54 protein-coding genes, 1 tRNA gene and 1 riboswitch (1 of these 56 running past the window's edge) are annotated in these 56534 nt (G+C 56.8%); of the genes, 24 read left to right on the top strand and 31 right to left on the bottom strand.

Going from position 1 to position 56534, the window contains the following annotated elements; all coding sequences use genetic code 11:
* Positions 1-1722, top strand: the 3' portion of a protein-coding gene (locus ACR0KL_RS18480; RefSeq protein ID WP_170679633.1) for a glycosyltransferase family 2 protein. 519 nt of this gene lie to the left of the window's left edge; the window shows 1722 of its 2241 coding nt (coding positions 520-2241); its start codon lies off the left edge, out of view; it ends in the stop codon at positions 1720-1722.
* Positions 1723-1725: 3 nt separating this feature from the next.
* Here the strand turns inward: ACR0KL_RS18480 and ACR0KL_RS18475 are convergent, their stop codons facing one another.
* Positions 1726-2694 (bottom strand): glycosyltransferase family 2 protein, encoded by a 969-nt coding sequence (locus ACR0KL_RS18475; RefSeq protein ID WP_170679631.1) that lies wholly within the window; start codon positions 2692-2694, stop codon positions 1726-1728.
* Positions 2695-2887: 193 nt separating this feature from the next.
* Between ACR0KL_RS18475 and ACR0KL_RS18470 the strand changes: the two genes are divergently transcribed.
* Positions 2888-5098, top strand: a complete 2211-nt coding sequence (locus ACR0KL_RS18470; RefSeq protein ID WP_480777367.1) for a glycosyltransferase family 32 protein — start codon at positions 2888-2890, stop codon at positions 5096-5098.
* A 9-nt stretch (positions 5099-5107) separates the two neighbouring features.
* Here the strand turns inward: ACR0KL_RS18470 and dxs are convergent, their stop codons facing one another.
* From dxs to ACR0KL_RS18440, 6 genes are all read right to left on the bottom strand, one after another.
* A complete protein-coding gene (gene dxs, locus ACR0KL_RS18465; RefSeq protein ID WP_480777366.1) occupies positions 5108-7036 on the bottom strand; it encodes a 1-deoxy-D-xylulose-5-phosphate synthase in 1929 nt (642 codons plus the stop codon).
* A 16-nt stretch (positions 7037-7052) separates the two neighbouring features.
* Positions 7053-7919, bottom strand: a complete 867-nt coding sequence (locus ACR0KL_RS18460; protein ID WP_170679625.1) for a polyprenyl synthetase family protein — start codon at positions 7917-7919, stop codon at positions 7053-7055.
* On the bottom strand, positions 7920-8162 hold the full coding sequence (locus tag ACR0KL_RS18455) for an exodeoxyribonuclease VII small subunit (RefSeq protein WP_120634800.1): 243 nt from the start codon (positions 8160-8162) through the stop codon (positions 7920-7922).
* The gene (locus tag ACR0KL_RS18450; protein ID WP_170679623.1) at positions 8159-9085 is read right to left on the bottom strand and encodes a histone deacetylase family protein; all 927 of its coding nucleotides are present in this window, start codon (positions 9083-9085) and stop codon (positions 8159-8161) included. The genes ACR0KL_RS18455 and ACR0KL_RS18450 overlap by 4 nt, the downstream gene beginning before the upstream one ends.
* Before the next feature lie 69 nt (positions 9086-9154).
* Positions 9155-9856, bottom strand: a complete 702-nt coding sequence (locus tag ACR0KL_RS18445) for a response regulator (RefSeq protein WP_170379735.1) — start codon at positions 9854-9856, stop codon at positions 9155-9157.
* The gene (locus tag ACR0KL_RS18440) at positions 9853-10365 is read right to left on the bottom strand and encodes a MarR family transcriptional regulator (protein WP_170459388.1); all 513 of its coding nucleotides are present in this window, start codon (positions 10363-10365) and stop codon (positions 9853-9855) included. The genes ACR0KL_RS18445 and ACR0KL_RS18440 overlap by 4 nt, the downstream gene beginning before the upstream one ends.
* Before the next feature lie 159 nt (positions 10366-10524).
* Here ACR0KL_RS18440 and ACR0KL_RS18435 point away from each other — a divergent pair, with 159 nt between their 5' ends.
* The 4 genes from ACR0KL_RS18435 (at position 10525) to ACR0KL_RS18420 (ending at position 13370) form a co-directional block, all read left to right on the top strand.
* Complete coding sequence (locus ACR0KL_RS18435; RefSeq protein ID WP_170679620.1) at positions 10525-11391, top strand: branched-chain amino acid aminotransferase; 867 nt, start codon at positions 10525-10527, stop codon at positions 11389-11391.
* 111 nt (positions 11392-11502) lie between these two features.
* Positions 11503-12453 carry an AraC family transcriptional regulator gene (locus tag ACR0KL_RS18430; RefSeq protein WP_170494359.1) on the top strand — a complete coding sequence of 317 codons (951 nt, stop codon included), beginning with the start codon at positions 11503-11505 and terminating at the stop codon, positions 12451-12453.
* Between the two features lie 111 nt (positions 12454-12564).
* On the top strand, positions 12565-12930 hold the full coding sequence (locus tag ACR0KL_RS18425) for an SPW repeat domain-containing protein (RefSeq protein WP_170459394.1): 366 nt from the start codon (positions 12565-12567) through the stop codon (positions 12928-12930).
* A gap of 251 nt (positions 12931-13181) precedes the next feature.
* On the top strand, positions 13182-13370 hold the full coding sequence (locus ACR0KL_RS18420; protein WP_170555244.1) for a hypothetical protein: 189 nt from the start codon (positions 13182-13184) through the stop codon (positions 13368-13370).
* On the opposite strand, the gene cobO is transcribed toward ACR0KL_RS18420, so the two are convergent.
* The 5 genes from cobO to ACR0KL_RS18395 all read right to left on the bottom strand — a co-directional run bounded on the left by cobO (position 13364) and on the right by ACR0KL_RS18395 (position 17335).
* The gene (gene cobO, locus ACR0KL_RS18415) at positions 13364-13963 is read right to left on the bottom strand and encodes a cob(I)yrinic acid a,c-diamide adenosyltransferase (protein ID WP_480777365.1); all 600 of its coding nucleotides are present in this window, start codon (positions 13961-13963) and stop codon (positions 13364-13366) included. The genes ACR0KL_RS18420 and cobO overlap by 7 nt on opposite strands.
* Before the next feature lie 56 nt (positions 13964-14019).
* Positions 14020-14955 (bottom strand): DMT family transporter, encoded by a 936-nt coding sequence (locus tag ACR0KL_RS18410; RefSeq protein ID WP_480777364.1) that lies wholly within the window; start codon positions 14953-14955, stop codon positions 14020-14022.
* Positions 14956-15009: 54 nt separating this feature from the next.
* Positions 15010-15672 (bottom strand): HD domain-containing protein, encoded by a 663-nt coding sequence (locus ACR0KL_RS18405; protein WP_480777363.1) that lies wholly within the window; start codon positions 15670-15672, stop codon positions 15010-15012.
* On the bottom strand, positions 15656-16756 hold the full coding sequence (gene aroC, locus ACR0KL_RS18400; RefSeq protein WP_170679610.1) for a chorismate synthase: 1101 nt from the start codon (positions 16754-16756) through the stop codon (positions 15656-15658). Before aroC ends, ACR0KL_RS18405 begins: the two co-directional genes overlap by 17 nt.
* A 141-nt stretch (positions 16757-16897) precedes the next feature.
* Positions 16898-17335 carry a 6,7-dimethyl-8-ribityllumazine synthase gene (locus tag ACR0KL_RS18395; protein ID WP_170679608.1) on the bottom strand — a complete coding sequence of 146 codons (438 nt, stop codon included), beginning with the start codon at positions 17333-17335 and terminating at the stop codon, positions 16898-16900.
* A gap of 75 nt (positions 17336-17410) precedes the next feature.
* A riboswitch (FMN riboswitch) is annotated at positions 17411-17565 on the bottom strand.
* 54 nt (positions 17566-17619) lie between these two features.
* On the opposite strand from ACR0KL_RS18395, the gene ACR0KL_RS18390 reads away from it, so the two are divergent.
* Both ACR0KL_RS18390 and ACR0KL_RS18385 read left to right on the top strand, forming a co-directional pair.
* Positions 17620-18249 carry an FMN-binding negative transcriptional regulator gene (locus ACR0KL_RS18390; RefSeq protein WP_170679606.1) on the top strand — a complete coding sequence of 210 codons (630 nt, stop codon included), beginning with the start codon at positions 17620-17622 and terminating at the stop codon, positions 18247-18249.
* A gap of 56 nt (positions 18250-18305) precedes the next feature.
* The gene (locus ACR0KL_RS18385) at positions 18306-18914 is read left to right on the top strand and encodes a glutathione S-transferase (RefSeq protein WP_170679605.1); all 609 of its coding nucleotides are present in this window, start codon (positions 18306-18308) and stop codon (positions 18912-18914) included.
* 3 nt (positions 18915-18917) lie between these two features.
* On the opposite strand, the gene ACR0KL_RS18380 is transcribed toward ACR0KL_RS18385, so the two are convergent.
* Positions 18918-19361: a cytochrome c family protein gene (locus ACR0KL_RS18380; protein WP_170679603.1), complete on the bottom strand. Its 444-nt coding sequence runs from the start codon at positions 19359-19361 to the stop codon at positions 18918-18920.
* Positions 19362-19822: 461 nt separating this feature from the next.
* On the opposite strand from ACR0KL_RS18380, the gene petA reads away from it, so the two are divergent.
* Genes petA through ACR0KL_RS18365 form a run of 3 tightly spaced genes read left to right on the top strand, consistent with a single transcriptional unit; the run spans position 19823 to position 22559 of the window.
* Positions 19823-20407 (top strand): ubiquinol-cytochrome c reductase iron-sulfur subunit, encoded by a 585-nt coding sequence (gene petA / locus ACR0KL_RS18375; RefSeq protein WP_170379708.1) that lies wholly within the window; start codon positions 19823-19825, stop codon positions 20405-20407.
* Positions 20408-20421: 14 nt separating this feature from the next.
* Positions 20422-21753, top strand: coding sequence for a cytochrome b (gene petB / locus ACR0KL_RS18370; protein WP_170379706.1), 1332 nt, complete (start codon positions 20422-20424; stop codon positions 21751-21753).
* A gap of 17 nt (positions 21754-21770) precedes the next feature.
* Positions 21771-22559: a cytochrome c1 gene (locus ACR0KL_RS18365; protein WP_170644066.1), complete on the top strand. Its 789-nt coding sequence runs from the start codon at positions 21771-21773 to the stop codon at positions 22557-22559.
* A 140-nt stretch (positions 22560-22699) separates the two neighbouring features.
* On the opposite strand, the gene mtaB is transcribed toward ACR0KL_RS18365, so the two are convergent.
* Both mtaB and dapF read right to left on the bottom strand, forming a co-directional pair.
* A complete protein-coding gene (gene mtaB, locus ACR0KL_RS18360) occupies positions 22700-23956 on the bottom strand; it encodes a tRNA (N(6)-L-threonylcarbamoyladenosine(37)-C(2))-methylthiotransferase MtaB (RefSeq protein WP_170679601.1) in 1257 nt (418 codons plus the stop codon).
* Entirely contained in the window at positions 23953-24795 is an 843-nt protein-coding gene (gene dapF, locus ACR0KL_RS18355; protein WP_170679599.1) for a diaminopimelate epimerase, read from the bottom strand. The genes mtaB and dapF overlap by 4 nt, the downstream gene beginning before the upstream one ends.
* A 212-nt stretch (positions 24796-25007) precedes the next feature.
* Here dapF and ACR0KL_RS18350 point away from each other — a divergent pair.
* From ACR0KL_RS18350 to ACR0KL_RS18340, 3 genes are all read left to right on the top strand, one after another.
* Positions 25008-25083 (top strand) — tRNA-Lys (locus ACR0KL_RS18350).
* A 395-nt stretch (positions 25084-25478) separates the two neighbouring features.
* Positions 25479-25997 carry a hypothetical protein gene (locus ACR0KL_RS18345; protein ID WP_480554895.1) on the top strand — a complete coding sequence of 173 codons (519 nt, stop codon included), beginning with the start codon at positions 25479-25481 and terminating at the stop codon, positions 25995-25997.
* On the top strand, positions 25972-27825 hold the full coding sequence (locus tag ACR0KL_RS18340; protein WP_480777362.1) for a 7-cyano-7-deazaguanine synthase: 1854 nt from the start codon (positions 25972-25974) through the stop codon (positions 27823-27825). Before ACR0KL_RS18345 ends, ACR0KL_RS18340 begins: the two co-directional genes overlap by 26 nt.
* On the opposite strand, the gene ACR0KL_RS18335 is transcribed toward ACR0KL_RS18340, so the two are convergent.
* From ACR0KL_RS18335 to ACR0KL_RS18325, 3 genes are all read right to left on the bottom strand, one after another.
* Entirely contained in the window at positions 27826-28887 is a 1062-nt protein-coding gene (locus tag ACR0KL_RS18335; protein WP_170678406.1) for a site-specific integrase, read from the bottom strand.
* Complete coding sequence (locus ACR0KL_RS18330; RefSeq protein WP_170678404.1) at positions 28865-29371, bottom strand: helix-turn-helix domain-containing protein; 507 nt, start codon at positions 29369-29371, stop codon at positions 28865-28867. The genes ACR0KL_RS18335 and ACR0KL_RS18330 overlap by 23 nt, the downstream gene beginning before the upstream one ends.
* Positions 29372-29949: 578 nt before the next feature.
* Positions 29950-30480, bottom strand: coding sequence for a cupin domain-containing protein (locus tag ACR0KL_RS18325; RefSeq protein WP_480686731.1), 531 nt, complete (start codon positions 30478-30480; stop codon positions 29950-29952).
* A 72-nt stretch (positions 30481-30552) separates the two neighbouring features.
* On the opposite strand from ACR0KL_RS18325, the gene ACR0KL_RS18320 reads away from it, so the two are divergent.
* Positions 30553-31092, top strand: a complete 540-nt coding sequence (locus ACR0KL_RS18320; RefSeq protein ID WP_170747308.1) for a helix-turn-helix domain-containing protein — start codon at positions 30553-30555, stop codon at positions 31090-31092.
* A gap of 279 nt (positions 31093-31371) precedes the next feature.
* Here ACR0KL_RS18320 and ACR0KL_RS18315 read toward each other — a convergent pair whose 3' ends face one another.
* Genes ACR0KL_RS18315 through ACR0KL_RS18300 form a run of 4 tightly spaced genes read right to left on the bottom strand, consistent with a single transcriptional unit; the run spans position 31372 to position 35453 of the window.
* Positions 31372-32283: a glycosyltransferase family 4 protein gene (locus ACR0KL_RS18315; RefSeq protein ID WP_170678398.1), complete on the bottom strand. Its 912-nt coding sequence runs from the start codon at positions 32281-32283 to the stop codon at positions 31372-31374.
* Positions 32284-32296: 13 nt separating this feature from the next.
* The gene (locus tag ACR0KL_RS18310; RefSeq protein ID WP_480777361.1) at positions 32297-33283 is read right to left on the bottom strand and encodes a glycosyltransferase family 2 protein; all 987 of its coding nucleotides are present in this window, start codon (positions 33281-33283) and stop codon (positions 32297-32299) included.
* A 20-nt stretch (positions 33284-33303) separates the two neighbouring features.
* On the bottom strand, positions 33304-34218 hold the full coding sequence (locus ACR0KL_RS18305) for a glycosyltransferase family 2 protein (RefSeq protein ID WP_480777360.1): 915 nt from the start codon (positions 34216-34218) through the stop codon (positions 33304-33306).
* Entirely contained in the window at positions 34215-35453 is a 1239-nt protein-coding gene (locus tag ACR0KL_RS18300; protein WP_480777359.1) for an oligosaccharide flippase family protein, read from the bottom strand. Before ACR0KL_RS18300 ends, ACR0KL_RS18305 begins: the two co-directional genes overlap by 4 nt.
* A 195-nt stretch (positions 35454-35648) precedes the next feature.
* On the opposite strand from ACR0KL_RS18300, the gene ACR0KL_RS18295 reads away from it, so the two are divergent.
* Positions 35649-36878, top strand: coding sequence for a polysaccharide biosynthesis/export family protein (locus ACR0KL_RS18295; protein WP_480777358.1), 1230 nt, complete (start codon positions 35649-35651; stop codon positions 36876-36878).
* Between the two features lies 1 nt (position 36879).
* On the opposite strand, the gene ACR0KL_RS18290 is transcribed toward ACR0KL_RS18295, so the two are convergent.
* From ACR0KL_RS18290 to ACR0KL_RS18275, 4 genes are all read right to left on the bottom strand, one after another.
* Positions 36880-39417, bottom strand: a complete 2538-nt coding sequence (locus tag ACR0KL_RS18290) for an ATP-binding protein (protein ID WP_170678390.1) — start codon at positions 39415-39417, stop codon at positions 36880-36882.
* 45 nt (positions 39418-39462) lie between these two features.
* The gene (locus ACR0KL_RS18285) at positions 39463-39969 is read right to left on the bottom strand and encodes a molybdopterin-dependent oxidoreductase (protein ID WP_170678388.1); all 507 of its coding nucleotides are present in this window, start codon (positions 39967-39969) and stop codon (positions 39463-39465) included.
* Between the two features lie 101 nt (positions 39970-40070).
* Complete coding sequence (locus tag ACR0KL_RS18280) at positions 40071-40952, bottom strand: UTP--glucose-1-phosphate uridylyltransferase (protein WP_170678386.1); 882 nt, start codon at positions 40950-40952, stop codon at positions 40071-40073.
* A 20-nt stretch (positions 40953-40972) separates the two neighbouring features.
* Complete coding sequence (locus tag ACR0KL_RS18275) at positions 40973-42346, bottom strand: WecB/TagA/CpsF family glycosyltransferase (protein ID WP_480777357.1); 1374 nt, start codon at positions 42344-42346, stop codon at positions 40973-40975.
* A gap of 252 nt (positions 42347-42598) precedes the next feature.
* On the opposite strand from ACR0KL_RS18275, the gene ACR0KL_RS18270 reads away from it, so the two are divergent.
* From ACR0KL_RS18270 to ACR0KL_RS18260, 3 genes are all read left to right on the top strand, one after another.
* Positions 42599-43213, top strand: a complete 615-nt coding sequence (locus tag ACR0KL_RS18270) for a response regulator transcription factor (protein WP_170678384.1) — start codon at positions 42599-42601, stop codon at positions 43211-43213.
* A 267-nt stretch (positions 43214-43480) separates the two neighbouring features.
* On the top strand, positions 43481-44809 hold the full coding sequence (locus tag ACR0KL_RS18265; protein ID WP_480554886.1) for a GumC domain-containing protein: 1329 nt from the start codon (positions 43481-43483) through the stop codon (positions 44807-44809).
* Positions 44809-46083: an O-antigen ligase domain-containing protein gene (locus ACR0KL_RS18260; protein WP_480777356.1), complete on the top strand. Its 1275-nt coding sequence runs from the start codon at positions 44809-44811 to the stop codon at positions 46081-46083. Before ACR0KL_RS18265 ends, ACR0KL_RS18260 begins: the two co-directional genes overlap by 1 nt.
* 477 nt (positions 46084-46560) lie before the next feature.
* Here the strand turns inward: ACR0KL_RS18260 and ACR0KL_RS18255 are convergent, their stop codons facing one another.
* From ACR0KL_RS18255 to ACR0KL_RS18240, 4 genes are all read right to left on the bottom strand, one after another.
* Positions 46561-47451, bottom strand: a complete 891-nt coding sequence (locus ACR0KL_RS18255) for a DUF2950 family protein (protein ID WP_170678377.1) — start codon at positions 47449-47451, stop codon at positions 46561-46563.
* Between the two features lies 1 nt (position 47452).
* Positions 47453-48754, bottom strand: coding sequence for a DUF3300 domain-containing protein (locus ACR0KL_RS18250; protein WP_170678375.1), 1302 nt, complete (start codon positions 48752-48754; stop codon positions 47453-47455).
* Positions 48755-48957: 203 nt separating this feature from the next.
* The gene (locus ACR0KL_RS18245) at positions 48958-49590 is read right to left on the bottom strand and encodes a tyrosine-type recombinase/integrase (RefSeq protein WP_170678361.1); all 633 of its coding nucleotides are present in this window, start codon (positions 49588-49590) and stop codon (positions 48958-48960) included.
* A gap of 104 nt (positions 49591-49694) precedes the next feature.
* Positions 49695-50858: a site-specific integrase gene (locus ACR0KL_RS18240; RefSeq protein WP_170678358.1), complete on the bottom strand. Its 1164-nt coding sequence runs from the start codon at positions 50856-50858 to the stop codon at positions 49695-49697.
* Between the two features lie 825 nt (positions 50859-51683).
* Here ACR0KL_RS18240 and ACR0KL_RS18235 point away from each other — a divergent pair.
* From ACR0KL_RS18235 to ACR0KL_RS18215, 5 genes are all read left to right on the top strand, one after another.
* On the top strand, positions 51684-51926 hold the full coding sequence (locus ACR0KL_RS18235) for a glycine zipper 2TM domain-containing protein (protein ID WP_170555277.1): 243 nt from the start codon (positions 51684-51686) through the stop codon (positions 51924-51926).
* 269 nt (positions 51927-52195) lie between these two features.
* Positions 52196-52873 carry a hypothetical protein gene (locus tag ACR0KL_RS18230; RefSeq protein WP_480724509.1) on the top strand — a complete coding sequence of 226 codons (678 nt, stop codon included), beginning with the start codon at positions 52196-52198 and terminating at the stop codon, positions 52871-52873.
* Positions 52874-53400: 527 nt separating this feature from the next.
* A complete protein-coding gene (locus ACR0KL_RS18225) occupies positions 53401-53580 on the top strand; it encodes a hypothetical protein (RefSeq protein WP_170555283.1) in 180 nt (59 codons plus the stop codon).
* A gap of 184 nt (positions 53581-53764) precedes the next feature.
* Positions 53765-54130, top strand: a complete 366-nt coding sequence (locus tag ACR0KL_RS18220) for a thermonuclease family protein (protein ID WP_480777355.1) — start codon at positions 53765-53767, stop codon at positions 54128-54130.
* A gap of 271 nt (positions 54131-54401) precedes the next feature.
* Positions 54402-55172: a hypothetical protein gene (locus ACR0KL_RS18215; protein ID WP_480777354.1), complete on the top strand. Its 771-nt coding sequence runs from the start codon at positions 54402-54404 to the stop codon at positions 55170-55172.
* A 186-nt stretch (positions 55173-55358) separates the two neighbouring features.
* Here the strand turns inward: ACR0KL_RS18215 and ACR0KL_RS18210 are convergent, their stop codons facing one another.
* Entirely contained in the window at positions 55359-56198 is an 840-nt protein-coding gene (locus ACR0KL_RS18210; protein WP_480777353.1) for a hypothetical protein, read from the bottom strand.
* Between the last annotated feature and the right edge of the window lie 336 nt (positions 56199-56534).

The raw sequence follows: 56534 nt of genomic DNA, 5'->3' as shown, positions 1-56534 counted from the left end.
CTGCCACCCGAGGCGCACCCCTATTGCGTTAGCGAGTCGCCGGGCAAGGACCGGATGAAGGTCCCGCCCCCCAGCCCATGGGACAGCCCGCTTGGAGCGTTTTCGGTCTATGAAATCATGCGCACACGGTTTCTGGCGCAGGCGCGCGCCGTGGCAAATATCGACGTGCATGACCTTATGGTCGAAACAGATACATCCGTCTTCGACGCAGCCGTTGCATCCGAGGGCGGGCTGATCGCGCTGTTCGGACGGCATTGCTATCCGTGGCGCGTGCGTGTGGGCCAAAAGGCGCATTTCGGCGATCATATCTGTGTGCAGTTTGATGCGACGGGCGGTCGGCAGCGCTGGTGCATCGCGCCGGCCAAATCCGCCCCAGATGCGGTCTGGCGGCTGGTCCGGGTCGGAAATGCGCGCCCGGATTCGACCCGAACTATGGGGTTCTACCGTCACATGTTGTTGCGGCACCCGACACGTTCGATCTCGAAAATCGTGCCCAAGACCTCTCTGATCGAGCATGAGCCGCTGTTGCAATTGTCCGCCACGACCTGGGGGCACAAGCCAGTGCGGATGCCCGAGTTGGAGGTCACTTCACAGCAAACAGGGCGCGGGCGGTGTGCCATCGTGACCACGATGAAGAACGAAGGCCCATTCATTCTGGAATGGCTCGCCTATCATCGGGCCATCGGGTTCGATGACTTCCTGATCTACACCAATGACTGCACCGACGGCACCGATACGATGCTGGAGATGCTGCAAAGCAAAGGCCTGGTTCAACACCGAGACAACCCGTTCCGTCAGATGGACATGCGCCCGCAGCACGCGGCCCTGCATTCCGCGGATGATGAGCAGATCGTCAAAGACGCGACGTGGGTCGCCTGCATTGATGTGGACGAATACGTGAACATCAAATGCGGCGACGGCACTCTGGACGCGCTGTTTGCCGCTGTGCCTGACGCCAACATGATCGCGATGACTTGGCGGCTGTTCGGCAATGGCGATCTGCATGGGTTCGAGGACCGGCCCATCATCGAACAGTTCCAGCGCTGCGCCCCTGAATATGCCCGCAAACCGCATCAGGCCTGGGGGTTCAAGACGCTGTTCCGCAATATCGGCCTGTTCCGAAAGCTGGGGGTGCATCGCCCCAAGGGCCTCAATCCGCAATTGTGGGAGGAGATCAACTGGGTCAACGGGTCCGGCGCGCCGATGCCACGTTCGATGTTTCGCAATGGCTGGCGGTCCACGATCAACACCTATGGCTATGATCTGGTGCAGTTGAACCACTACGCCGTCCGCTCTGCCGAGAGCTTTTTGGTCAAGCGCGACCGGGGCCGGGTGAACCATGTTGAGCGGGATCAGGGCCTCGCCTACTGGTTCCGCATGAACAACAACTACGCCGAGGATCATTCCATAGCGCGCATGGTGCCAGCGATGCGGGCCGAGTTGGACCGCCTGCTCAGCGATCCCGAGATCGCCGCCGCACATGCCCATTCGGTAGATCGCCACCGCGCCAAGATCGCGGAGCTGAAGGCCACGCCGAACTACGCCGCGTTCTACGCCGAACTGACCGGCGCGCGCCTTGAAAAGCTTGCGCGTCTGCACCGGCATTTCGGGGCGAATGTGTTCCTCAAAGGTCCTTCATCCATTCCGGATGACGTGCTGGAACGTGACCCCGACAAGGATTGGTTCTTTACCGTCGATCATGACGGGGAAACCCAGCATTAGAGCCTAAAGCGCGGCTTTAAGTCCGTTGACCAGCTCATCCATTTCCGGATCCAGCTTCATTGAGGCTGCCTTGCGCCGGTGCCATTCCACCGCCCTCGCATGCAGATCGCCCAAAACCGGGTCCGATTTCAGTTCCTCCGCCAGCTTGTTGCTTTGGGGGGCGTAGCGCTCGATCGAGGTGTCTTTTTCGTCGTTGAGGTTGAACCTGTCCCAGTATTCCATACCCAGCACGTGGTGGCTGTGGTTCGCCCGCCCGCGCGCGCGTTTGATCAGAAAACTCTCCATCGAACGCAACGCGTAGTGGTTGACCTGTGCGTGGGTAAACAAAGGCGGGTTCTCGGTGCGGGCGCCATCAACGACGTAGTCCGCGCCGCCTGGCAGAACACGCTTCGTGTCCGAGATATGCTCATCCAGCGACACCGGAGCATGCAGGCCCATCCGCTTGAATTTATGCTGGTTGGTGTAAATGGATTTGACGAATTTGCCGGTATTGGGCCGCTCCTTCGCGTCCCATTCAAACTCACCCATGGTGAATTGCTGGGTAACGGGCGCATCGTCGAACCGTTCGATGTGGTCTGGGCCGAAGACCCGCCAAGGCACAGAGATCACATCCGCATCCGCACCGGATCCTTCGACCAGCGCACGGGCCGAGCCATCGCCCATATGGATATTCAGGTACTCATCTACATCGCAGACAAAGACCCATTTGGCGTCCATCACGATGTCGTAGCGGCGCGAGGCCTGCCGCAGGGCCGAACGGTGAATCCCGCCGCCGCGAATGATTGTGTTGTGCTGTGTGACCAGCCCCATCTCTTGCAGGCGCAGAAGGATTTCGACGGTGGGATCAGTGCAGTCATTTGTGCAGACCAGAATATGGTCAAAGCCCAGCGTTTTGTAATGCGCCACCCAATCAATGATGTAGGGGCCTTCGTTTTTCATCGTGGAGACGACTGTATAAGTCTCGTTGCTCATGACTGTCTGCTCGCTTGCCTGCCGTGGCGCCTGGGTCTTGTCTATGCGGCGCGAAGCGGGGTGCAGCAAGGTCACGCCTGGCCAACTATTCGCGCCTGCTGCGTAATCTGGCGGTACCCAAGCGCGGCGCAAGACCTTAGGATCAAGAAAACGACGCGTGTGCCAAAATACACGCAGGCACAAGGATACGCGGATGGCACGCACGCGCGAGGTTGGCACGTTATGGATCGGTGGCCCGCTCAGTTGGCTTGAACAGCTGTGCCTGAAATCCTTTGTGGACAAGGGGCAGAAGATCACCCTGTTTTCCTACGAGGATATCCCCAACGTCCCTGATGGTGTGATCCGCCGCGACGGGCGCGAGATCATAGATACCGACGATTTCATCAAATACGAACAGAAGAACTCATTCGCGCTGTTCGCCGATTGGTTCCGGCTGCACATGATCCAGAAATGCCCCGGCATGATCTGGATCGACACGGATGTCTTTTGCCACCGCCCCATGACCTATGACTGCGACTATGTCTTTGGGTATGAGCTGCCGGACTCGCCTCGGATCAACAACGCGGTGCTGGGGATGCCTTCGGACAGTGAGCTGCTGCGCCAGATGCTGGACTTCACCGAGGATCGCTATTCAATCGCGCCGTTCCTGCCGAAGGCGAAACAGCGCGCCATGCAGCAGGCGGCGGAAAGCGGCAACCCGGTTCACATTTCGCAACAGCCATGGGGTGTCTGGGGGCCGATGATGGTAACCCATTTTGTTCACGCGTTGGGTTTGGAGCACCACGCCCTGCCGGTCAGCGCCTTCTACCCGGTCACCTTCCCCGAGCGCTACAAGTTCATGCGTCGTGTGGCGTTGGCCAAGCAGCTGATTACCGAAGACACCACGGCACTTCATCTGTGGGCTTCGAACAAGCGCCAGTTGGGCAATCATCACAACGGCCTGCCGCCTAAGGGCACCTACCTCGCCAAACTTGTGGCCGAGACGGGCATCAACCCCGTCCTCTCGCCGATCAAAGGGCGAGGGCATACGGTGTTTGACGGCGCGCTGATTGATGAGGTCGACCTGACCGAGGTCCGCTCGGTCGCGGATCTGACCGGCAAGGCGCGCAGCTTTGTTCTGGCGCTGCATCACAAGTTCGATTGCGACGTCAAGCTGGTCGACGTCAACCGTCGCGGCAAGTTCAAATCCGAAGAGGAGCCGTGGATCGCCGACTATGTCGCCTTTCTGACCGATCATGAGGTTGACCGGGACCGGATCGAAATCATCACCTCCCAGGACCGGCTCAAACCGGTGGATGTGCTGTGCAATCTCCAAGGGTTCGGCGATCACTATAGGGTGCCGTTCCTTGAGAAATTCCTGACCCGGATGCTGCATTCCGACACGCGGCTGTTCATGGATATCCGCAAAGGTTCGGGCGCGTTTCCCTTCCTCAAGGCCTTCGGGACCAATGAAAAGATCGCCACGCATGAGGTTGATGGACACGAGGTCACCCGCGTGAAGGTTCTGCCAAAACCGCCAGAACCCACCGATGCGGAAAGCAGCTGGGCGCGGATCGCTACGGATCTTGCAGGCAAGGACGGCTGGTATCGACCCGGTGAGAGCGGACACTCGCTGCTTTATTTGCCACGGTCCAAGGACACTCTGGTCGTGACCTTCGACAATCTGGACGTGGCGATGAACAACCGTAAGGACCGTCGCCCTTGGGGATACTCCTTCATCAAAGAGCAGAACTGGTCGATGCTGTCGGCCATCGCGGGCGGCTGGACTTGGTATCGCGAACCGTGGGTCTATGACCAATTCGATAACCTGAAGCAAAGCGGTTTCTTCCAGCAGTTTCAGCGTGTTGTCTTTTATGGGGCCTCGATGGGTGGCTATGCGGCCTGTGCCTTTTCCCCTGCAGCACCGGGCTGCGACGTGGTTGCGATCTCACCGCAAAGCACGGTCGACAAGTCCGTTGTCCCGTGGGAGACGCGCTATAAAACCGTGTGGGATCGGGACTTTACCGGCCCCTATGGCGATGCCGCGCAGGTCAGTCAGGCGGCGCGGCGGGTGTCGATCCTTTATGACCCCTATGAGCCGCTGGATGCCGGTCACGCGGCGCGGTTCACGAACACCAACGTTTCTCATCTGCGCGCGCCGCTACTGGGGCATCGGTTGGGGTCCTCTCTGCTGCAGATGGGTATCCTGCACCCGATCATTCTGGGGGCGTTGAACGGAACCCTGACCGAGGCTGAGTTCTACACCCTTCTGCGCGCCCGAAGACAATTCCCGCGCTACCAGCGAGAGCTGTTCAATCGCGCTGTCAAGAAAGGGCACAAGGACCTCGCCCGCCGCCTTGGGGTGCATATCCTGAAACAAAACCCCAACCGGGCCGTGCGGCTGGGGTTGAAAGAACTGGGTTAAACGCGGCGATCAGGCGCGTTTTTCGCCGATGGTCGCAATGCCAAGAATATCCAGAACCTTGGCTTCGATCTGTTCGGCGTTCATGCCCGCCACCGCATACATGTCCGCCGGGTTGGCCTGATCAATGAAGATGTCGGGCAAGACCATCGAGCGGTATTTGAACCCGCGATCAAACACGCCTTCGTCGGCCAAGAGCTGCGCGACGTGACTGCCGAACCCGCCCACTGCGCCTTCTTCGATGGTGATCATCGCCTCGTGGTTTTCGATCAGATCGAGGATCAGATCACGGTCCAGCGGCTTGGCAAAGCGCGCGTCCGCTATTGTCGGGGTGATGCCGCGTGCCGACAAGGCCTCAGCTGCTTTCTGTACCTCGGCCAGACGGGTGCCGAAGGACAACAAAGCCACGCGCGCGCCTTTCTGAATCAACCGGCCTTTGCCGATTTCAAGAACCTCGCCCCGTTCGGGCAGGTCAACGCCAACGCCTTCGCCCCGGGGATAGCGGAACGCAATCGGGCCGTCATCATGGGCTGCGGCGGTGGCCACCATATGCATCAGCTCGGCCTCATCTGCGGCGGCCATGACGACCATGCCGGGCAGATTGGCCAAATAGGCAATGTCGAACGACCCGGCATGGGTGGCCCCATCCGCGCCAACAAGGCCGGCACGGTCGATGGCAAAGCGCACCGGCAGGCGCTGGATCGCCACGTCATGCACAACCTGATCATAGCCGCGCTGCAAAAAGGTCGAATACATCGCGCAGAAGGGCTTCATCCCCCCTGCCGCCAGCGCCGCCGAGAAGGTCACACCATGCTGCTCCGCAATCGCCACGTCAAAACAGCGCGAGGGGTAGCGTTCTGCAAACAGGTTCAGCCCGGTGCCATCGGGCATGGCGGCAGTGACGGCGACAATCTTGTCATCCCGCGCGGCTTCTTCCACCAGCGTTTTGCCAAAGACCGACGTATATGACGGCGCGTTTGAGGGCGCTTTCTTCTGCTCACCCGTGACCACATCGAACTTGGCGGTCGCGTGGCCCTTGTCGCGGGCCTGCTCAGCCGGGGCGTAGCCTTTGCCTTTTTTGGTCAGCACATGAATCAGGATCGGCCCCGTCGCCCGTGCCTTGACGGTGCGCAGAACCGGCAGCAACTGGTCCATGTCATGACCGTCAATCGGGCCGAGGTAAGAGAACCCGAGCTCTTCGAACAAGGTCCCGCCAACAGCCATCCCTTTGAGCATCTCTTTCGCGCGTTTGGCTCCTTCGCGGAAGGGCTCGGGCAGCAGAGAGACCGCGCCTTTGGCGGCGGCTTTCAGCTCGTGAAACGGTTCCTCGGCGTAGATGCGCGACAGGTAGGTCGACAGAGCGCCCACAGGTGGCGCGATGCTCATCTCATTGTCGTTCAGGATCACGATCAGGCGCTTTCGCAGGTGTCCTGCGTTGTTCATCGCCTCAAACGCCATGCCAGCGGACATCGAGCCATCGCCGATCACCGCAATCGCATCGCCCAGCCCTTCGGGGGTTACTCCGCCCAGATCGCGTGCGACGGCAAAGCCCAACGCGGCACTGATCGAGGTGCTGGAATGCGCCGCACCAAACGGGTCATAGGGGCTTTCGCTGCGTTTGGTGAAGCCGCTGAGGCCATCCTTCATGCGCAAGGTGCGGATACGGTCGCGGCGTTCGGTCAGGATCTTGTGGGGATAGCACTGATGCCCCACATCCCAGATGATCTTGTCTCGCGGTGTGTCGAAGACCGCATGCAGCGCCGTGGTCAGCTCAACCACACCAAGGCCTGCACCCAGATGCCCGCCGGTGACCGACACGGCCGAGATCGTCTCGGCCCGCAATTCCTGCGCCACCTGATGCAATTGCGCGTCCGAGAACTGCTTCAGATCCGCAGGGCGGTTCACAAGGTCCAGCAGTGGCGTATTCGGACGGTCAGACATTTGGCGCGTTCCTGGCTTAGCTGTCCCGGGCAATAACGAAGCGAGCAGCGTCCTTCAAGGTTTCAGCCTTGGCCCCGTACCCATCCAGCGCGGCGCAGGCTTCGCCCACCAGCTCTGCTGCACGGGCCTTGGCTGCATCCATTCCCAGAAGCGAAACAAAGGTTGCCTTGCCCGCATCTGCATCTTTTTGCAGCCGTTTTCCGGCCTTTTCGGCATCGCCCTCGATATCCAAGATGTCATCGGCGATTTGAAAAGCAAGCCCAAGGGCTTGGGCATATTGGCGCAACGGGGTCGGATTAGCCTGCGCCAACCGAGCGCCCGCACAGGCGGACCATTCGATCAACGCCCCCGTCTTGCCTGCTTGCAGCCGCGTGATGTCGTCCAGCGACAGAGGGGCAGAGGCCGTTTCAGCCGCAATATCCAGTGCCTGACCCAGAATCATGCCCTGCGCCCCACTTGCCTTGGCCAGAGTCATCGCCAGTTCGGCGCGAATCTCGGGCTTGCCGACGTCAGCCCGCGTGCAAAGCTCAAAGGCCAGGGTCTGCAAGGCATCCCCGGCCAGAACAGCAGTGCCTTCGTCCCACTTCACGTGAACCGTCGGGCGCCCGCGCCGCAGGTCATCGTCATCCATACAGGGCAGGTCATCATGGACGAGGGAATAAGCGTGCAACGCCTCAATCGCGGTCGCGGGCCAGATCGCCTGCGTGGCACTAACGCCATGCAAGCGCGCGCTTTCCAGAACCAGAAACCCCCGCAGACGCTTTCCGCCTTCGGTGGCGTAGGCCATGGCCCGCGTCACATCAAGATCGTCAAGTTCCCCCAGAACCAGATCAAAATGGCTCTGAACCCGCGCCGCATCCTGCGCCAGCCTGTCGCGAAACATTTACTGACCTTCGACTGGAGTCGTCCCGGTTGGCTGCCCGTTGGCGTCCAGCGTAATCGCGGCGACTTTTTCCTCAGCGCGCTTTAACTCATCTTCGCAGCGCTTTTTCAAAGCCGCGCCGCGTTCATAGAGCGCAATCGACTGATCCAGCGCCACGTCACCGCGTTCCAATTGGCCGACTACGGCCTCAAGCTCTTTCATCGCCTGTTCAAACGTCATCTGCTCAACGGGGGTATCGGTCATCGTGCTGCCTTCATCAGTTCTTCCACATGGGCGCGTGTCGCCTCGGCCAATGCGTTCAGATCATACCCGCCTTCGAGAGTCGAGACGATACGGCCCTCACAAACCTCGTCGGCGATCTTGCACAGCTCAGACGTGATCCAGGCGAAGTCGCCCGTGGACCAGTTGAGATTGGCCAGTGGATCGTCCTGATGGGCATCAAACCCGGCCGAGATAATGATCAGTTCGGGCTTGAAGGCTCTCAGGCGCGGGAAGGCCTGCGACTCATAGGCTGCGCGCATCTCAGCCCCACCGCTTGCAGGTGGCAGGGGTATGTTCAGAACCGTGTCGTAAGCCCCGGTTTCATCGGGTCGACCGGAGCCTGGCCATAAGGGCATCTGCTGGCTGGTGATCACAAGCGCGCGTTTCTCGTCCCATAACAGGTCTTGCGTGCCATTGCCGTGGTGTACATCGAAATCCACCACCGCAACACGGGCCAGCCCGTGATGATCCAGCGCATGTTTCGCACCCAAAGCTGCATTGCCGAACAGGCAAAATCCCATCGCCTTGTCGGTTTCTGCGTGATGACCCGGCGGGCGAATGGCGCAGAATGCGTTCGGGACTTCGCCGGACAGCACCAGATCCACCGCCCGAACAACGGCCCCAGCGCCCCGATACGCGGCATCGACCGAGCCTGGAGACATAAACGTATCGCCATCAATCTGCGCAAACCCTTCGGCAGGCCGCGTGGCCCGAATATCGCGGATATAGTCCTCAGGGTGAACCCGCAGCAAATCGTCATCCGCCACCATCGGAGCGGTCCTGCAGTCCAGGTCCAATGCCTCCAGCGCATGTAGTATATGCTCTAGCCGCGCCACCCGCTCAGGATGGCCATCGGGGGTGACATGGCCCAGACAATCTGCATGGGTCAACAAGGCCGTCTTCATCGGGATCCCCTCTTCATCTGGCTAAAAATATCCTCGCCGAAGGCACAAAATTGCCGCGCAGCGGCCCGGTCAATCCGGTGCCAACATATACCCTGCTCCGCGCACGGTTTGCAGGTATCGTGGCTGCTTGGGGTCCTGTTCGATCTTGCGGCGCAACCGCGTGATCTGCACGTCGACGGCCCGCTCCTGCGCCTGCCCCTTGTCGCGTCCCAGATCCTCAACCAGTTTTGCCCGGCTGATCGGCTCCCCCGGTTTGGCCGAGAAGATCTTCATCAACTGGCTTTCGGTTGCGGTCAGACGCACCGGGTCCTCCCCCTGCCACATCTCACCACGCTCGATATCATAGCGGATCGGGCCAAGGGTCAGGATTTTCGCTGCCGCATCCTGAGCAGGAGCTTCGGGCATCCGCCGCAGAATGGCGTTGATGCGAAGCAACAGCTCTTTCGGCTCAAACGGTTTGGCCAGATAGTCATCGGCCCCGGCCTCAAGCCCAGCGATCCGATGCTCGGTCTCGCCGCGCGCCGTCAGGAGAAGGATCGGAGTGCTGTGGGTCTCGCGCAGCGCTTTGGTCAGGCTCACGCCATCCTCGCCGGGCATCATCACATCCAGAACGATCATGTCGAAGTCCAGCCCGGACAGTACACGCCGCGCATGCGCCGCGTCCCGCGCCGCGGTCACCAGAAACCCGTTCCGCATCAGAAACTTCTTCAGCAGGTCGCGAATGCGTTCGTCATCATCGACGATCAGCAGGTGGGCATCCATATCGCTCATGAGGTCGTATCCCGCAACTTCTTGTAAGCATGACGCATATCAGCATCCATCATTGCTTCAAGTACTTTGCGAAAACCAGCCACGGCCTCGGGCCCCGCATCCTTGTAAGCGGCCCGCATCCGCGCGCGCTGGGCGTCTGACAATGTCGCCTCAAGCGCGCGGCCTTTTTCCGTCAGAAACAGATGCCGCTCGCGCTTGTCGACGGTCCCAACCCGGCTTTCGACCATGCCGTCCTCGATCAGGGTCCGCAGCACCCGGTTCAGGGATTGTTTCGTCACACCCAGAATGGCCAGCAGGTTGTTGACCGTCGTGCCGGGGGCGCGGTTGATGAAGTGGATCGCCCGGTGATGCGCCCGCCCATAAGACATGTCCGACAGGATTCGATCCGGATCTGCCGTGAACCCCCGATAAGCAAAAAACATCGCCTCAATCCCCTGCCGCAACTGCTCATCAGTCAGGAATAACAGGCTTTCACCCCCATAAATCGGGGCGGGGCGGATTTCGGACATATCATGCCTCATGCGTTACTCGATCTGCAGTTTAAGTCAGCCTTATTGACATTCCAAGGGCAGACAGGTATCGAATCGCAGTTTTTGCGCAAGATTGTGTCCGCTCCGGCCCTAACTAGCGCAACATTCGCAAATTCAACCCGGTTCAGGAGGTTTCGCATGGCGGGGTATGATGATCGTGATGGTACCATCTGGTTGGATGGCAAGCTGGTCCCATGGCGCGAGGCAAATGTCCACATCCTGACACATGCGATGCACTATGCCTCGTCCGTGTTCGAAGGCGAGCGCGCGTACAACGGCAAGATCTTCAAAAGCCGGGAACATTCCGAACGTCTGATCGCCTCGGCCGAGGCACTGGACATGCCGATGCCCTACGATGTGGATCAGATCGAGGCCGCCAAGGAAGAGGCCCTGAAAGCCAGCGGCCTGAAGGACGCCTATGTCCGCGCGCTGGTCTGGCGTGGTTCGGGCGAGGATATGGGCGTGGCATCGGCCAAGAACCCCGTGCGGATGGCTGTCGCCGTCTGGCCGTGGGGGGCCTACTACGGCGACGCCAAGATGCAAGGTGCCAAGCTGGACATCGCCGAATGGAAACGCCCCAGCCCTGAGACAATTCCGGTTCACGCCAAGGCGGCGGGCCTCTACATGATCTGCACCATCTCCAAGCACAAGGCCGAGGCTAAGGGCTGCTCGGATGCGCTGTTCATGGATTGGCGCGGCTATGTGGCCGAGGCCACCGGGGCCAACGTCTTCTTCGTCAAGGATGGTGAGGTCCACACTCCGCTGGCGGATTGCTTCCTGAACGGTATCACCCGTCAGACCGTCATCCAGATGCTGAAAGACAAGGGCATCACAGTGCATGAACGCCGCATCAAGCCCGAGGAAATGGCTGATTTCGAACAATGCTGGCTGACCGGAACGGCGGCCGAGGTTACTCCGGTCGGGCAGATTGGCGACTACACCTTTGAAGTGGGCGACCTGACCCGCGAAATCGCAGAAGACTACGAGAAACTCGTCCGCTCCTGATAAGAACTGAAACCCCTGCTTCGGCGGGGGTTTTTGTTGCAGATCGTGCAGAGTGTCTTGCAGATCGTTCAACAGCATGGACCTTGACGTGCTGCGCTGTATCTTTGTCCTATGTTGGACCTACTCAGCGATATCCTCACCCGCCTATCCCTGCGCGGCACGTTCTATTTCCGAACCTCCTTCACCCCGCCTTTCGGGATTCAAGTGCCCGGCTTTGAAAACGTGGCCCGGTTTCATTTCGTCCAGCGCGGAGAGCTAAAGGTCCACATCCCGGCAACTGGCGAGACCGTGCGTCTGAAACAGGGTGACCTGATCGTAATCCCGCATGGCGCGCAACATGCGCTGTTGTGCAACGAGGTCAGGCCGTTTGACGCTCTGCCGTTAGAGCAAGTCCTCGACATCGCGGGCTATACCGGTGACGGCGTTCTAGTCTATGGCGGCGGGGACGAAGAACGCGATACCCAACTGATCTGCGGACATTTTTCGTTCACAGGACCGGCTGGCCGGAATGGCACTGGTCATATGCTGATCGACCGGCTGCCGCCCTACATACTGATCCAGAACTATGGAGAAGAGGCGGGATCGTGGATCGAGGCCACCCTGCGCATGATCGGCTCAGAAGTGTCCGGCGCGCGGATTGGCGGCGACCTGATTGCCCTGAAACTGTCCGAAGTGCTGTTTGCGCAGGCGATCCGGGCCTATTTGGAACATCAAAGCCCCGACGATGACGCCCTGGCCGGATTTGCAGACCCGCGGATCTCGCGCGCTTTGACCGCGTTCCACCAAGCCCCCGCGCAAGAGTGGAGCGTGGCCAGCCTTGCCAATGAGGCCGCGATGTCGCGCACGGCCTTCGCTCAGCTCTTTGCCGAGAAGATGGGAACCACCCCGATGCAATATCTGACGGACTGGAGGATGCAGATCGCCTGCCACGGTCTGACCGAGGGGCGTTGGAACGTGGCCGACGCCGCAGCCGAGGCCGGATATGCGTCTGAGGCGGCGTTTTCGCGGGTGTTCAAGAAACAGGTCGGAGTGTCCCCCGCCGCTTATCGCGAGATGCACTGATCCACCGACACTTCTGAACGATCTGCAATGTTTTGCAAACGATCTGGGCTGCTGCGTTCCCAATGCAGGTCCTATTCTTGATCTGTCTCTGATTGAGGAAAGGAAATCCAGATGTCCCTCCGTTTTGTCACCCGCAATATTCACGCTTATCTCGACTATCCCGTTGCCATTGCGCTGATGGTGCTGCCCTTTGTTCTGGGGCTGGGCCAATCCAACCCGCTGGCGCTTTGGCTGTCCGTTGTTACCGGTGTTGCCGCTTTCGTCCTGACGGTACTCACCGACCATCACCTGGGGATTTGGCGGGTGTTGCCTTACAAGCTGCATCTGGCCGTGGATCTGGCCGTTGGCGTGACCTTCCTGTTGGCCCCCAGCTTGCTCGGCTTTTCGGGAATCGACGCGCTGTTCTACTGGCTGAACGGGGCCGCTGTAGTCGCTGTGATCTCGCTCAGCGCGCCGGAACAGACCGCAGCGGCCTGAATCCTGTCTATCCCTCACTGCTCAAAGCCGCGCCATTTTGCGCGGCTTTTCCCTTTTTAGGGTCTGTTTTACCGGGCAAAGCAGGCTCGCTATCTTGCCCAGTCGTTTTCCCTTGCAAAAACCGACAAAAACAGTCAGAAAAAATCAACGCCAGATGAACCGATCAAGCACATGGTTCCGGGGCGGTCTGTGGGCTCAGCAAGTTCAGTCGTGATGGCCTGCCACCGTTCCGGGAACGACCGAGGGCACCGATGCGTACCAGATTTGAAGAGCTGCTATCCGACCCGTGTTGCGCGTCCTGCGATTGCGACGCGCTGGCCTCGGATGTCGAGGCATATCTGGATCGCAAAACCTGCGACGCAGAAAAATGTCGAGAGCTGAGTCAACAGCCCTCGGACGACGTTGTCAGAGAAACACCCAAAAGGGCGCGCGATCAGTAGTCCACGCCGCGCTGGGCTTTGATCCCGGCTTGGAACGGGTGCTTTTCTTCGGTCATCTCAGTGACCAGATCGGCATAGTCCCGCAGTTCTTGCGGGGCATCACGGCCGGTCAGGAATGCGCTGGTCTTGTCGGAACGGCCATTCAGCCCCTCAATCACACGCTCAACTGACAGGTATTCGTAGCGCAGCGCGATGTTGATCTCATCCAGTACGACCAGATCGTAGTCCCCGCTGGCCATCAGGACGCAGGCCTTGTCGAACGCGGCGGTTGCGGCGGCGATGTCGCGGTCTCGATCCTGAGTGTCCCAGGTGAAGCCTTCGCCCATCGTGTGCCACGTCACCAGATCGCGTTCTTCGAAAAAGCGCCGCTCGCCGGTTTTCCATTTTCCCTTGATGAACTGAACAACGGCAACCTTTTGGCCCCAACCAAGCGCACGGATCACCACTCCAAAAGCGGCCGAGGATTTACCCTTGCCCTTGCCGGTATTGATCAGCACCAGGCCGCGGTCAGGGTCGACCGCTTCGGACACTTTCTTGCGGTGCTTGGCCTGCACTTCTTGCATCTTTTCCTTGTGGTCTTGTGCGTCACTCATGCGGAGCCCTCATTGATTGTTGCGCTCAAACTAAGCGAAGTTGGCGAAAGGTAAAGTCACGGTTTGTGGTCGGTCAGAGACCGCGCCTTGCCGCGCTCCAACCCCAGCTGATGTTCGCGCCAAACCACGACCACATTGCCCGCGATCACCAGTGCCGCACCCAGCAAGATCGTCAGCGTCGGCAGCTCATCGAACCAGAAATAGCTGATCGCAATGGCGAACAGCATGGTGGTGTAGTCATAAGGCGCCAGCATCGATGCCTGACTAAACCGATAGGACGAGGTCACAAGGATCTGCGCAACCCCACCGATAAGACCCACAACGACCAATAACAGAGCCTGATCCAGTGTCGGCATGGTCCAACCCCAAAACACGGTCAGCGATGACAGGAGCGTCGCCGTGATCGAGAAATAGAACACGATGGCGGCGGGGTGGTCGACCTTGACCAATTGCCGGATATGGATTTGCACAAAAGCCCGCGCGATGGTTGCCGCCAGAACGCAAAGGGCGCCAATCGTTGCCGCCACCTCCATCTCGGTGCTGCCGAGCCGGGGCCAGAGCATGATCAGAACCCCCACCAGCCCCAGCATCACCGCACCGATGCGGATCATGCGAATGCGCTCACCCAACAGCAATGCGGCCAGGACGAGGGTGAAAATCGGGGTCGCGTAGCCAATGGCGGTGACCTCGGGCAAAGGCAGTAGGCTGAGGCCGGTAAAGGTCAGACCCATTGCGCTGGTGCCCAGAACACCGCGCCAGAAATGGCCCATGGGTTTCTTGACGACAAAACCCTGCGACAGCTCTCCGCGCCAGATCAGCCAGGCGATAATGACGGGAATCGCCAGAAGAGACCGGAAAAAGACCAGCTCACCCGGTGGAAAATCTTCGGACAACGCTTTGACCAAGGCCGACATCAAGGTGAACAGCATCAAGGCAGTCAATTTCAGGCCCACAGCAAGAGCGGGGCGGTGCGATGTCAAGGAGTGTGCCATTGGCCGGGAACCTGCGCTTTTGGCGCGGAAAGATCAACGACGGGATTGTACCAATCAGGGGGTTTCCCATGGCGCGGGCAAGGGGTGGCCGATTTCATCCGCGAAGGCCCTGAGGAATTCGAGCATCTGTGCCCGGCGTTTTAGTGCCAGAGCATGGCCCGCCTCGGTCAGCATATCGTCGGGCAGGCTCAGCAGCTTTACTTTCCAGTGGTCGATCGAGAAATTCAGGTCGTCCAGATCGCGCGCCTTGGCAAATGGATCCTCGGGGTCGTAGAGATCCCGGCCCAACGCACCCGCGACCGCAAAAGTGCGCGCAATACCGATGGCCCCCAGTGCATCAAGCCGGTCCGCATCTCGCAGGATGCGGGCTTCGGATGTGCGGGGCGGGATGTTGGCCGAGAAGCTGTGGGCCTCGATCGCGTGTTGGGTGGCTTGGATCTGCGCGTCAGAAAAGCTCAATTCTCGCAGAATAGGCTCTGATTCCTGCGCGGATTGGCGTGAGGCCAAGTGGCGGTTCGGGTCGTTCTTTGGCAGGTTGATCAGATCATGCAGGTAACTGGCGGCCAGCAGTACTGCCATGTCCGCCTTATCGTCTGCAATCGCTTGCGCGTTTCGCCAGACACGGTCCAGATGGGCCAGATCATGGGCAGGATCGGTTTGCATAAGCTGCGCGACGATGCCGCGCAGACGCGTGCGCAGATCAGCCGATATATCCACGGTTCTCGCCAATCTGGCCACGATGCAGCAGCAGGTGGTCCAGGATCACACAGGCCATCATCGCCTCGCCGACCGGAACCGCGCGGATGCCGACACAGGGGTCGTGGCGGCCTTTGGTGATGATCTCGGTTTCCTCACCAGATTTGGTGATCGTCTTGCGCGTGGTCAGAATTGACGAGGTCGGTTTGACCGCAAAGCGCACCACAATGTCCTGTCCGGTCGAGATGCCACCCAGAATGCCGCCCGCATGGTTCGAGCTGTACTGAGGGCCGTTCTGGCCCATGAAGATCTCATCCGCGTTGGCCTCACCGGTCAGTTCGGCGGCGGCCATGCCTTCGCCGATCTCGACGCCTTTGACGGCGTTGATCGACATCATCGCGGCGGCGAGATCAGTATCTAACTTGGCGTAAATCGGTGCGCCAAGCCCGGCGGGGACGCCGCGCGCGACGACTTCGACGATCGCACCGACCGAGTTTCCGGACTTGCGCAGGTCATCCAGATAGGCGGCCCAATCCTCGGCGGCCTGGGCGTCAGGCGTCCAGAAGGGGTTCTGTTCGATCTGCGACCAGTCAAAATTGGCGTGGTCGAATTTGTGCGGGCCGATCTGGGTCATGTAGCCGGTGATCTGCACATTGGGCGCGATCTGTTTGATTGCTTCGCGCGCCAGCCCTCCGGCCGCGACGCGCGACGCGGTTTCACGGGCCGAGCTGCGCCCTCCGCCGCGATAGTCGCGGATGCCGTATTTCTGCCAGTAGGTGATATCGGCATGTCCCGGGCGGAACTTTTCCATGATATCACCGTAGTCTTTCGAGCGCTGGTCGGTGTTTTCGATCATCAGCTGAACGGGCGTGCCGGTGGTCTGGCCTTCGAACACGCCGGACAGGATTTTGACCTGATCAGGTTCGCGCCGCTGGGTGGTGAACTTGTTCTGCCCCGGTTTGCGCTTGTCCAGCCAGTGCTGGATCATCGCCTCGTCGATTTGCACGCCGGGGGGGCAGCCGTCGACCGTCGCGCCCAAAGCGGGCCCGTGGCTTTCGCCCCAGGTGGTGACGCGGAAGAGGTGTCCAAAGCTGTTCATCGACATGGGGCGGGCTCCTTTACGGGGTTGTGATTAGCGGGGAGAGCCTTTGGCCTCAAGTGGATTTGCGTTTGAAATGGGGAGAGGGGGCTCTGCCCCCGCCGCGCAAGCGCGCCTCCCCCGAGGTATTTTCAAACAGAAGAAGGATCAGGCTGCCTTGATCGCCTGGCGGGTTTTCGTGATGTTGAGGGCGGCGTTGGCGGCCTCACGCCCTTTTTGCACGAAGTGGTCGCGGTAGATGGCGTTGTGGTGGTCGGTTTCCTGATATTGGTGTGGAGTGAGCGAGACCGACAGGACCGGGACGCCTGTGTCGAGGCTTGCGCGCATCAGGCCATCAACCACGGCCTGGGCCACGAAATCGTGACGGTAGATGCCTCCATCAACCACGAAGGCAGCGCAGGCGACGGCTGCGTATTGACCGGTTTGGGCCAAATCACGCGCGATCAGGGGCATTTCAAACGCGCCGGGGACGTCGAGCACGTCAACCTGATCGGCTGGGATGAGCTCCAGAAACCCCTCAAGCGCGCGATCGACGATATCGGAATGCCAGTTGGCTTTGATAAAAGCATAGCGGGTGTGTGTCATCATGATCTCCTTAGCAAAACAGACACTTCACCCAAGGCGATCACGAGCAGACACGCCGAATCATCGACGCGTCTGGCACGTTCTCTTTCATCCGGACTTTAACCGTCGGCTCTGGCATCTCACCAGATCTGCTGACACCTTTCCGTAAACACGGTGAGGCCGCTCGCGGGCTTACGGATCATCGCCCGCATACCGCCGGTGGGGAATTTCACCCCGCCCTGAGAACGAGGCGGACCTTGCATAGATTGGGCCTCCTCTGCAAGAGATTTGGCAGGAGGAGTCTCATGCACCCGAATCCCGCCTTTCGCGCTGAGGAGATCAGCCGACATATCGCCTTTGCCTGCGACCGCGGTTTTGGCGTTTTGGCCGTGTCGACGGATGCTGCGCCAATGATCAGCCACGTGCCGTTTCTGCTGTCCGAAGATGGCTCGTTAGCTGAGCTACATCTTGTCCGGTCGAATCCGATTGTTCGGTTGCTGAAGGCACCGCAGGCGGCGCGGATCGCGGTTTCTGGTCCGGACAGCTATGTCTCGCCCGATTGGTATGAGGTGAGCGATCAGGTGCCGACATGGAACTATGTCGCCGTTCATCTGATCGGCGTTCTGGAATTGCGCCCGGCGGATGAGATGCGAGACCTGTTGGACCGACAGTCGGCGTTTTTCGAAGAAAGGCTGCGCCCGAAGCTGCCGTGGCACAGCAGCAAGATGGACGACGACGCGCTGGAGCGGATGATGCGGATGATTCTGCCCTGCCGGATGCGGGTTGAGGATATTCAGGGCACGTGGAAGCTGAACCAGAACAAACCTGACGACGTTCGGATGCGGGCGGCGGAGCAGGTCGGGAGTTTTGGAATCGGCTCGGAGGTGCAGGCCCTACAGGCGTTGATGCGCGCTGTGGAGCCCTCAGGCAAATGACGGCTTTTGTTTTCTGCACCCTGCTGTAAGGTCGGCCCAAACAAAGGAGTGCGCGCATGAAACTCTATCACAGTCTGACTTCGCCCTATGTCCGTAAGGTCATGGTTTTGTTGCATGAAACAGAGCAGCTAGAGGATGTTGAGTTGGAAACGGTGGCGGGTACGCCAGTGGCTCCAGCCGCGCCCTTGATCGGCAAGGCCCCTTTGACCAAGGTTCCCGCGCTGGAGCGGCCTGACGGCCCGACCCTGTTCGACAGTCGCGTGATCTGCGCCTTTCTGGATGACCGCGCCGGGGGGCGGTTTTATCCCGAGGGTGCGCGGCGCTGGGATGTTCTGACGCTTGAGGCGCTGGCAGATGGCATTTTGGATGCGGCGCTGCTGATGACCTATGAAAGCCGACTGCGTCCCGAAGACAAACAATGGGATGAATGGGTCGACTCGCAATGGGTCAAGGTCGAACGCGCTTGTGCCGTCCTGAATCAGCGTTGGATGGCGCATCTGTCGGGTCCGCTGGACATGGGACTGGTGGCCGTGGGCTGTGCGCTGGGTTATCTGGATCTGCGCCACGACGCGCGGGGCTGGCGCAAGGGCAATGATGCCCTCGCAACCTGGTTTACCGAGTTTGACGCGCGTCCGAGCATGGTCGCCACGCGCCCTGTTACGTAAACCTTACTGGCTGAATGTCGCCAGATAGGCGGCGATGTCGTCCGCGCCTTTCTTGAGCTTCACGCTCATATTCGGACGGGCGGTATCGTCCTGAAGAAACTCCTTGATAAACCCGATCGGGTCCTCGGAGTATGCGGCGATGTTTTCCTCGGTCCATACCAGACCTGCGTCACCAGCGCGGATCATGTCGTCGGTGAACATGCCGATGGGTAGGCGTTCGCTGCCATAGCGATAGTCGTTCTCGGATCCGGCGGTGCGGCCCACAACCCCGTATAGGTTGGGGCCTGTGATGCCGCCTTTGACCAGAACCTCGCCATCCTTGATGATCGCGTGGCAGGCCGAGCAGCGGTTGTAGAGTTTTTCGCCTTTGGCGGGGTCTCCGGCCGCGGTGGCTTGGGTCGAAATAGAAATCGTTAACAGAACGGCGGCCAAGTGGGTCTTTGACATGGGGGTCTCCTGATCGGCGTTCGCGCGAAACCGGGCATCAGGTATTCGCGCAATAAGTGCAACAGGAAACAGGCCCGTTCGGCGCGCGAAAAATCGTCTATTTCAGGCATATGATTTGTTGGTCAACAAACCCGGTTTCGTATGTCGGATTTTTCAGGTTTTCGCGCCAATGCGACCCGCTTGTGTTGTCGGCCCAGGTTCGCTGGTCCCGGTCAGATTGGGGTCACAGGGCGCGAATCAAGCGGGGCTGATTCGACGCTTCGTTGAAACATGAGGGCGAGAAACATCAAAAAGACTGCCCCGCGCGATGATAAATTACGCAGATGCGGCGTATTGCGCATTCAACACCGCTGGACGAATACTATTCTGCTCGGTAGAGAATTCCGCTAAGACCCGGCATCCGTGCCGGGTTCCAGCTATTGGCCCGTTCGCACGGGCGCTAGACAATCGGAGAAAACCTCGTGTCCCACGTAGAAGACCACGAAGGCACCCGCAGAGATTTCCTGTACTACGTCGCGGGCGGCGCAGGGGTCGTAGCGACCGGTGCTGCGGTATGGCCTATGATCAATCAGATGAACCCGTCGGCGGATGTGCAGGCTCTGTCCTCGATCCGTACGGATGTAAGCGGGGTTGAGCCGGGTACACAGCTGACGGTCAAGTGGCTGGGTAAACCGGTCTTCATCCGTCACCGCACCGGCGCTGAAATCGCCGAAGCGCAGCAGCAGGACGAAGAAGCGGTAGGTAACCTGCCAGACCCGCTGGCCCGGAACTTCAACATCAACGCAGATGCACCCGCGACCGACGCCAACCGCGTCATGCCATCGCCCGAAGGCGAGGCAGAGGGCGCGTGGATCGTTCAGATGGGCGTTTGTACCCACCTGGGCTGCGTGCCTCTGGGTGATGCAGGCGACTTTGGCGGCTGGTTCTGCCCCTGCCACGGCTCGCACTACGATCTGGCAGGCCGGATCCGTAAAGGCCCCGCGCCTGAGAACCTGCCGATCCCACCGGTCGAGTGGGTCGACGCTTCAACCATTAAACTCGGCTAAGGGAGACCCAACTAATGTCCGGCATTCCCCACGATCACTACGAGCCGAAGTCAAACGGCGAAAAGTGGCTGCACAGCCGCCTTCCCATTGTCGGCCTGATGTACGACACCCTGATGATCCCCACGCCCAAGAACCTGAACTGGATGTGGATCTGGGGCATCGTTCTGGCCTTCTGCCTGGTGCTGCAAATCGTCACCGGCATCATGCTGGTTATGCACTACACGCCGCATGTCGATCTGGCCTTTGCCAGCGTCGAACACATCATGCGTAACGTGAATGGCGGTTACTTCATCCGCTACCTGCACATGAACGGCGCATCGCTGTTCTTTGTCGCGGTCTACATTCACATGTTCCGTGGTCTCTACTACGGCTCATACAAGGCCCCGCGTGAGATCACGTGGATCATCGGTATGCTGATCTACCTGATGATGATGGGCACCGCCTTCATGGGCTACGTTCTGCCCTGGGGCCAGATGTCCTTCTGGGGTGCGACCGTGATCACCGGCCTGTTTGGCGCGATCCCGTTTGTGGGTGATGCGTTGCAGACATGGCTGCTGGGTGGACCCGCAGTGGATAACGCCACGCTGAACCGCTTCTTCTCGCTGCACTATCTGCTGCCGTTCATCATTGCGGCGCTGGTTATTGTGCATATCTGGGCCTTCCACACCACCGGCAACAACAACCCTACGGGTGTTGAAGTGCGTCGCGGCTCAAAGGCCGAGGCTGAGAAAGACACGCTGCCCTTCTGGCCGTATTTCGTGATCAAGGATCTGTTCGCTCTGGCGGTCATCCTGGTCGTGTTCTGGGCCATCGTTGGCTTCATGCCGAACTATCTGGGTCACCCCGATAACTATATCGAAGCCAACCCGCTTGTGACGCCTGCACATATCGTGCCCGAATGGTACTTCTTGCCGTTCTATGCGATCCTGCGCGCCTTCACCGGCGAGGTCTGGGTTGTTCAGTTCGCCAGCTTCATCACCGGCGGCATCATTGATGCGAAATTCTTCGGTGTTCTGGCGATGTTCGGTGCGATCCTAGCCATGGCACTGGCGCCTTGGCTGGACACCTCGACTGTGCGTTCGGGTCGGTATCGTCCGATGTTCAAATGGTGGTTCTACCTGCTGATCATCGACTTCTTTGCCCTGATGTGGCTGGGTGCGATGCCTGCGGAAGAGCCCTATGCGACATTCTCGCTGATCGCCTCTGCGTACTGGTTTGCGTACTTCCTCGTAATCCTGCCGCTGCTTGGCGTGATCGAGAAACCTCTGGCTCCGCCTGAGACCATCGAAGAAGACTTCAACGCGCATTATGGCAAGGCTGACGCCGACGCCACGCCGGCCGAGTAAGAAGAGGGACCGGAAACATGTTCAAGAAACTTGCAATCGGCGCTGCGTTTGCCCTGGCCCTTACCCCTGCCGCTTCTTTTGCGGCAGGTGACTATGACACTCACATCGAGGATTTCGACTTCTCGTTTGAGGGTCCGTTTGGAACCTGGGACCAGAACCAGCTGCAACGCGGTCTTCAGGTCTATACCGAAGTCTGCGCGGCCTGCCACGGCCTGCAATACGTTCCTCTGCGCGATCTGGAAGCGCTAGGTTACAGTGAAGAGCAGGTGATCACTTACGCGGCGGACAATTTCGAGGTTTTCGACCCCGAGTTGGACGATTTCCGTCCGGCAATCCCGACCGACCACTTCCCAGCGAATAACGGTGTTGGCGCGCCGGACCTGAGCCTGATGGCAAAAGCCCGCGCGGGCTTCCACGGTCCTTATGGTCTGGGCATCAACCAACTGGTCAAAGGCATGGGCGGCGCGGAATACATCGCCTCTCTGCTGGACGGCTACACAGGTGAAGAGAAGGAAGAGGCAGGTACCATCCTTTACGAAAACAAGGCCTTCCCCGGAGGCTGGATTTCGATGGGCCCGCCACTGTCCGAAGATCAGGTTGAATTCGCCGATGGCCACGCGGCCACTGTCGAAGCTATGTCCGAAGACGTTGCAGCCTTCCTGATGTGGGCCGCGGAGCCCAAGCTGACGGACCGAAAGAACGCCGGTTTTGTCGGCGTGATCTTCCTGACCGTTCTGTCGGTGCTGCTGTATCTGGTCAACAAGCGCCTGTGGGCACCGCATAAAGGCAAGCTGCGCGAGCAGTAAAGCTTTTGAGCTTTTGAAATTGAAGACCCCCGCGCCTTTAAGGTCGCGGGGGTTTTTCTTTTTGATGGGGCAAAGGGGCCAGCCCATCTTGGCCTGCGGCCAATTCACCCCGAGGTATTTTTGGCCAGATGAAGAGCGGATCAGGCTTGTAGCTGGGTCGCAGTTTGTCCGGTGATCATCGCGGTGACGATTTGACCTTCTGGATGGGGGGTGTCGAAACTGACTTCAGTGAATTGTTCGGTGCGGCCCATATGCGGGTTTTCCATGAGGATGTGATGGGTTTGACCGATCTGTGCTGAGAGGTGCTTGGCGACCTGCGCCTCTCCGACTGTGCGCAGGCGGGCGGCGCGGTCCTTGATGATCTTGCCGTTGACCTGCTGTGGGATTCGCGCCGCTGGCGTGCCTTCGCGCTTGGAGTAGGGGAAGACATGCAGCCAGGTCAGGTTGCAGTCCGTGACCAGTTTGAGGGAGTTTTCGAAATGCGCCTCGGTTTCCGTTGGGAAGCCAGCGATGATATCGGCACCAAAGGTCATGTCGGGCCGCAGGCTGCGCGCCTCTTCGGTGAAACGGATGGCGTCATCGCGCAAGTGGCGGCGTTTCATTCGTTTCAGGATCAGGTCGTCGCCATGCTGCAGGGACAGGTGCAGGTGCGGCATCAGGCGCGGCTCGGTCGCGATGGCCTGCATCAGGTTTTCGTCCACCTCGATCGAGTCGATCGAACTGATGCGCAGGCGCGGCAGATCCGGCACGAGCTTCAGAATTCGCATGACCAGATCGCCCAGTTTGGGCTGCGCGGGCAGATCCGCGCCCCATGAGGTCAGATCAACGCCGGTCAGGACGACCTCGTTATAGCCTTTGTCGACCAGCCGCTTGATCTGATCCACGACCACACCGGCGGGTACGCTGCGTGAGTTCCCGCGGCCATAGGGGATGATGCAGAAGGTACAGCGATGATCACAGCCATTTTGGACCTGCACATAGGCGCGTGAGCGGGTGCCGAAGCCGTCGATCAGGTGACCTGCCGTTTCGGTAACCGACATGATGTCATCGACCTGAACGGTTTCGGTCTCGCCGATGAAGTCAGCCGCCATGCCTTTCCAGGTGTCGGGCTGCATCTTCTCAGTATTGCCGATCACGGCATCAACTTCCTCCATCGCCGAGAAGGTCTGCGGTTCCGTCTGCGCGGCGCATCCGGTCACGATCAGGCGCGCGTTGGGGTTTTCGCGGCGCAGCTTGCGAATCTCTTGCCGGGCCTTGCGAACCGCCTCGGCCGTCACGGCGCAGGTGTTCACGATCACCGCATCTTGCAGACCCGCTTGCTGAGACAGCTCTTTCATCGCCTCAGTCTCATAGGCGTTCAGGCGACAGCCCAGAGTGGTGAATTTCGGGGCGCTCATCCCAGTGACCTCAGGAATTCCGGGGTCAGAGTGCCCGAGAACACATGGCAGGTCGGTCCGGTCATCCAGACGCCATCATCGCGCCAATCGATCCAGATAGTGCCGCCGTCCAGCTCGATCTGAACCTTGCGCCCCGTCAGGCCGCGCCGGGCCGCGGCGACGGCTGTAGCGCAGGACGAGGACCCTGAGGCCAGCGTGATGCCCACCCCACGCTCCCAGACGCGCATACGGATGTGGTCCGGCCCGATCACCTGCGCCACCTGCACATTGGTGCGTTCAGGGTAAAGGGGGTGGTGTTCGTGCCGCGAGCCGAACTCGGCCAGGGGAATCGCTTCGGCGTCGTCCACGAAAAACGTGCAATGGGGGTTGCCCATGCCTGTTGCCGAGGGCGCGCCCTCGATCGGCAGTTCCAGCGTGTCCATCTCTTCTGCAAGCGGTATGTCCTGCCAGTCTAGCTGGGGCTGCCCCATATTGACCGAGGTCAGGCCGTTGCCTGCATCCTGCGCGTACAAGGTGCCGCGTTCGGTCGTCAGGGTCAGGTCTGTTTTGTCGCTCTCTTCCATCAGGAAACGGGCGATACACCGTGTGGCGTTCCCACAAGCGGCCGAAGTCGACCCGTCCGCGTTGTAGAACACGAGATGCGCGTCGGCCGCTCCTTTTTCGATCACTGCCAGCTGATCGAATCCCACACCAAACTGCCGGTGCCCGATTCCCTTTGCCAATGCAGCGCTGATCGGTGTCGCCTGCGCGCGCGCGTCGACAATAACGAAGTCATTGCCCAGCCCGTGCATCTTCATGAAGGGCAAACCGTTATAGAGTCTCTGTTGCATGGCGGGCATATAACGTTGGTCTTGCGATGAATCCACCCTGCGGTGACGATTCCTGAAAAAAGGGCTTGACCCCCCTGCGCCACCTGCCTAATTAGGCCGCCTATCGGGTCGCCGTAAACACTGATTACTCTGGCGAAACGAAGTGCAAAATAAGGTCTTGAACCCGGTCGGGAAAATGCCTTAAAGAGCGCCACGGATCGCAAAGATCCAGACAAAAGAGTGGGCCGTTAGCTCAGTTGGTAGAGCAACTGACTTTTAATCAGTGGGTCGCAGGTTCGAATCCTGCACGGCTCACCACTGTTTTCAAAGACTTACGAGGCGATCTCATGCCTAACACTCGCTTCGGGTAAGCGCAGGGTAAGCGAAGGCCGCCATTTTTCCCTTTACATTCGCCTGATGGTTGAATGCCTCTTCAGGCAAGGGAGGAGCGGATGGGACACATCAGGCTTGGCACTTTGCCTCGGTCCAGGAAGTGGCGCGAGGTCGTTGATCTGATCGCAACCAATGCGCCGGTCGAACAGATCGCCGAGGCCGCAGCGGATGCATCCGACAAAGATCTTAAACGGGCGAGTCGTGACCCTCGGTTTCAATTTGTAAGTGATCTTCTGGTGCGGTTGCCTTTGCTTGCGAGGGCCCCTGGCTTCGAAGACGCTTTGGTCGATCTCGGAATCGACAGATCAGAGCTTAACTCTGTGACAGGACTGCTTGCAGGATTGGAACGCGTTGTTGATCGCAACAGTTTTGATCTCCGAGGTTCCTCAGATGCAGGCGAATTGGCGAAGGCCGCGCTCTTGGAAAGCCTTTCCGTTCAGCTGCACGACCGGTTGCCATCGCTGTTTGAACCGACACCGCAAGAAATTCGCCAAGCACTCGCGAGTTTCGCCGTGGGTGATGCATTTGCGAGACTCGCGCGGGATTTCTTTGCCCGGCTGACATACCGCTCTCTAGACTACTATCTGAGCCGGGAACTCGCCAATCACACTGGCGAGGATCGACGCTTTTCAACCGATGCACAGCGAGTGGCATTTCAACAAGCCCTGGCCCAGCACACATTTGAAGTGTCAAGAATCGTCGAAGAATATGCGGGCGGCTGGTATGGCAAAACCGTCTGGCAGAAGCAGGCGCTTGATCGCGATGCAATAGACAAGTTCACAGCTTACGCGTTCAAAAAGATGCGCTCGGAATTTGGGCGCCGTCGCGCCGTTGCCTGAAGTTGAAGTCAGATGGTTGCCGCCCCTGACAAAAAGCGGCGGTGATGAAGTCCTGCGTCTCGACATTGCTGGCCGCGAAGTCGCAATGACGCTACGGATTGGACAATTGAACCGTCAATTGGTCGAGGGATTGCAGGATCGTGTGCTCGATTTGCTGGAGATTGCCGCGCTTGTCTATTGCGCGGACGCGGCAGTCAGCCGTGGTGGTTTGGCAGATCAGAAGATGGGTGAGAAGTGGCACAGACGGTTCGTAGCCACCATGCCGGTACGCGATCTGGATTTCTGGCAACGTGAGAGCGTAATACAGGCTCTGGAAGAAACGTTGATGTTTCTATCCGGCGATCGCTTTGAATTTTCTTTTTCGATCAAAGACGAACCGGATGCAGAGCGATCGCGCTTCTTCAAATTCGGTCGAAATAGTTCATGGAAGCCCCACCGTGTCTTGATGTTTTCCGGCGGGCTCGATTCCTTTGCGGGCGCTGTGGAAGAAATCGTGGAACAGAAGCATCGGGTTGCTTTGGTCAGTCATGCCTCGTCCACGAAAATAGCGCCGGTCCAGAAACGGCTGATCTCAGCGTTGAGCAAACGGTACGGACCGGAAAAGTGCCGTCACATTCCCATGAGCGCCCAGTTGAAGGGTCGATCGACTGCGGAAAGAACGCATCGCACGCGCTCATTCTTGTTCGCGGTACTTGGGTCGATCACTGCAAAGGCCTTCGGACTGGACCGCTTGTCGTTCCATGAAAACGGCGTTGTGAGCCTCAACCTGCCGCCGGTTGGCAGTGTCATTGGAACGCGAGCGACGAGAACGACCCATCCTAAGGCACTCAACCTGTTGACCGGTTTTCTGCAGCTTGTTTTCGAGAACGATATGCGCGTCGACAATCCCTACTTCGCGCGCACTAAAGCTGAAGTCGTGGAGCGCATCTCCCAACTTGGGATGGCAGATCAAATTGTCGAGACGCGCAGTTGCGCGGATGTGCATAATCAAACCAATCAATACTTCCATTGCGGTCGCTGTTCGCAGTGTATCGATCGGCGTTTTGCGATGCTCTCAATAGGGCTTGAACGTTTTGACCCTGAAGATGCGTATCGCGTGGACTTGATGTCGGACGCTCGACCGAACGGCATCGACCGGGAGATGGCGTTGTCCTATGTGCGCAATGCAGTGTTGTTTGAAAACGCCACGCCAGATGCACTGATCCGAAATTTCCCCGTTGTGTTGGATGCGGTCAATTACCTCGACAATCCGCCAGACACAGCCATGGTGATGATCGCAGATTTGCTGAACCGCCACGGCAAGGCGGTCACATCTGTCATGCGCAGAACTCTCGAACGCAAGTCACCCGGTGAGTTCCCTGAACAGAGTTTGCCAAGACTATATGGTGCGATGCAGAGCGCCTTGACCTTGCCGTTCGTACCTGCGGCCTCAGTTGATAAAAACGAGAAACAGCAACTTCCGCTGTCCATAGAAATCGACAAAGCCTCCCGTTTGGTTGTGATCGGCGAACATGTTGAGCTTAAGAAAAATGCCACAGCTGACCTGTTAGTGGTCTTGGCTGAAGAGTGGCTCCGTTCTGCTGGTGAAGGTCTCGAACCCATGGACCATCACTGCGTGAAATCTGGCGAACTCGTTGAAAAATTAGGCGTTGAATCCGACGAAGCCGTTAGACGGAGAATTCAGACTGCTCGCAGAACGCTTGCAGGGAGATTGGAGTCCGCTGGCCTGTCAGTTGATAAGCCCCAAGAGTTGATTGAAAATCTCCCTTGGCATGGATACCGGCTTGCTCCCGAGCGCGTGGTCGTTCGGGTGCGTCACCGGAGCTGATCATTCATCAATAACCGCGTCCTCGTCTGGCAACGGTCCACGGCGGCGAAACCGCCCCATCAGTTCGACCTGACGGCCAGGTGAAACAGAACCATAGGAGCTGAACGTCGTCATCACGTCGTCGTGTCCCATGTTCTGCGACCAGGCTTTATAGTCCTCTGGTGTCCTGCAGTGAAGTTTTGCCAGCTCTGCGATCGTATCTCGCACGCGGTGCGGCGAAAACGGTGGCAGCCCGGCGTTAACGAAAGCTTGCTTGAAGATCCTGGCCACAGACGACGGGCCGGCCCACGGCTCGCGCGCGATACCTACTGCCTCAAATCGTCTGGACGGGCCAACAGCTACGCGCGTCTTGGGGAACAGAGGATCCGTGTCCGAGAAAAGATGGTCCTGACGAAGCTCCGTGATCCAGTCTCGCAGAATCCTTTCGTCATCATCACCTAAGGGAAAGAAACTGGTCGTGAAGGACTTTCCAAACTTTGTATCCACGGAACGACCGTCAAACTGCACGCATTTATTGGCTGGATCGACATGACCCAGCCGCAGGGTGATGGCGGCACCTTCACGTGATCCGGTCAAGAAAAGGAAGGCGATCAGGGCGCGGTCACGGCGCTGGACCACTGTTTCTGCAGGCATGTGGGACAACAGGTGGTTTAGTTGTTCAGGGGACGGATGCGGCTTCCACAGGGTGCTTCGACGGGCCTGTTCCGATTTGCGGTCCGGCGTGAGATAGGCGATGTCTGAGCGTGAGATCTTTGACTTGTACCCCGGTTGGTCCGCCATCCAGTCAAAGAGCTTCATTACATCGCGCAACACACCGTTTATCGTGGCAGCCGACAATGGGGCGCCCGTGCGTTCGTTGCGCAAACTTTGCAGATGGCGTTTGAACGCGCGCGCCCTTTCTGAATGAAACGCCCTGTAGTCCTTGCCTTTGAGCCATCTGTCATAGATGGCAATCGACGCTGCAGCTTTGTCGATCGAAGATTGCGACAGCCCCTTTGCGTCCTTCAGCCAGACAAGGTGTTTGCGCTTGATGCGCAGGTTATCCGAGGTGTGTTTTGGCATGGGTCTCGGGCTCCTCTTTCAAGGTCACTTTTGAATGAGTTTCGGTACAGGACACTAATCTTGGGGAGGCTTGTTGAAGTGTGACCTCCAGTTTGGCCTGAATGGCTTCCAGATCTGAACGGCGAATGATCTTGTTCATGACCGCACCGCACGTCGGACAGAGGGCTGTTACGCGGCCGCTGGAAGCTGTTTCCTGAACATAATCCGCAATCTTGCCGTCAGGTTCACGCGGACCTCTGCAACTGAGGCAGTAGCAGTGATGCAATGCCAACTTGCACCGCGCCTTGCGTTGTCTTTGTCCGAGGAAGTTCTTGAGCACATGTCCTTCGATCAACCAAGGCTTGCTGCTGGTATCAGCCGCAAGTCCGTTGTTCCAAATCCAGCGAATGACGGTCTGGCGATGACAGCCCAAAACGTCCGCCACCTCCCAGACTGTGTAGACAAGGTGCGATTTGACTTTGTGTGAGGGGAAGGACTTTGCCATTACACACCCTCCCCGGAAATTGGTCCGCATGTGTTCTGGCAGATCTGGGCCTCTTCATAGGCTTCGATCACGCCTTCATCGTATAAAACGCGCGCGCCGATCTTCAAAAACCTGGGACCCTTTCCGAGCCACCGCCACTGCTCTAGCGTTCGCGGCGACATGTGTCACCGCTCCGCCAGCTGATCTTGTGTCAACTTGGTCACATCAACCTCAACTGTTCTCTGCGGCACGAGGAAGTTCGGTCCGCTTCTGTTGAACAAAGTGAGGGTTCGGAGTTCAGAAATCTGTGGCCACCGCCAATAAAGGCGTGACACATGCCAGGGCTAAATCATTGATATTATGTGACTTGAATCAGAAAGGTGTGACGCATCCGCAAAAATGCGTGACCTTGCCACCCAAATCGCAGGGAGTCAGCGGCTGCAAACGACCCGAAAGCTGACGTTAATCAAAAATGCTTGGAAGACGGCTTCGAGCCCTTTGCGGACGTTGCCAGTGTGGTCCCGTTTTTTCAGCTTGGCACATTTTTCTAACTCGTCACAGAAACGCTAGTTTGCAGGCTCCCGTTTCGAAGATGAAGTTCAGGCAGGAGCACTTTGTGGCGCCAAAATTGTCATACCTGCCTTTTCGGCCACCGCCATGATGGCCGGAATGTCGGGTGGCCCATCGGGGGCAGGAATGTCTGTGGTGCCGTCAGGCATTACTTCACCCGCTTCGGTGAAGAATGTATCGTGCATTTCTCCTGGGGCGTTGATGCACAATAGGCGACCTGGGCTTTGTCCAACACAGGTAAACGCATGCACGGCGCCGTCCGGGACTTTCACGAAATCACCGATGCTTACATTTTTTGTTTCGCCGTTCAGGAAAAATTCAAACTCACCTTCTAACACATAGAAGCTTTCATCTTCGCCAGCGTGATGGTTGGGTGGCGCGCCTGCACCTGGGGCGGTCTTGATCTCGACGATGGTGCAGCGATTTCCGGTTTCAGCAGGAAACGCGTGGAATGTCAGAAGATTACCGAGAAGGTGATATTTGCGTGGGCGAGACTCTGTCATTTCAACGGCTCCCTTTACTTCGATGAATGTGCCTATATGATACATAAATCTCTTCATGAGACAAGTGTATCATTAAGGATTCGCGATTTGGCTCCTCGAACCAATCAAAAGAACAGAACAAGAGAGGCATTGCTGACGGCGGCACGTGAGCTCATGTCCGAAGGAGAAAACGTGACCCTTGCTAGAGTCGCAGAGCGCGCGAGAATTGGCCGCGCGACGGTATATCGGTACTTCTCCGACCCCGGCGTTTTGGCCCTGGATGCGACCCTTGACGTAGAGGTGACTCCAACTGCTAGACTGCTGGAAGGTCTTGAGGATGTACGAAGCCGTGTGCATGCTGTGGCGCGCTACTATCTGGATTTCTCGCGCGAACATGAGGCGTACTTCCGTCAGTTTTTGGCTGAGTCTCTAAAGGCATCACTTCAGGACAGTACTGTCAAAATGCGCGGCGCCAGAAGGGTGAAAGCATTTGGCGAGGCCCTATTACCCGTTCGTGGAACTATGAAACGGGGCGATTACGATGACCTGACCCTTCGTTTGGCCATGACAACCGGCATGGAACAGTTTGTAATATTGGAAGACATACTGCGAGTAGACCAGCAGAAAGGGTACCGGTTGCAAGAGGGCCTGGTGGATGCTCTGCTTGATCAATATCTGCCGAAAGCGTGAAACCTACCGGCAAAGCAATCTTGGCTATACGGACGCTTTGTCCGCAGAGCGGTCTTTCGCTGCAACTTGCTTGAACTTCTACTTTGCGGACATAGCTGCCGTCCACTTAGCACAAGGCAATGACCGCTCCCAGTCCAAAGAGGGCACCAAAATGTACTGCGCTAAGTAGGCTCGCGCACAAAACGCAAAGCTGGACTCAGGCAATTTCTTTGAAATCACAATTGATTTTGCAGCGAATGGCTCGGCAAAAACGCAAAAGATCCAGTGTCAAATTTTGATTCAGCTGTTTTTCTCAATAGTGTTGGAAAGCAGAAAATTATTGATCGCAAGTCGCCAATCATAAGGGTCAAGGTTGCAGAATGAAACTCTCGTATCTCCTTCACGGTCACGTAACCCATCAACTTTACTGGCGATCACATTGCGCTTCGCGGCAAGCGCTTCGTCCAGCACAAGTCCATAAGCCTCCCAACGCGAGGGAATCGCAATGATATCGACGGCTTGATAAGCCTCAGCTGGATCTTTGGCATGACCCCTAAATTCGATGCGCAGGTCACCCTCTGCCAACGCCTCAAGGTATGAACGCTGACCGCCTTCGCCAAAGATCAACAAGCGCGCCTCCGGCGTTCGGGTTGACCGAAAACCCTGGATCAGGATGTCGAACCCTTTCTGCTGTTCCAAACGCCCGATGGCACCAATTGTGGTCCTTGACTTGGGAGGTATCGCCTTTCGTGACAAGCGCTCAAGATCAACGGTTGGAGGAATGACGATCAGCTTTTCCGAAGTAGCCAGGCGTCGTTCCTTCATCCAGTCCGACTGCGCATGGCTGACCGCGACCACCTGATCGAAGAAGGAATAGATCACCCGCAGCATCGCAAAGAACCGACGTTTGTGTGGGACATTCAGGGTGGTGAATGCCCGGGTGTAACTGTGTTCGACATGGACCAGTCGAGTGTCCAGATGCATTGCGCGAAGCGATGAGAACGCGGGCAGGCTTCTCCAACTTGGTACGACGTGGGACACGATGACATCCGCATTCAGTTTGCCCCAAGAAAACGCGGTCCGTTTGACTTTCAACACCTTTTGCTCGACCGCGCCGGACAGATCTGACTGCGCCAAAAGATGGTCGAGCATCCGCATCACGCCACCCGCTGTGGTGTCGTCTACCAGGTGGAGGATCTTTTTCTGTTCCATGATGGCGCCTCTCTCAGATCGATTGCAGTTTGGATTTCATTTGTCCCAGCCGTGTGATCGGGCCGGGTCCAAACGTTTTCAACACAAGGGCTGCGGCGAAAGTGCTGAACGATTTCAGAGGTTCCTGCAGCACCGGGCTGGGACTTTCCTGAACGCTTCGCACAAACAACTCCCAAGCTGTGTCCCGGTCTAGGTTGGTGATGGCCCGCCGCGCCAGATAACGCAGCTGATAAGCACGAGCCGAGGGTTCGTGCCGGGCAAAGAACTCAGGGTTCAGCGGGCGCAGCTTCGCGACCATCCGCTCCCACGCTTCCAACTGGCGATCCAAAGCCGCCGAAAGCCCGCCTGCATTGATCCGGTAGTGGGTCAGAAGCCCCGGAACGCCTTCGATCTGCCAATCGGTCTTCAACATCAACCGCATCCAGCATTCGATATCTTCGGACTGCCGGAAGGTCTCATCGAAGACCCAATCCCGCTGGGTTTCAAAGCTCGGACGGTAGGCCAGAGCCTCCAGCACCGTCTTTCGAATAACGGCCGCCGATCCATTACCGATTGGGTTGCGGTTCAGAACATGTGCTGCGGTCACATCCTTCAGGCGGGGTGCTTGTTTGATCCCCATCGCGCACCCCGCCTCGTCGATCAAGGCACTGCCGGAGTAACTAACCCCCACATCCGGTGCGGCCTTGAGATGGTGAATATGAGCCGCCAGCTTTTCGGGTATCCACAGATCGTCGGCGTCGCAAAAGCCGACGAATGCACCACGCGCGGCAGCGATGCCGGTATTTCTGGCCCCCGCCAGCCCGCGATTGGCTTGCTGGACCAGTCGTACGCTTGGGTCGCTTTGGTGCGCGCGGGCAATCTCGGCGGTCGCATCCTGCGATCCATCGTCGACAATGATGATTTCGAAATCGTCATAGGTTTGCGCCTGCAGTGAGGCGAGCGTTTCAGCCAAGGTTGCTTCGGCATTATAGGCGGGTACGACGATGGATGCTGTGGGCATGGTGATCTTCTTCGGAATGCTCATGAAAACAACGCACGCTTGATCGCTTGCGGCAGGATAGGGGCCAGTGCGGCCCCTGCTGCGGTGGGCAGTCCTCGGCGCAGGGGCAGCAGAAAACTGCGCGTATGCAGGCTCAAGCCTTTGCGTGTGTAAAACAGCGCCTGACCCTGATGCCCCAACCGCAACGCCCGGCGGGCGAGATAGCGCAGATAGACGGCCTCGGACGACCGCGACGGGAACACGCCATATGATGCGGCTGTTTTCACCGCGTAGGCCCGTCCAGCGCGCATCGCGTTCAAGTCCGAGGACAAGCCCCGGGCGCTAGTGCGATACCAAACCTGGAACTGATTGACCCCTTTGATGGTGAAACCTTCACCTGCGAGGCGGATCAACAACTCCAAGTCTTCGTTATGCACCGTTCTCGTGTCCAACCCGCCGACCGCGTTGAAGACCTCACGGCGGATTGAAAGGTTGGACATGGTGCAGACCGGGTTCTCGGCCAACAGGTCCTGAATGGTCAGTGTTGCACTTGGAACGGTCGAGCATGTCGGAGAATCTCCGGGCTGGTCGGCAAAGAACCGGATCTGCCCAAAAACCGCATCCGTCGAGCACGGTTGGAAGGCTTCGTTTAGCTTCGTCAACTTGTTCTTGTGCCACAGATCGTCTGCATCACAGAACGCCAGTATGTCCCCTTTGGCCAGCTCGGCCCCATAGTTGCGGGTGGCACTTGGGCCATCAAAAGGGCTGCTTGCGACCCGGATACGGGGGTCTTGCGCGATGTGGTCCAGCACGATGGACAGGCACGCGCCTGAGGGACGGTCGCCGACGCAGATCGCCTCCCATTTCGTGAAGCTTTGCGCGCGAATGCTGGTCAGCGTGTCGGCAATTGTATCCGCATCGGAGTGAAACGGCACGATGATGGTAAAGCGGGTCATTGGAAGCCGAGCCTTTCTGTTGTTTTGTGATCCCGAGGCAGCAGCACCCAAGAGGCGGTCAACATGAGGGCCGCACTGGTCAGCAGGTATCCGATCGCCACCGGCATTAGCCCGAACGGCGCCATGATCGCGGTGTTGAGGATCAATGCGAAAGCCAGGACGGCGCTGACCCGTAACTCGGTGATCGCGCGGCTTTCGGACCGCAGCCAACCGGCCACAGCAGACCAGATGACGCTGGGCAAAGCTGCAAGACACAGGACCGAGACTACCGGTGAAATCTGTTGCCACTCGGCCCCCAGCAGCAGCGGCACATAGACCGGCGCAAGGGCGGCTTGCAGCAAAACCAGCGGGCCCAGCACCAGGAGGGACATGCCGAGCCCGTGACGCAGCGCCTTGGTTTTGTCCGGGGCTGCGCAAAGATGTGGGAAAAGAACAACTGAAAAGGCCTGCGTGAACGATGTCGCCAAGCCGAGCCCAGCGTTGAAAGCCATGAAGTAGATGCCAAGGCTCTCGGCCCCCAGCATAGCGCCGACGACAAGCTTGTCGGCCTGCAGACGCAGAACTTTGACGATCTCGACCCCCAGAACGGCCCAGCCGAACCCAACAAAGGGGCGAAGGGCAGCAATTCCTTGTTTGGTGTCCGACGCCCAAGGGCGGAGGCGGCGCATTAGGACCAGCCAGATCGGAGCAGCCAGCAAGCGGGGCAGCACCAAAGCCAGCGGCGAGGCCCAGAGCAGCGCCAGTAGCGCCGCCATGACATTCGCACCAACCACCTGCCCTCCGGCAATGGCGGCGGTCTGCTGCAGCTTGCCCTCACGCATCGCAAGCGAGGCCTGTACTAGACCGGCGGGCATGAACAGGTACTCTCCCGCCAGAATGGCGAGCAGCAGCGCCAGCGTCTCGTGCCCTATCGCGTAGAGGAACGCAGCGATAGCCAGCTGCAGCGAAAACAGCGCCCCGCACCAGACCCAGAAGATGCGATGCGCAGTGTTGCAGCGCTGTTCCAACTCAGCCTGAGGGGCTTGGATGATCCTCTGCCCTACGCCGTTCTCGGTCAGCGCCTTGAGGATATCCCCTGCCGCAAGGGCAGCAGCAGCCAGACCGATTGCCTCGGGGCTGAGGCTGCGGGCCACGACAACAACGACCACAAGGCGCGACGCCTTTGCAGCCACTTCGGACGCCGCATAGGCCAGCAGGTGCCGCAAAAAACCGGAATGTGCCAATTGCTGAGTCATGTCGCCAAATGTCCAAAAACAGTGTTGGGATCAGTTCTAATTGGCCGCGACTTCCCTGTCCCAGACGCGGGCGGACAGCCAGACGAACCATCCGGCGAGGGCCCTATCCGAATGGGATAAACGGCAATCCCGATGCCGGTCTGACGCATATCAAGACACTGCCGTAGCTGTAGATGCAGTTCAGGAGAGTTCAAAATGACACGACATTTCAAAGTTTTGGTATTAGGAGCCGTCAGCGCGATTGCTCTGTCGGGTTGCAGCAGCATGAAGACCCCGCGCAACATCGAACCCGTCGCAAAAGGCGACAGCTATCAGGCGCAGTACCGTGCCCCCTCGCGGCGCCGGGCAAATGCACCTTTGCTGCAAGCAGAACATATGAATGGACGCGCCTGTATGCCTCAGACCGGGGATCAGGGCGCAAGTGCTTTTGCCAAATGGTCACAGCCCGCGCTTAGCCCATTGTTGGGCGAGAAGCTTTCGCGCAATGACATGGTGCAGATCACCATCGACGGGGATGAGCTTCTCAGCGACACCTATGTTGTGTCCCGCGATGGCGATCTGAAGCTGCCCTACCTACCGCCGGTGCGTGCGCAGGGTCGTACGACCGAGCAGGTAGAGCGGGATGTCGCCCGCGTTCTAGTGGCGGCACAGTTCTATGACAGTACCCCGCGTGTCACGGCGCGCATCAGCGATTTCGCCTCGGTTACTGTCGGCGTGAAAGGCGCAGTGTTTGAGCCCCACTCGGTCGAGATCGGAGGCACCCCAGGCGACTCACTGGATCGAGGACGCCAGGGTGTGCTGGGCGCCTCGACCGAGGCGCGCAACCTCTCGGTCGCCATTCGCGCTGCCGGAGGTGTGCGCCCTGATGCGGATCTGTCAGCGGTCGAACTGCACCGGCAAGGCACGATCTACCGGCTGGACCTACGCGGCGTGTTCGAAGGCTCAGACCCGACCGACATCATGCTGCTGACCGGGGATCAGATCGTGGTCAACAGCCGAGGGTGTTTCCAGGATGATCTTATGCGCCCCAGCCCGATCAGCCCGCCCGGCGTGACGCTTTACATGTCCAACCTCACACAACCTGCAACTGGCAACGCAGAGTCGGCTATTGGACGCGACGTGCGTGAGGTACCCTATGGCACGCGCTACCTGCAGGCCGTCGTCGATACCAATTGCGTCGGCGGAGCCAAGACAACCAACGCCAATCGCAGCGCGGTCCTGTTCACCCGCAACCCGATGACCGGGAACTCGATCGTCATTGAACGCAACATCGAAAAGCTGCTGCGACGCGGGGATCGGGATGACTATGACCCCTATGTTTTGCCGGGTGATGCGATCGCCTGCTACGACAGCAAGGCAACCGGCCTAACCGAGGTCGCCCGCGCGGTTGGCATCGTCGGCGCAGCGGCACTGCTAGCCCCCTAATTCAATCCCGAGCGGGCGATGCTTTCGCCCGCTCCCAAGCGGTAGAAACTGCGGCGAGTTTGTCAGTAATGTCTTTGTGTTCTTTGACCGCAGTCTCTACCGCAATTAACGCCTCGCGAAATTCTTCCGCGCCGAAGGTTGCCGCGCTGCCAGCCAGTTTGTGACAAGCCTGAGCGATTTGGGTCAAATCTGACTGGTCAATGGCACCGGTTTCGAGCTGTTCAACGAACTCATCCCCTTCGACAATGAACTTGGCATACAGACGGCCAAAGACTTCGGGCCCGAGGCTGTCTCTTAACTCAGCCAACGGATCAGGCTGCGCATGCCCTGAAATCTGGCCGTCGGTTCGGGTGACCACCGAAAGCGCCTTGCGCAGAGCATCAAGCGAGATTGGTTTGCCAATGAAAGCTGTCATGCCAGCGGCACGAAAGGTTTCGACCGCGTCTGGCAGGACATTGGCCGACACTGCGATAATCGGCACATCTGTCGACTGCCCCTGGCCATTGCGGATGTGGCGTGCAGCGGTTGGTCCATCCATCACCGGCATGCTGATATCCATCAGGATCGCGTCGAACCGCTGACTGCTGGCCTTTTCGACGCCGACCTGCCCGTTTTCCGCTGTCGTTACACTATGACCGTCCAGCGCCAGCATGTTGCAGATGACCTCGAGGTTGATCTCGTTGTCTTCGACCACCAACAAGCTCAGCGGGAGAGCGGTCTCGGTATTGATCTGAGCAGCTTCTAGCAGTTGGTCGCGCGCTGACGGCTGTAACGGTATCCGCAGCCAAAAAACGCTTCCTTCGCCCAATGTGCTTTCCGCCCCCACCTCACCCCCCATGGCCTGCGCGAACCTACGGGCAATTCCCAGGCCAAGCCCAGTTCCTCCGACCGTGCGACCGATAGAGGGATCGCTGGTGTAGAAGTCATCAAAAATGGCGTCGATCTCATCATCGGCGATGCCAACCCCGGTGTCGATCACACGCACTTCGTAGACATGTGCCTTACTCTGATCTGCCGGTTCACATCTTTCGACCTCGATCGACACACGGCCATTTTCGGTAAATTTGATTGCATTACCGACAAGGTTCAACAGAATTTGCCGCAACCTTTGCGCATCAGTCGCGACATGCGGATAGGCACCTCCTACCCATTGCCACGAGATTGAGTTGCCGCGCGAGGCCGCATTGCCGCTTTGACCATCCACCAGGTCCTGCAGCATCGCGTTCAGGTCGGTTGGCTCGTGCGCGACTGACAGCTTGCCGGCCTCGAACCGAGCAATATCCAGCACCGCATCCACATGATTTTGCAGAACCTGGCCCGATATCTCCATGTTGCGGACAAACTGAGACTGCTGTTTAGTCGTGCGTGTATTCTTGAGAAGGGTGAGGTTGCCCAGCAGCCCGTTTAACGGGGTTCTGATCTCATGGCTCATTACAGTCAGAAAATCCGACTTGGCCTTTTCCCCGGCAAGGGCACGGTCGCGGGCCGAGACAAGCTCTTTCTGATCCGCAACGCTTTGTGAGATATCGCGGACGAAACCGATTACGATTTCCTCGTCTCCGGCCTGGGCGGATTGCAACGCAAGTTCGACGGGAAAGACCTCACCATTCTTGCGCATCGCCTCAAGCTGGACGCGACCTTTGCCGACGACGTGGCGGTCTCCTCCGCTCTGCATCCGCTCCATGCCTTGGTTGTGGGCCTCGCGTAGATGCGAAGGTACAATCAATTCACCGATCGAATGCCCTTTGGCCTCTGCCTCGGAATACCCGAAAATTGCTTGTGCAGCCGCGTTGAACTCCAGCACTGTGCCGGCGGCGTTCACCACGATCACGGCATCCAATGAGGTCGAAAGGATCGTATTCATGCGTTGGTTTGCCTGCTGAATCGCCTGCCCCCGCCGATCAGCTTTGCGGTTGACCACCAAGAGGTATGCGCTGACCGCAGTCAGCGTCAGAAATAACCCACCGGACAAAACGGCCAGTTGAAACAGGCTGAGCGCGGTTTCCTCACGGCGCTGATCCGACTGGCTTGCAAAGTACGAGATCGCCGAGACCGAAAGTTCGCGCACCCGCGGAGCGATCCCCTGCGCACCGTCATAGAGATTTGACAGCCCAGCAATCAGGCCTGGGTTCTCAGCGTCGATTGTAGGCACCGAGGCCTTCAGATAGGCGGAGACGTCGTTCAGAGGTTCAGCGAATTTCGGGTCACTTCGCAGCGTTTCAAACAAACGCGAGGTGTCAAGAATGTCGATACGACTATACAAAAGATCGAAACGGCGGCGGACAAGGTCCAGGTTTTCAAGACTTGGCCCTGCATCCGATACACCCGCCTCAAGCGCGTTGAGGTAGAACAGGAACTCGACCTCGACCTGCGTTAGCGTCCATTGCACGTTATCTGTCCGAGCTGACTGCCGGTCGCGCAGGTCGGATATCACCTTGGCGGACAGCAACAAAACCAAAGCAAGGGCACCCAGAACGGCGATGCCGATGAGCCCGAAAGCCCACCGGCGCCGCGAGTGGTTTTGGAAATTTCTTGTCAATGTCTGGCCCGTATCGCCCACTTCATACCGAATTGTAACCCCACGCTATTTAACGATTTCCAACCTGTCGAGTTGCCAAATACTGCGAGAGTAAATCACCTCTGTCTGGTACTTGGTATCACTGTCATAGGGATATACGATCCAAAGCGGACCCTTCTGTCGCCGGGACATCGCTGCACCGTCCATCTCATAGGCGACAATCGGGTCCTTTGCCGAGATCGACTCCACAGGGATCTCAACCGCGTAGTCGTTGATCGCCGTCGCCCGGATCGTCTCGCCCTCTGCTCCGATCCGTTCCAGCAAGACAGACAGGGGCACGCCAACAAAGCTGGTCTCGCCTTCAGTCCAGATCGTCGATGTTTCAAAACTTCGCTGCGGCATCGCCTTCAACATTTCCATATCGAACTGCGCCGCCCCGTCGGGCCCGGTCTGTGCGATATTGCCAGAAATGGTCAGCACGACCTCTCCTGCCGGGGTCGCCAAATCTTCGGCTTTCGCAGACGTCAGGCAAAAAGTGAACACCGCTGTGAGGATCGCAAAAACCAGACGCATCTTAGTCTCCATTTCTTTGGCCTTAAGAAACCAGAAAGTGGTCCACAGCGACAGATGGGCATGGGGATACGCGCCTATCCGAACGGATAGGTGCGCAGGTCTCATGCGGCTGCAGACAGCAGGTTCATGCGCTGATGCAACATGGATTTGAACCCCTCCCGCAACTCCACACGTTGCAACGCAAAGACGGTGGTTGCTTCAAGATAACCGGCGACCGACCCACAATCGAAGCGCTCTCCCTCAAACGCGAACCCGTGGCATCCGGTCCTTTCGATATCCGCCGCAATCGCATCGGTCAGTTGGATCTCCTTGCCCGCGCCGGGTACTAATCCTTCCAGCTGATCGAAAATCGACGGGTGCAGTAGATACCGCCCGACAATGCCAAACTCTGACGGAGCCTGATCGGACGAGGGCTTTTCGACCAACCCTTTCAGATGCTGCACCTGCCCAGCCCTATGCGCGATATCGACCACGCCATAGGCGCTGATCCGGTCGGATGGAACCTCTTCGGTCGCGATCATGTGTCTGCCTTCAAAGTTCTGGACCATTTGCGCCAGGACCGGGCGCTGCGCGTGGATCACATCATCCGGCAGGATCACCGCGAAGGGTTCATCACCGACAATGTCACGTGCCAGAGAGACTGCGTGGCCCAGTCCGCGTGGGCTGTCTTGTTGGATAAAACTGTATGCCTCATCCTCAAGATTCGTGCGGCGCAAACGGTTCAGCAGGGTGGTTTTGCCGCCATCCTTCAGTTTGCGCTCCAGCCCCGGGTTCCGCCCAAAATACGTCTCCAGCGCGGATTGGCCAGTTGACGTGATAAAGATGAATTCAACAATCCCGGCGGCGCGGGCCTCGTCCACTGCATATTGGATCAAGGGGCGGTCGATCAACGGCAGCATTTCCTTGGTCACCGATTTGGTGGCCGGCAGAAACCTTGTGCCCAGACCTGCGACCGGGAAAACAGCTTTGCGAATACGGGTCATTTCAATGCTCCTAGGATTGATCAGTAAGCGCCTCTACCCGACACGACGGCACGTGCGGTCAATGCGATGAGAAATAGGTTCAGAAGGGGCGAGCGGGCGCGGACATAGGCCGTATCCAGTTCGATCATGCGGTCAAAGCCGATGCCCGCGCGGCCCGAAACCTGCCAGAGGCCAGTGATACCGGGACGCACCTGAAGGCGCTCCAGTGCTTGTTCAGGATAGGCTGCAACCTCTTCGGGCAAGGCCGGGCGCGGGCCAACCAGAGACATATCCCCTTTCAGCACGTTGAAGATTTGCGGCAGTTCGTCCAGCGAGCACCGGCGCAGAACTTTCCCAACACGGGTGATACGCGGGTCATTTTTGGCTTTGAAGCATACGCCCTCACGATCAGAATGGGTGAGAAGGTCTGCACGCCGCGCCTCGGCGTCCTGCGTCATCGAGCGGAACTTGTAAATCGTGAAAGGCACCCCGTTTCGACCGATACGTGTCTGCCGAAAAAAGGCGGGGCCGCGACTGTCCAATCGCACCAATGCGGCGATTGCGGCCATGGGCAGGGCCAGAAGAGACAGCGCGACCACCGCCAAAGTGAGGTCCAGCAGGCGACATGCTGAGACCTTGGGAACAGAATTGTGGACGGCACGCCCGAGGAATTCGAAATTGCCCAGTAGATATCGGCGGGCCATGCGACGGGGCTCCATCGCCAACCGCCATGCCCATTCCATCCGGGCGCGCCGAACGATGCGCGGTGCCCGGCGCACGTTGCCAGCCAGGAAATCAAACAAAGCACCCACGCCCAGCGCGATGCGAGGGTCTAGCCGGTGGCGGTTCTGCGTAATCCACAATTCCTGCAGCGGAACACCCATCGCGACCAACAGGATGTCGGCGCCGGACTGGTTAATATCGTCGATCGCCTCATCAACCCGCGCGGCACCTTCATAACCATCGCGCGTACCAGACACGGCCAAATCGGGGATCATATGCTGCAACCGGGCCGCCGCTGCCTGAGCTGTTCCGGGACGTCCCCCCAACAGGTAGACCGACTGCCCAAGACGCGCCGCGCGTTTCAGCAGTTTGGGCACAAAGTCCGTACCGTTCAGGTTCTCGGCCAACTGGACGCCTTGCAACTTTGCCGCGACATCTACCCCAATCCCGTCAGGTAGGATCATATCTGCCCGGGCCAATGCTGCTCGATAGGTATGGTTACGGGCTCGTATGTTTGCGCAATGTGCATTTAGGAAAAAGACCGTCCGGCGGGTTCCATCCAGCAGTTTTGAGATCACCTGCCCGGATTGGGCATTCACAACTGGCAAACCCAAAATCTCGATCTCTTCCAGAGTTGGTGTGGGTGTCGGCTGCGCGCCTTTGTACATATCTTGGACTGACAGGAACTGCATGGAACTCTCCGATCAACGATGACAATCTGTGGTTTCAGACTGCCAACGTGATCCTGCAACCGATAGGCGAGCATCCGGAGAGGGATCGGAGAATAGGTCTATTCAAACGACCCCGCAGCACATAGCGTGGTGGAAACGGCCCGCTGACCTATCCGATTGGATATTCACCTGTCCGTCAGGCAGGCTTCATGCCATGTGTTCAATGATTTATTAACGCATTTGGGTGTGGTTGGGGGCAGACGGAGATTTGAGATGAAAGTTCTTATTGCTGACGACCATGAGCTTATTTTGGACACGCTCGTTGCCTTCATAGATGCCGCGGGCGGGATCGAGGTTGAGACCGCGACGGATTTCCCAGCCGCGAAAACTCTGATCCAGAACGACGGAGCCTTTGATCTGGTCCTTCTGGACCTGAACATGCCCGGCATGAACGGGTTGGCCGGACTTGAAACCTGCATCGCTTTGGACGGTGCCCAACATGTGGCCTTGTTTACCGGCGACACCTCGCGCGATCTGGCGCAACGCGCGTTGGAGCTTGGGGCGGCCGGTTTCGTCCCCAAGACTCTACCAGCCAAATCCCTGGTCAATGCGATCCGCTTCATGGCGATGGGCGAGCAATACCTTCCTGCGGGTTTCATGAACGCGGAGCAGCCAGAAGACTCCCACCCTATGGCTCAAAAACTCACAGAGCGAGAGCGGCAGGTTCTGAAGGGACTGACTGAGGGCAAATCCAACAAAGAAATTGCCCGTGATCTGGATCTGTCAGAGCCGACGATCAAGCTGCATATGAAGACTTTGTACCGCAAAGTGGGTGTCAGCAATCGAACGCAAGCCGCCCTGGCCGCGCGCGAGGCGGGGTTGTTCTAAGCGTCGCTATCCGAAGGGATAGGGGGCGCTCCCAATCCCCTCGGCCCCTAGCCTGCTGAGCGAATGATCAGCGATTAGATGCGGTGTATCACCCTTGTAAGAAAGGGTTTTTCCATGCCGCAACAGATTTCAAACTCCTCTGATTCCACGCGCGACATGCAATTTCTGCATTGGGTGCGCATTTCCCGATCCAATTTTCGAACGCTGGGGTGGCGTCGCATCTTAAAGGGTGGGCGCCTTAGCGATCTAGGCCGCCTGCCCCGTTACATGGCATTATACCTTCTTGGGGCGAGTTGCATCTGGGCCCCCATCAGCGGCTATTTGGCGACCGCGCCTGTCAAATACACCTCTCACGCATCATTGATCCTGCCAGGATCTGGCGCTTCCGCATCGGTCAATCTGGCCAATATCGGTCAGGCATCCTCATATGCGAATTCTGCCTTTGCCAACGGGTCGATCAGCCCGACCGAGACGTATAAACGTTTGTTGTCGGCCGATCGTATCCTCGATGCGGCAGCCAAGGCGGTAGAGGCTGACCGAGATGCGTTTGGCAAGCCGCGGGTTCAACTGGTCGATCAAACCAGCCTGATCCATATCGAGCTTCAAGCGGCCTCTCCGGCTGACGCTCAGCAATATGGTGACGCCCTAGTGGCGGCTTTTTTAGCCGAAATTGACGCCCTGCGCGCCGATGAAATTGCCACCCGTGAGGCCAGCAATACAGGCGCGATCGAAGACTACACGCGTGCAATTCAGGCCACACGGGCCGAAATCAAACAGCTGCAGTCGCAAAGCGGCCTAATATCAGTCGCGCAATACCAAGAGCAGGTCGCCGCGAATGACCGTGCAAAGCAGGAACTGCGAACGCAGGAGAGCGAGCTGGCACGCCAATCGGAACGTGTCGCCGCGTTTCAAGTCGCGTTGGATCTGCCCTCTGATGCAGCCGCGGCAACGTTGAAACTCTATGCCGATGCGCAGTACCTATCGTTGCTTGAGGACGTGTCGGTGGGGGCTGCAAAGCTGGCGCAAGCTGACGCGACCTATGGATCGCGCCATCCGATCTACGTGAATGCCCAAAACGACTATGAAGGGGCGCGTTCGGTTGCGTTACAACGCGCGTCGCAGGTGACGGGCTTGACGGCCGAGCAGCTCGGTGGACTGGATCGCGCGCCGGAAGGGCAACGGGCGCAGTTGCTCAGCGAGTTGGTGCGCGAAGATGCCTTGCGGGCCGGTTTGGACAAGCATGTCGTAACACTGCGCGCACAAATTCGTCTGGAAACTCTGCGCCTCTCAGACCTTGCCCCCATCGCTGCTGAATTGGAGGACCGGCAGAGAGATTTCGCAGTGGCAGAAGCCGTGTTCGCCTCTGCCATCGCCCGGTCCGAGTCGAAAAAAACCGATGTCTACGCCTCCTACCCTTTGATCCAAGTGCTGGAAAACCCGTCTCTGCCGACCCGCCCGTCTTCCCCGAACAAGAAGATCTCGATCGCCGCCGGGATCGCTGCAAGCCTTATGCTACTGATGGGTTTGGTGCTGGCATGGATCCGAAATCCGCTGATCTCAAAGCTGCTCAAAGACCAGAAAAAGGCCGCAGCTTAATGCATGTGGCCCTTCAAACCCCGGCCGAAAAGATCGTCTGGTACACGCTGATCTGGACCTGGCCGTTCTACGGACTCGGTGCGCTCTATGTTGTCGGTCCGGTGTTAGGTTGGATGTTGGCTGCGATAGCCGGGGTGTCACTTTATCTCGGCCCGGCGATCCGTTTGGATATGCGTGCAACGGGCCAAGCACCTACTCTGGTCTGGATCTGGAGCGTTGGCATGCTAGTGATGCTGGTCTCACTTTGGGCAGGCCACGCGGATTGGAATCTCGGCCCCACCAAAACGATCAAATCGAGCATCGGATGGGCCAAGGGTTGGGCGCTGATCCCGTTGTTCATCCTTGCCGGGTCGGTCTTGCCCATCCGACGCGAGGTGCTAGTCAGAGGACAATGCGTACTGGGCCTTTGGACCTTGTGCCTTCTGCCGTTGCTAGTCGTCGCCCCCTATGCCGGACTGCCTCATCTGCTTTTTACGTCTCCGATGAAAGCAGTTGGCGGCCCAGGGCCTGAGTATTTCTCGGTCTACCTGTACACAATCGACCCGGCCAGCAGCACGCCGCGTTGGCAGTTCTTTGCGCCCTGGTCACCATTTGCGGCCCTGTTGGGCGTCTGCATGGTCTTGTTTGCTCTCGAAGAAAAGCACCGCACATGGAAATTCATCGGCTTGGCCGCCGGAGTTTTGATGATCCTGATGTCGAAGTCCCGCATGGGCTTGGTCGGATTGGTGGTCTGCTCGCTGTCACCCCGCCTATTGCCACTTGTCGCCCGCAGCTTGGGGTGGATTCTAATGTCTGCAGTCACCACCACCGTAGCCGTTTGGGGCGCAGTCTTTGTCGAATTCGGCAACCGAGCACTTTACAGCTTCAAATCCGCGCGCGCCGATAGTACCCGCGTACGCGAAACTCTGCAGCGTATCGCGTATGAGCGGTGGCAATCGGATGCGATGGTTTTCGGGCACGGCACAATCAGACCCGGAGCGCATCTCGTTGAGTACATGCCGATCGGCAGCCATCACACCTGGTACGGGTTGCTATTCGTCAAAGGGCTGGCCGGATTTGCCGCGTTCCTCATCCCTTTCCTCGTTCATTTCTGGGTCGTCACCTTGGACGCCATAAAGTCGGAACGCGGGAGGCTACCGCTCGGGCTGTTGCTCACTGTTCTCCTGCTGACTTTTGGAGAGAACGTCGAAATCCAAACCTATCTCCTCTGGCCGACCTTACTGATGCTCGGATTGCATTTGCGAGAGGTCAAATCAGTGTGTCTGGGAAGCTGATACGCCGCTAGGATTGTTGCGATACCAGCGTAGTGTCAGACGTCATTCTTTTGGGTTGGTTCAATTACCACTCTCGAGAACGAATGGTAGAGATTTTCAGGTGAAGACTTTCATGTTTTTTTTCGGTGAACTTGCTGTCGATCTGAAATCTGCATCTCAAAGTTCATCAACGACAGTTTGGTTCTTCAGCCAACTACTGAGATCGGATATCTGGTAGTCTGCTTTGGGCTCAAAGCGGTCATTCGGTAATTTCAGATGAAACACCGCTCTGCGAACTACCCGATCATTCAGTTTAAACGTGTTAAGGCCGAAGAATGGATCAAACCGTAAGATGGGCAATTTGCTCGCAGTCACAATGTGTGTTGCAACAGCGATCCAAGCTGAATCTGTAACCATCGAACTAAAGCTTGTTACACGAAGTGCAAATAGTGGCCTCAGCAAAGCAGCAGAGCTTAAACGCCACTATCAATCCAAACATTACTCGACCGGTGACCAATTGGTGTCTGGATCATAGGCAGTAATTTCAGCGGCAATACTGAGTGTTTCCGGGCCAAAATCTGCCTCGTAGACTATGCCGTTTTCGCCTACTAGAAAAGAATAGATGCCTGTTTCTCCGTAGTCTGCCGGTATTGCGAGCAAGGCATGTCCTGCAACGAAGAAATCCCCGACGAAATAGGGGTAGGCGCCCCCCGGAGCGTTAGGGCCCTGCTCTTGCAGGATTGTGTAATAGTAGCCAAGAAACGGTTCGGCTTCATAGTCAGCCTGACCATCACTCCAGCCCGAAGCTGCGGCGCGGGCGAGCGCTGCGCCGACAAAGCTGTCTTTACCAGGCCAGAAGAGTCCGTTTTGCTCTTCGGGATCAGAAATGATCGTCTGAGCGAATTCCATAACGCCATCCCCGTTATGGTCCACAAGCCGGAATGCTGCCTGAAGGTCAACATAGGCCTCAAGCAATTCGATCACTTCCAACTCATTCAAGCCAATTTCGCGGGCTGAAAGTTCCTCGATCCCAGCCTCCAGGTCAAAGCGCCAACCGTCCTCTTTACGCAGAATTGGGATAGGAAAAGGCCAACCGTCTTCACCCAGAAGAAGTACAACGCCATCGTCCTCAGGCCGGAAACGATACCCCTCGGCATACATGCCAAGCACTTCCTGCCTTCTTTCTTGATCTTCCGTCGGATCACCCGTTCCGACTAAATCCTCGGCTTCAGGACCGAAAATTTCGAGCAGCTTGCTCTGATCATTGGCCTTCAACGCACCAACAAAAGCATCCAGAGCGGTTTGCGGGGTATCAAATCTGGCTCCGTCAGAGAGGACCGGGCTTGAAGTCCCGGCGAGCAACAAAATTGTAAATACTATTCTACGCATCTTACCGTCTCCGCGTGCCTTTAGCGGCGTGTCCACGCTTGGACGCGCTTTGAGTTCTGCTACCGGACGCTTTTTTCTGCAACGCTTGCCCTTTGGATGCCCTAGGCTTGCCTTGTGTCGATGCGGCTTTCTTCGCCTGCGGCTTTTTAGAGGTCTGCGGTCGTTGTGCGACTGGCTTTTTCGTTGCATCTGGACGTTTGGTACGATCAATGGCCTGTTGCTTTGCTGCGGCCTTGTCCCGATTAGCGTCGCCCCGGTTCGCTAAAGCCCCGCCTGCTACAGCCCCAGCACCGGCACCAACCACAGCTGCGGCCGCTCCGCGGTCCCGGCTAATATCTGCAGCGCCAGATTCTCGGCTCAACTTTGCACGCAGTTCATCTGTGCGACCATCAGGACGGTTAACTGGCAAGTCGCCACGGCCACCTTCAGGTCTTTTATGGTCCGCTATTTTCTTCCGGGCCTCCTGTTGCCGGTCAGGATCGGGGTTCCATCCGATATCCGTTCGGTCACCTAAATCTATATCATTGCCGATATTGACGTTGCCATCGACGTCTATGTCGATGTTTGGATTTCTATAAATCGGACCACCGCCCCAACCACCGCAATTTCTGCACCCCCAGTAGTCATACCAATCATCGTCGTCGTCAAAAATTTCGTCGATAAAGGCAACAGCACCAAAAGTCAGTAGTGCCGCGCCCACAACATCCCCGGTTGACGGGCCAGTATAAACTGTCTCGGGATTGTATTGTGGGACGTATACCGTTTCGGGTTCTGTCGGTGTTATTACTACTGTGTCGTCGTCAGACACTTCGACAGTTTGCTCGGGACCTGAAACAAGTGCGCCGCTGTCAATTGCCTGATCCCGCATGACCTGTACCGCATCCATCACATCATCGGACTGAGCCAACATGGCGGTGCCGACTGTCTCGGTCCAGTCGATATGGGTGGCCATCTGACCAACAACTTCGGGAAAAGCCGTCGCCAACACGCTGACAGAAGGATCCCATCCCATTGCTTCGATTTCCGGCTCAAGTTCAACGGTGTCGCGGTCGGCGTTATCCAGCAAATACCGTTCAGCCTTAACAATTTCCAATGGCTGGGTGGCCGCGACAAATATCTGTATGAGTAACGTGTCGGGATACAGAGCAACCGGGGCGACCAATGTCTGCAACTCAGCGTCAGTTAGCAGGCTGGACGAGGTCGCTGAGTTATCGTCTTTTGCCGCTAAATCCTCGGACGACTCTTGCGCTAACGCGAAAGTAGATACGCAAATACCCAATGCAATTAAAAGAAACCTAAACATATTGCGATCCTTCGATTTCTTAAAGGATCACCTAAGACTGCGATTCTGGCAACCGATCAGTCAAATAGACGGTTGTGGGATAATAGTGGCCCCCAAACCAAGTTTGAGCGAGTGTTCGCTTTGGGCTCGAAGCGGAAGATTAACGGGAGATTCCGAAAGTCTGCTTGGGAGCGGCGAGCGGACGATCCCGCCCGCCTAAAAGGTTAAAGATCGATGCGTTCGGCAATACTAAGCGCGTCTTCAAGCTCGACGCCAAGGTAACGCACCGTACTGTCCACTTTGCTGTGACCGAGCAGAAGTTGAATGGCACGTAGGTTTCCGGTCTTTCTGTATATCAAAGCCGCTTTGGTGCGCCTAAGCGAATGCGTGCCGTAGCTGGACGGATCGAGACCAATCGCTGACACCCATTCCCGGACAAGCCTAGCGTATTGCCGGGTCGAAAGATGCGGCAAAGCATGCATACGACTTGGAAACAGATACCGTTGTCCATGCATATATTGAGAAGAGACCCATTGCGACACGACTTCACGTGTATTCTCCGTCACTTCAAATTGCACTGGCTTCGCAGTTTTACGTTGAACAACGGATACCCGATCGCGAACAGAATTGCCGACGGCGAGATCGTTAACCCTCAGGCGGACGAGATCGCACCCGCGCAACTTGCTATCGATGGCAAGATTGAACAAGGCTAGGTCTCTCAGCTTGTTTGCAAGTTCGAGCCGAGCGCGAATGGCCCAGACTTGCTTTGCCTGCAATGGCCGCTTCTGTCCGACTAGTCTGCCTTTGTTCCAAGGCGGACGACGCGTTGTGACAACGGGAAGTAGAGATTTGGACATCTTATATCTCCGTCCATTCCCTTCCGTCCCAAACATCGACACTGTGCCGACAGCTGCAGTCTAATTGCCACTCGCGTGTCTTCAGCACAGGAAATTCTCAGGTTTCAGGAACTGCCACCGCTGATCTTCTTACCCATCACATCCGCTGCCTGCCGCAACGGGTCATCTGCGAGATGCGCGTAGCGTTGCGTGGTAGACGGGTTCGTGTGTCCAAGCAATCGACCAACTATAGGCAAACTCAGACCGCTGGAAACGAGATGCGACGCATGCGTATGCCGATTGTCGTGGATACGGTAGTCTTGAAGGCCTGCTGATGTGGTGACCGAGCTCCAAAATTTCTTCAGATCTTTGTACGGTTGGTCCGGAGAGCGTCCCGGAAACAACCAACGACTTTCAGGAGATGCCCCTGCTTTCATTGCCGCAAGCAAATCACAGGTTGCTGACGAAATCGGCAGGTGCTCTCGTCGCTTTTGCTTTGTGTGGTGCGACGGCTTTGTCCAGACCGCGCGGTCCAAATCGAAGTCTTCCCATTTTGCCTTCAGCACTTCGCCGATCCGTGCGCCTGTCAGGAGCTGCAGGCGAATAGCGTTCGCTGCAACCTGATTTGGATGCTCTGACAGAGCCACCAAAAGTCTTTGCAGCTCACCATCTGACAACCAGCGGTCCCGCTTTTCCTCGGGGAACTTTTCTATGCCGCGCGCCGGATTGTCAGAACGCTGACCCCAGCGCACAGACAGTCCAAACATTTTCGACATGAGCGCCAGAGTGCGATTGGCTTGGTAGGGCGTATCACGCATTTGATTGTGAAGCTTCTGAACATGCTGATGCGTCACTTCAATGACTTTAAGATCCCCAAGCTTGGGGAGAATGTATCTGTCCAGCATTGACCGATCATTCCGAACGCTACCGGGACGTTTCTTCGGTTCCGCATGTTCGGTCATGTATTGCTCGGCAAGTGAGCTCACCGTTGGTGAATGCCTTATGCTTTGCGCATCTGCGACAGGATCTGCGCCACGTACCACGTCAGCAAGAAGCGCGCGTGCTATTTCGCGGGCGGCGCCCAAAGACAAGGTCGGCCCATATCGCCCAAGTGTCTTGCGTTTCGACCGACCGGTTTGTTTGTTGCGATATTGAACTAAGAAGCTTTTGACGCCGGTCGTTTTCACGCGAAGTCCAAAACCAGGTAGACCGTCGTCCCAATAGATCGTGTCCCGGTTTGTTGCTGAAAGGCGATCGACACTTGATTTTGTTAATCTGACGTTGGGCATATTGGTCTCGGACGGATTGGGTAAGCATAAGGTAAGCAAAGTGCGGAGAATTAGGAAGGGTCTTTAAGAAACCTCTGCACGCTAAAACTTCTGTTATTTAAGAGAATATACTGCCCAATCGAATTGGATATAATGCTATCGAAAATATGGTGATAAGATTTGTAATCAGTAGGTCCGCGGTTCGAATCCTGCACGGCTCACCACTTTTTCCAGTTTTACAACAGTAGGTTGAGGCTGGCGGTGTCCAGATGCACTCGAGCCAATTCGTGCTGCGTTGCCGTGCTAGGGGACATATGGGGGACAAAGCTCTAAATTCTTGCTTTGAACCGAATGAGAACAAGAATAGAACAATAGTTCATGAACAAATGGCCCAGAACAATTCCTTTCGACTTCAAATGCAAGTTGGAGAGCATTCGCGAGTATCGCAGCGCTCCATCGTTGCAGGATGTTTGGGGTGTGATCTTTAAGTGGCTAAACCAGCACGGTGTCCAAGCGACGGTCCGATAGGCGGTAGAAAGGTAACTGCGCAAGCAATTCGAGCTGCATTCGAAGCCCAAGGCATCCAATTCGTCGACGAGGGCGATAGGGCCAACGAGGTCGGTGTGGTGTTGGTGAACGAATAGTTGGCGGTTTAGCCCTCAGACAGCCTTTCCAAATGAGAATTAAAACTCGAAGCAGGCAGCTTGTCGGTCGAGGAGTTTCCTTCAGGTCTATTTGTTAAGATTTGGTTAACCCGTAGTCACACCAACTTTGAACCCTTGTACGACAGACGACAAGGAGCCACCTACTCAGACAACCAATTCGATAGTTTGAGAGGTAATCGAGATGAAGAAGACATTGATGGCGTGCGTTCTTGGCGGCTCTCTACTCGTGGCTGCTTGCGGAGCGCCGACAACTCCAACGCAGGCCCAAGCACAGCATGACGCACGCTGCGCGGCGGGTGTCCTTGGCGGCGCGGCCCTTGGCGGGGTAGTTGGAAATCGGTTTGGTGGTGGATCAGGCAAGACGCTAGCAACAGCAGCAGGTGCTGGACTAGGGATGTATGCTGGTCAATCAGCTTGCAACTAGCAACGAGCAGCCAGAGGGGACCTGCGCTACGGAAATTTATGGCTTGCGTGACCAACTTCACTGCACTCCTCGACAGATCCATCCATTACTAACACATTGATGAACTAGCGTTGGTGTATTTGAGAACGCGAGTTTTTCTCCTCCCTTTTGGACTGGGGCGCGCTTGTGGCTGGGCGCGCCTCCTTCCTTTGAAGAAAAGCAAGATCCAGGTGCCCTTATTGTTCGGGCCCCTTCATAATTTATTGAAAAAATTAAAAAAAGAGAGAATTGTGACCATGAAGCTACCCGTGAAAAAATACAAGCTCGGCAAAGGAGAGACGATGCTCTCCGCAGTTACCAAACACAAATTTCCCGGCGCGGACGTCGAAAAGATTTTCAAAGCAGCATTCAACGCCAAAATTCGGAAGACCCGCAAGAAGTACACGGACGTGACAGCAGGAGACGAAATTTTTCTGCCCCTTGTCACAAAGAAAGACCTTCGACCTGTGCATTCGCTTTTTTTGGACATGAACTTTGCGGCTGATGCGTCTCTCAATACTACACAAGAACTGCTAAAAAGTGTTGAGGCCGACATCAAAGAAGCGAAGGCAAGAAAGAAAGAAGCACTAAACGGAACGGCGAAGATAAACCATTTGTACATCACGGATTCCATGAAGCTCGAAAAGGCTCAGGCAAAATGCAAACGGGAGACGTCAAAAGTCTCTCTTGCCAATCTGTTCGGACACTGCGAGAGCGTCTTCAAACAGTCACAGAAAGATGTGGAAGGGCTGAAATCGAAGTTCACAAAAATATATAAGGAAGAAGAACTTAGAGCTGATGCACTGATTTCAGCTTTGGAAGAAACCAAGAAGATTCTCAGTGCTCAGGTGACACTGAAGTATCAACTTCTTAAAGCGCTAAGTCTCGTCGTTGATGAACTGAATGATTTGAGTAGGCAAACCTTTTAACCGAAAATATCAACAATTGCGGGAGGTTCGCGCTACCTTAACCCTGACGCAGATGGCTGAGCATCTAGCCAAGAGAAAAGAACTTTGGGAGGCGCATTCCGTTTCACGACAAGTTGTCGCAAAACCCCAGGGTGGTCGCCCGAGCGAATTTGCCTCGGAAACGGCTGATGTGGCGGGCGTAGACGCACGTACAGTTCAGCGCGCTGTTTCCCGCGCAGAGGGCGTCACACAGGAAGCCAGAGACGCCATCAGAGGCACAGAGCATGACAAGGGTGTGGTTCTGGATGAGTTGAAGAAGCTACCCGCGACAAAGCAGGCAGAGCATGTCGCTGACATCGTTCGCGCTGGCGGGCTTTTTGTCGTGTTTGGTTGGGACTTTACTCGGCTTAGGTTGCGTCAATCGGCAAGTTCGACTGGTCCACTAAGTCGGTGAATATTAACGCTGCATGAACAAGACGTTTCTGCTTGATTAAGGCTCGTTCTGACAATGTTTCCAAACCAATAACAGTACAGCTTTGACAGTGAGAATGGTGGTAGCGATGAAGCGTGGCGCGTATGTTGAACTGAACGACGACTACAAGAAGTGGGCAGAGTGGACCCTCCACCCAAAGAAGCGCCAGATTAAGCTGACAGACTATGTATCGGGTTTTGTGGTCGCATTTTCGGCCTTTGTTGCTGGCGACTTCCATCAATATTTGGTGTTTTGAGACTCACGCGGATATCAAAGGCAAAGCTCTTTAACGGGCTTTTCCGCTACAAAAGTAGCATTGAAACATGGCGAGCAGCCGCCCGTCCCATTCCTCTATCCAAACGATTCCGGGTTCTGGTCCTGGCATGTCTAGAACTCCCTCTATTTGGCATTCATAGGCGGGTTAAGCTGCTGAAAAGCTAGTGCTAATAGAAACTAACCCCCTTATCTATGTTCGAGACGCGGATACGATTGTACTGAACGGCAGGAAAGGAATACCAGTGCGCTTTGAAGGGGTTGACGCGCCTGAATTGGAAATGCCTGAGGGTCAGGTAAGCAAGCAATGGATGATAGACTACCTGCAAGGCAAAACCGTCCGATGCGAACTTACCGGCGAGATGAACAGAGACCACCATATCGGTACTTGCTTCGTTGATGGTGAAAATCTAAGCGCCGCTGTTATCGCCGCAGGGCGCGCTTTGGACTGCGAACGATATTCGGGGGGCAAGTATCGACATCTAGAGACCCCAACGGCTAAATCGCGGCTCAAGCGGGCCGGATATTGTTGACGACGAACTGGAGCGAGTGTCGGCTACGCGAACTTTTCGGACATTGTCGGATGGCTTCTGAACGTCTGCTTGTCTTCGTTTAGCATTTCTCGGGATAGTCGCTAGCTTCTAGGTCGACGCCCAAATCGCGAATAAAGTATTCAATAGAAAATTTTCGCTGGCAAATCGACGTTAGATTAAACACTATCATCCATAGTGTTAATCGAGCCGGAGAGCGTAGCGAAAATAAAAATAGACTATAAGGTCTGCGGTGTGCGTTGGTAAATTTCAAATGTCGAAGACTGAAAATCACGCTAATTGCTGGGCATGCAATACAGCGCTAGAAGAAGGGCAGATTTTCTGCCTAAAGTGTGAAAAATGGCAAAACTATCGAAAGCACTTTAGCCTTTCGACGACAGTGTTGTCTTTGTTGATCGCTCTGATTGCTGTTTCCTCTCCAATTCTTCAGAAAGTAGCAAGCCTCTATGATCCTATAAAAGTGCAAGCCAGCTTTTATTCAATCGGAACCGAGCGACATCCAGATGCCGCTCTAAAAGTTGTAAATCAAGGAAAATCTACAGTAATTTTTACTGGGACGGTATTCTGTGACTGCCAAATAAGAGCAGAAAAGATTGATGATGTCACCGACCTTTTCCAAGCTGAATTCAGGATGAGTATGGAATTTGAAGTTCCGGATACCGTTGATCGCTCAATCAAGGATTTTCAAGTTTACAAAGTTCCGCAACGACAAATCGTACTTCAGAAAAATCGACCCGCTTTGTCGGACTTGGATGCTTGGCACATGGAAGAATATGAGCCAGTGAACATAATTTCGGTCTATCACCCAGACGATATCAAGTATACTTGGATTACGGATCTAGGTTGCACAATGTCAATCGCGCAAAACGGTGAAATTAGGGAAGTCAAGTTTAGTCAATCTGATAACCGGTTGCTTTGGAAAGTCCACCTAAGGTCTCTAGTTGAAGACGCGCTTATCAAGCCAGAATGGTTACGTTCTTCACCACTTGTAAATAGGCCGTTTGTTGGATACGGAGGCGGCTAGATTTCAAAGTTAACTTTGGGTCAGGACTCATAGCCAATAGAAAACGAGCGCTGCGATATCACCATTCTAGTAACTCGCTATGACGGCTGCACAAAGGTCTCAAAGTCAGCTCTTTTTCTCGCTGCTAACGTTCTGTTTCGGTTATTGGTGATTGGATCTGATGTCGAACCTTCGTGACAAAGTTCGTCACTTTATTTTGGTTTGTTGAGTGTTTACCCTCCCATTTTGTATCTTAACTAAAACAGCGATAGATTTCACAGGTCCGTCAGTGCTCCTGCCAACCTCTTTTTCTGCGTATCCCAAGACGTCGCCCTGGAGTTGTTTTTTGTACTTAATTCGAACCGCTATGACAGATGTTTCAAGTCTCTTGTACAACTCTAGCACCGCATTTTTCCCGTCATAACCGGCCGTCGTTGCCCTCTTTTTGACGGCCGCCGCAGCTTCGTCTAAACCATCATTGATGAGTTCTTCTATTTTATCTCGAGCCTTTGCCTCAATACTATGCTTTGTCAGCTTTCTGTATTTTCCCTTTAGGTACGTCGAGTCGGTATACGGCCAATACGCTTTGCCGGAATGCACATCAATCTCAGCTATAAGCTGTGCGCCAACCGCCGGAATCTCGTTTGGGTTTGAACCAAAAAGCTGCGCACAGGCTTTTTTAATGTGGGCGTTGAGAGGGCTATTATCCGTTCCAGAGAATGATTTGGCTTGAAACACTTTCGACTGCCCGTCGGGTAGTATGAAAGCAACATCTCCTTGTTTCCCCAGAACACTCTCATCTGCAGAAACCCTAAGCTTGCTTATTTGCTTAACAGTTATATCGGCCTCATGCTTGTAGCCTCTGATCTGGGACCAAATCTTAAGTAAGTCCTTTTCGAGCTTGGTTCTGGTTTCGTAGAGCTGTGCCTCGTGGGCTTGGACTCCTTGTTGCTGCCAATGTAGTTCCGCAGACACTATCGTTTCCCAATGCCCTTTTAGCTCAACCAATTCAGCTATCATCTTGTCAAACCTCTTACTCGCGTCCACAGAATTCTCCTTAGGAAGTTGAAACCAAACCACACAGGTGTAGTTTTTTTGAATTCATTCAGCAATTTTTTTTTGAAGCGAGACATCCAACTGACAGGTATGGGCTCTTAGCAGACATCTACGCCAGTTTGCCTATGGGACACGATTTTCACGGCTATTTTCCAGCGGGATCCGATTTCTCGCGCTCACCAGCTCGAACAATACGCATTTCATCTGAATTTTACAGCTTCACCAGTTCAAATACATCATCCGCGTTGCCATCCATCCATTGCTCATAGTCCTCCGGCTTGAGGATGACGGGCATTCTCCGTGGGTGTATGGGCTTTACCAGTTCAT

This window comes from Ruegeria sp. C8 (assembly GCF_056537565.1).
This window is presented reverse-complemented; position numbering and strand designations above follow the sequence as displayed.

Excerpts from the sequence above, each read along its gene's own strand:
- ACR0KL_RS18270 (WP_170678384.1), top strand. The coding sequence starts at position 42,599 with ATGAAAGTTCTTATTGCTGACGACCATGAGCTTATTTTGGACACGCTC.
- ACR0KL_RS18285 (WP_170678388.1), bottom strand. The coding sequence starts at position 39,969 with ATGCGTCTGGTTTTTGCGATCCTCACAGCGGTGTTCACTTTTTGCCTG.
- ACR0KL_RS18250 (WP_170678375.1), bottom strand. The coding sequence starts at position 48,754 with ATGTTTAGGTTTCTTTTAATTGCATTGGGTATTTGCGTATCTACTTTC.
- ACR0KL_RS18420 (WP_170555244.1), top strand. The coding sequence starts at position 13,182 with ATGCGTACCAGATTTGAAGAGCTGCTATCCGACCCGTGTTGCGCGTCC.
- ACR0KL_RS18470 (WP_480777367.1), top strand. The coding sequence starts at position 2,888 with ATGGCACGCACGCGCGAGGTTGGCACGTTATGGATCGGTGGCCCGCTC.
- ACR0KL_RS18255 (WP_170678377.1), bottom strand. The coding sequence starts at position 47,451 with ATGCGTAGAATAGTATTTACAATTTTGTTGCTCGCCGGGACTTCAAGC.
- ACR0KL_RS18240 (WP_170678358.1), bottom strand. The coding sequence starts at position 50,858 with ATGCCCAACGTCAGATTAACAAAATCAAGTGTCGATCGCCTTTCAGCA.
- ACR0KL_RS18245 (WP_170678361.1), bottom strand. The coding sequence starts at position 49,590 with ATGTCCAAATCTCTACTTCCCGTTGTCACAACGCGTCGTCCGCCTTGG.
- ACR0KL_RS18390 (WP_170679606.1), top strand. The coding sequence starts at position 17,620 with ATGCACCCGAATCCCGCCTTTCGCGCTGAGGAGATCAGCCGACATATC.
- ACR0KL_RS18300 (WP_480777359.1), bottom strand. The coding sequence starts at position 35,453 with ATGACTCAGCAATTGGCACATTCCGGTTTTTTGCGGCACCTGCTGGCC.
- ACR0KL_RS18425 (WP_170459394.1), top strand. The coding sequence starts at position 12,565 with ATGTCCCTCCGTTTTGTCACCCGCAATATTCACGCTTATCTCGACTAT.
- ACR0KL_RS18385 (WP_170679605.1), top strand. The coding sequence starts at position 18,306 with ATGAAACTCTATCACAGTCTGACTTCGCCCTATGTCCGTAAGGTCATG.
- ACR0KL_RS18365 (WP_170644066.1), top strand. The coding sequence starts at position 21,771 with ATGTTCAAGAAACTTGCAATCGGCGCTGCGTTTGCCCTGGCCCTTACC.
- ACR0KL_RS18275 (WP_480777357.1), bottom strand. The coding sequence starts at position 42,346 with ATGCAGTTCCTGTCAGTCCAAGATATGTACAAAGGCGCGCAGCCGACA.
- ACR0KL_RS18305 (WP_480777360.1), bottom strand. The coding sequence starts at position 34,218 with ATGACCCGCTTTACCATCATCGTGCCGTTTCACTCCGATGCGGATACA.
- ACR0KL_RS18395 (WP_170679608.1), bottom strand. The coding sequence starts at position 17,335 with ATGACACACACCCGCTATGCTTTTATCAAAGCCAACTGGCATTCCGAT.
- ACR0KL_RS18460 (WP_170679625.1), bottom strand. The coding sequence starts at position 7,919 with ATGTTTCGCGACAGGCTGGCGCAGGATGCGGCGCGGGTTCAGAGCCAT.
- ACR0KL_RS18380 (WP_170679603.1), bottom strand. The coding sequence starts at position 19,361 with ATGTCAAAGACCCACTTGGCCGCCGTTCTGTTAACGATTTCTATTTCG.
- ACR0KL_RS18260 (WP_480777356.1), top strand. The coding sequence starts at position 44,809 with ATGCATGTGGCCCTTCAAACCCCGGCCGAAAAGATCGTCTGGTACACG.
- dapF (WP_170679599.1), bottom strand. The coding sequence starts at position 24,795 with ATGCCCGCCATGCAACAGAGACTCTATAACGGTTTGCCCTTCATGAAG.
- ACR0KL_RS18265 (WP_480554886.1), top strand. The coding sequence starts at position 43,481 with ATGGCATTATACCTTCTTGGGGCGAGTTGCATCTGGGCCCCCATCAGC.
- ACR0KL_RS18445 (WP_170379735.1), bottom strand. The coding sequence starts at position 9,856 with ATGAGCGATATGGATGCCCACCTGCTGATCGTCGATGATGACGAACGC.
- ACR0KL_RS18310 (WP_480777361.1), bottom strand. The coding sequence starts at position 33,283 with ATGCCCACAGCATCCATCGTCGTACCCGCCTATAATGCCGAAGCAACC.
- cobO (WP_480777365.1), bottom strand. The coding sequence starts at position 13,963 with ATGAGTGACGCACAAGACCACAAGGAAAAGATGCAAGAAGTGCAGGCC.
- ACR0KL_RS18325 (WP_480686731.1), bottom strand. The coding sequence starts at position 30,480 with ATGAAGAGATTTATGTATCATATAGGCACATTCATCGAAGTAAAGGGA.
- ACR0KL_RS18435 (WP_170679620.1), top strand. The coding sequence starts at position 10,525 with ATGGCGGGGTATGATGATCGTGATGGTACCATCTGGTTGGATGGCAAG.
- ACR0KL_RS18450 (WP_170679623.1), bottom strand. The coding sequence starts at position 9,085 with ATGAAGACGGCCTTGTTGACCCATGCAGATTGTCTGGGCCATGTCACC.
- aroC (WP_170679610.1), bottom strand. The coding sequence starts at position 16,756 with ATGTCGATGAACAGCTTTGGACACCTCTTCCGCGTCACCACCTGGGGC.
- ACR0KL_RS18215 (WP_480777354.1), top strand. The coding sequence starts at position 54,402 with ATGTCGAAGACTGAAAATCACGCTAATTGCTGGGCATGCAATACAGCG.
- ACR0KL_RS18235 (WP_170555277.1), top strand. The coding sequence starts at position 51,684 with ATGAAGAAGACATTGATGGCGTGCGTTCTTGGCGGCTCTCTACTCGTG.
- dxs (WP_480777366.1), bottom strand. The coding sequence starts at position 7,036 with ATGTCTGACCGTCCGAATACGCCACTGCTGGACCTTGTGAACCGCCCT.
- ACR0KL_RS18430 (WP_170494359.1), top strand. The coding sequence starts at position 11,503 with ATGTTGGACCTACTCAGCGATATCCTCACCCGCCTATCCCTGCGCGGC.
- ACR0KL_RS18280 (WP_170678386.1), bottom strand. The coding sequence starts at position 40,952 with ATGACCCGTATTCGCAAAGCTGTTTTCCCGGTCGCAGGTCTGGGCACA.
- ACR0KL_RS18225 (WP_170555283.1), top strand. The coding sequence starts at position 53,401 with ATGGTGGTAGCGATGAAGCGTGGCGCGTATGTTGAACTGAACGACGAC.
- ACR0KL_RS18315 (WP_170678398.1), bottom strand. The coding sequence starts at position 32,283 with ATGGAACAGAAAAAGATCCTCCACCTGGTAGACGACACCACAGCGGGT.
- ACR0KL_RS18410 (WP_480777364.1), bottom strand. The coding sequence starts at position 14,955 with ATGGCACACTCCTTGACATCGCACCGCCCCGCTCTTGCTGTGGGCCTG.
- ACR0KL_RS18295 (WP_480777358.1), top strand. The coding sequence starts at position 35,649 with ATGACACGACATTTCAAAGTTTTGGTATTAGGAGCCGTCAGCGCGATT.
- petB (WP_170379706.1), top strand. The coding sequence starts at position 20,422 with ATGTCCGGCATTCCCCACGATCACTACGAGCCGAAGTCAAACGGCGAA.
- ACR0KL_RS18455 (WP_120634800.1), bottom strand. The coding sequence starts at position 8,162 with ATGACCGATACCCCCGTTGAGCAGATGACGTTTGAACAGGCGATGAAA.
- ACR0KL_RS18475 (WP_170679631.1), bottom strand. The coding sequence starts at position 2,694 with ATGAGCAACGAGACTTATACAGTCGTCTCCACGATGAAAAACGAAGGC.
- mtaB (WP_170679601.1), bottom strand. The coding sequence starts at position 23,956 with ATGAGCGCCCCGAAATTCACCACTCTGGGCTGTCGCCTGAACGCCTAT.
- ACR0KL_RS18335 (WP_170678406.1), bottom strand. The coding sequence starts at position 28,887 with ATGCCAAAACACACCTCGGATAACCTGCGCATCAAGCGCAAACACCTT.
- ACR0KL_RS18440 (WP_170459388.1), bottom strand. The coding sequence starts at position 10,365 with ATGTCCGAAATCCGCCCCGCCCCGATTTATGGGGGTGAAAGCCTGTTA.
- ACR0KL_RS18330 (WP_170678404.1), bottom strand. The coding sequence starts at position 29,371 with ATGGCAAAGTCCTTCCCCTCACACAAAGTCAAATCGCACCTTGTCTAC.